Source organism: Variovorax sp. V35 (assembly GCF_041154465.1).
GTDB lineage: Bacteria > Pseudomonadota > Gammaproteobacteria > Burkholderiales > Burkholderiaceae_C > Variovorax > Variovorax boronicumulans.
Map to the genome: position 1 here is coordinate 3,393,731 of NZ_AP028666.1, position 54,963 is coordinate 3,448,693.

General features: G+C 68.5%; 53 protein-coding genes, 1 tRNA gene and 1 riboswitch (2 of these 55 only partly in view). Of the genes, 20 read left to right on the forward strand and 34 right to left on the reverse strand.

Annotated features, from left to right (window positions below; translation table 11 throughout):
- Both ACAM42_RS15650 and ACAM42_RS15655 read left to right on the forward strand, forming a co-directional pair.
- A protein-coding gene (locus tag ACAM42_RS15650; RefSeq protein ID WP_369632574.1) for a Crp/Fnr family transcriptional regulator crosses the window boundary here: on the forward strand, nt 1-476 show its 3' portion. 247 nt of this gene lie to the left of the window's left edge; the window shows 476 of its 723 coding nt (coding positions 248-723); the start codon falls outside the window, past its left edge; its stop codon occupies nt 474-476.
- Between the two features lie 102 nt (nt 477-578).
- Nucleotides 579-1,271, forward strand: coding sequence for an alpha/beta hydrolase (locus ACAM42_RS15655; RefSeq protein ID WP_062478359.1), 693 nt, complete (start codon nt 579-581; stop codon nt 1,269-1,271).
- A gap of 6 nt (nt 1,272-1,277) precedes the next feature.
- On the opposite strand, the gene ACAM42_RS15660 is transcribed toward ACAM42_RS15655, so the two are convergent.
- Together ACAM42_RS15660 and ACAM42_RS15665 are read right to left on the reverse strand one after the other, a co-directional pair.
- A complete protein-coding gene (locus tag ACAM42_RS15660; RefSeq protein WP_369632575.1) occupies nt 1,278-2,801 on the reverse strand; it encodes an MFS transporter in 1,524 nt (507 codons plus the stop codon).
- A complete protein-coding gene (locus ACAM42_RS15665; RefSeq protein ID WP_369632576.1) occupies nt 2,798-3,373 on the reverse strand; it encodes a GNAT family N-acetyltransferase in 576 nt (191 codons plus the stop codon). Before ACAM42_RS15665 ends, ACAM42_RS15660 begins: the two co-directional genes overlap by 4 nt.
- 75 nt (nt 3,374-3,448) lie before the next feature.
- Here ACAM42_RS15665 and ACAM42_RS15670 point away from each other — a divergent pair, with 75 nt between their 5' ends.
- A complete protein-coding gene (locus ACAM42_RS15670) occupies nt 3,449-4,327 on the forward strand; it encodes a LysR family transcriptional regulator (RefSeq protein ID WP_070060373.1) in 879 nt (292 codons plus the stop codon).
- A 7-nt stretch (nt 4,328-4,334) separates the two neighbouring features.
- Here the strand turns inward: ACAM42_RS15670 and ACAM42_RS15675 are convergent, their stop codons facing one another.
- A complete protein-coding gene (locus tag ACAM42_RS15675) occupies nt 4,335-5,462 on the reverse strand; it encodes an ABC transporter substrate-binding protein (protein ID WP_369632577.1) in 1,128 nt (375 codons plus the stop codon).
- Between the two features lie 186 nt (nt 5,463-5,648).
- Between ACAM42_RS15675 and ACAM42_RS15680 the strand changes: the two genes are divergently transcribed.
- Entirely contained in the window at nt 5,649-6,152 is a 504-nt protein-coding gene (locus tag ACAM42_RS15680; protein WP_369632578.1) for an energy transducer TonB, read from the forward strand.
- Nucleotides 6,153-6,173: 21 nt separating this feature from the next.
- On the opposite strand, the gene trmB is transcribed toward ACAM42_RS15680, so the two are convergent.
- From trmB to ACAM42_RS15700, 4 genes are all read right to left on the reverse strand, one after another.
- Entirely contained in the window at nt 6,174-6,947 is a 774-nt protein-coding gene (trmB, locus tag ACAM42_RS15685) for a tRNA (guanosine(46)-N7)-methyltransferase TrmB (protein WP_369632579.1), read from the reverse strand.
- A complete protein-coding gene (gene gluQRS / locus ACAM42_RS15690; RefSeq protein ID WP_369632580.1) occupies nt 6,944-7,849 on the reverse strand; it encodes a tRNA glutamyl-Q(34) synthetase GluQRS in 906 nt (301 codons plus the stop codon). Before gluQRS ends, trmB begins: the two co-directional genes overlap by 4 nt.
- A 6-nt stretch (nt 7,850-7,855) precedes the next feature.
- On the reverse strand, nt 7,856-8,938 hold the full coding sequence (locus ACAM42_RS15695; RefSeq protein ID WP_070060377.1) for an NAD(P)/FAD-dependent oxidoreductase: 1,083 nt from the start codon (nt 8,936-8,938) through the stop codon (nt 7,856-7,858).
- 116 nt (nt 8,939-9,054) lie between these two features.
- Nucleotides 9,055-10,008 (reverse strand): LysR family transcriptional regulator, encoded by a 954-nt coding sequence (locus ACAM42_RS15700; protein WP_062481635.1) that lies wholly within the window; start codon nt 10,006-10,008, stop codon nt 9,055-9,057.
- A 163-nt stretch (nt 10,009-10,171) separates the two neighbouring features.
- Here ACAM42_RS15700 and ACAM42_RS15705 point away from each other — a divergent pair, with 163 nt between their 5' ends.
- The 4 genes from ACAM42_RS15705 (at nt 10,172) to ACAM42_RS15720 (ending at nt 12,942) form a co-directional block, all read left to right on the forward strand.
- Nucleotides 10,172-10,873 (forward strand): pirin family protein, encoded by a 702-nt coding sequence (locus ACAM42_RS15705; RefSeq protein ID WP_062481632.1) that lies wholly within the window; start codon nt 10,172-10,174, stop codon nt 10,871-10,873.
- A 56-nt stretch (nt 10,874-10,929) separates the two neighbouring features.
- Nucleotides 10,930-11,355 (forward strand): DoxX family protein, encoded by a 426-nt coding sequence (locus tag ACAM42_RS15710; protein ID WP_369632581.1) that lies wholly within the window; start codon nt 10,930-10,932, stop codon nt 11,353-11,355.
- A gap of 77 nt (nt 11,356-11,432) precedes the next feature.
- The gene (locus ACAM42_RS15715) at nt 11,433-11,984 is read left to right on the forward strand and encodes a flavodoxin family protein (RefSeq protein WP_070060379.1); all 552 of its coding nucleotides are present in this window, start codon (nt 11,433-11,435) and stop codon (nt 11,982-11,984) included.
- Nucleotides 11,985-12,018: 34 nt separating this feature from the next.
- The gene (locus tag ACAM42_RS15720; protein ID WP_369632582.1) at nt 12,019-12,942 is read left to right on the forward strand and encodes a pirin family protein; all 924 of its coding nucleotides are present in this window, start codon (nt 12,019-12,021) and stop codon (nt 12,940-12,942) included.
- A gap of 9 nt (nt 12,943-12,951) precedes the next feature.
- Here the strand turns inward: ACAM42_RS15720 and ACAM42_RS15725 are convergent, their stop codons facing one another.
- The gene (locus ACAM42_RS15725; protein ID WP_369632583.1) at nt 12,952-13,737 is read right to left on the reverse strand and encodes a sulfurtransferase; all 786 of its coding nucleotides are present in this window, start codon (nt 13,735-13,737) and stop codon (nt 12,952-12,954) included.
- Between the two features lie 61 nt (nt 13,738-13,798).
- On the opposite strand from ACAM42_RS15725, the gene dnaE reads away from it, so the two are divergent.
- Nucleotides 13,799-17,317, forward strand: coding sequence for a DNA polymerase III subunit alpha (dnaE, locus tag ACAM42_RS15730; protein ID WP_369632584.1), 3,519 nt, complete (start codon nt 13,799-13,801; stop codon nt 17,315-17,317).
- Between the two features lie 95 nt (nt 17,318-17,412).
- A complete protein-coding gene (locus ACAM42_RS15735; protein WP_083259096.1) occupies nt 17,413-17,784 on the forward strand; it encodes a YgiW/YdeI family stress tolerance OB fold protein in 372 nt (123 codons plus the stop codon).
- On the opposite strand, the gene ACAM42_RS15740 is transcribed toward ACAM42_RS15735, so the two are convergent.
- The 15 genes from ACAM42_RS15740 to ACAM42_RS15810 form a co-directional block, all read right to left on the reverse strand.
- Nucleotides 17,768-22,996, reverse strand: coding sequence for an AAA domain-containing protein (locus ACAM42_RS15740; RefSeq protein ID WP_369632585.1), 5,229 nt, complete (start codon nt 22,994-22,996; stop codon nt 17,768-17,770). The two genes, ACAM42_RS15735 and ACAM42_RS15740, sit on opposite strands and share 17 nt — an antisense overlap.
- Nucleotides 22,993-24,240: a M48 family metalloprotease gene (locus ACAM42_RS15745; RefSeq protein WP_369632586.1), complete on the reverse strand. Its 1,248-nt coding sequence runs from the start codon at nt 24,238-24,240 to the stop codon at nt 22,993-22,995. Before ACAM42_RS15745 ends, ACAM42_RS15740 begins: the two co-directional genes overlap by 4 nt.
- A 92-nt stretch (nt 24,241-24,332) precedes the next feature.
- The gene (gene tolA, locus ACAM42_RS15750; protein ID WP_369632587.1) at nt 24,333-25,259 is read right to left on the reverse strand and encodes a cell envelope integrity protein TolA; all 927 of its coding nucleotides are present in this window, start codon (nt 25,257-25,259) and stop codon (nt 24,333-24,335) included.
- A gap of 3 nt (nt 25,260-25,262) precedes the next feature.
- The gene (locus tag ACAM42_RS15755; protein WP_070060386.1) at nt 25,263-25,700 is read right to left on the reverse strand and encodes a biopolymer transporter ExbD; all 438 of its coding nucleotides are present in this window, start codon (nt 25,698-25,700) and stop codon (nt 25,263-25,265) included.
- A 34-nt stretch (nt 25,701-25,734) separates the two neighbouring features.
- A complete protein-coding gene (tolQ, locus tag ACAM42_RS15760) occupies nt 25,735-26,457 on the reverse strand; it encodes a protein TolQ (protein ID WP_062481571.1) in 723 nt (240 codons plus the stop codon).
- Complete coding sequence (gene ybgC, locus ACAM42_RS15765) at nt 26,454-26,912, reverse strand: tol-pal system-associated acyl-CoA thioesterase (protein ID WP_070060388.1); 459 nt, start codon at nt 26,910-26,912, stop codon at nt 26,454-26,456. The genes tolQ and ybgC overlap by 4 nt, the downstream gene beginning before the upstream one ends.
- Nucleotides 26,909-28,096, reverse strand: coding sequence for a pyridoxal phosphate-dependent aminotransferase (locus ACAM42_RS15770; protein WP_062481568.1), 1,188 nt, complete (start codon nt 28,094-28,096; stop codon nt 26,909-26,911). Before ACAM42_RS15770 ends, ybgC begins: the two co-directional genes overlap by 4 nt.
- A complete protein-coding gene (nusB, locus tag ACAM42_RS15775) occupies nt 28,093-28,623 on the reverse strand; it encodes a transcription antitermination factor NusB (protein ID WP_062481565.1) in 531 nt (176 codons plus the stop codon). The genes ACAM42_RS15770 and nusB overlap by 4 nt, the downstream gene beginning before the upstream one ends.
- On the reverse strand, nt 28,620-29,081 hold the full coding sequence (gene ribH, locus ACAM42_RS15780; RefSeq protein ID WP_070060391.1) for a 6,7-dimethyl-8-ribityllumazine synthase: 462 nt from the start codon (nt 29,079-29,081) through the stop codon (nt 28,620-28,622). The genes nusB and ribH overlap by 4 nt, the downstream gene beginning before the upstream one ends.
- Before the next feature lie 6 nt (nt 29,082-29,087).
- The gene (ribBA, locus tag ACAM42_RS15785) at nt 29,088-30,242 is read right to left on the reverse strand and encodes a bifunctional 3,4-dihydroxy-2-butanone-4-phosphate synthase/GTP cyclohydrolase II (RefSeq protein WP_062481560.1); all 1,155 of its coding nucleotides are present in this window, start codon (nt 30,240-30,242) and stop codon (nt 29,088-29,090) included.
- Nucleotides 30,239-30,910 carry a riboflavin synthase gene (locus ACAM42_RS15790; RefSeq protein ID WP_369632588.1) on the reverse strand — a complete coding sequence of 224 codons (672 nt, stop codon included), beginning with the start codon at nt 30,908-30,910 and terminating at the stop codon, nt 30,239-30,241. The genes ribBA and ACAM42_RS15790 overlap by 4 nt, the downstream gene beginning before the upstream one ends.
- A gap of 86 nt (nt 30,911-30,996) precedes the next feature.
- The gene (ribD, locus tag ACAM42_RS15795; protein WP_369632589.1) at nt 30,997-32,127 is read right to left on the reverse strand and encodes a bifunctional diaminohydroxyphosphoribosylaminopyrimidine deaminase/5-amino-6-(5-phosphoribosylamino)uracil reductase RibD; all 1,131 of its coding nucleotides are present in this window, start codon (nt 32,125-32,127) and stop codon (nt 30,997-30,999) included.
- 28 nt (nt 32,128-32,155) lie between these two features.
- The gene (gene nrdR / locus ACAM42_RS15800) at nt 32,156-32,599 is read right to left on the reverse strand and encodes a transcriptional regulator NrdR (protein WP_007836918.1); all 444 of its coding nucleotides are present in this window, start codon (nt 32,597-32,599) and stop codon (nt 32,156-32,158) included.
- Nucleotides 32,600-32,635: 36 nt separating this feature from the next.
- Nucleotides 32,636-33,880, reverse strand: coding sequence for a serine hydroxymethyltransferase (gene glyA, locus ACAM42_RS15805; protein WP_139705484.1), 1,245 nt, complete (start codon nt 33,878-33,880; stop codon nt 32,636-32,638).
- Between the two features lie 38 nt (nt 33,881-33,918).
- Nucleotides 33,919-34,045: riboswitch (ZMP/ZTP riboswitch) on the reverse strand.
- 49 nt (nt 34,046-34,094) lie between these two features.
- Nucleotides 34,095-34,955 (reverse strand): lytic transglycosylase domain-containing protein, encoded by an 861-nt coding sequence (locus tag ACAM42_RS15810; protein WP_062481551.1) that lies wholly within the window; start codon nt 34,953-34,955, stop codon nt 34,095-34,097.
- A 714-nt stretch (nt 34,956-35,669) separates the two neighbouring features.
- Between ACAM42_RS15810 and ACAM42_RS15815 the strand changes: the two genes are divergently transcribed.
- Genes ACAM42_RS15815 through ACAM42_RS15825 form a run of 3 tightly spaced genes read left to right on the forward strand, consistent with a single transcriptional unit; the run spans nt 35,670 to nt 42,521 of the window.
- Nucleotides 35,670-39,491 (forward strand): DUF748 domain-containing protein, encoded by a 3,822-nt coding sequence (locus ACAM42_RS15815; protein WP_369632590.1) that lies wholly within the window; start codon nt 35,670-35,672, stop codon nt 39,489-39,491.
- A 10-nt stretch (nt 39,492-39,501) separates the two neighbouring features.
- Nucleotides 39,502-39,684 carry a hypothetical protein gene (locus ACAM42_RS15820; protein WP_369632591.1) on the forward strand — a complete coding sequence of 61 codons (183 nt, stop codon included), beginning with the start codon at nt 39,502-39,504 and terminating at the stop codon, nt 39,682-39,684.
- A complete protein-coding gene (locus ACAM42_RS15825) occupies nt 39,681-42,521 on the forward strand; it encodes a DUF349 domain-containing protein (protein WP_369632592.1) in 2,841 nt (946 codons plus the stop codon). The genes ACAM42_RS15820 and ACAM42_RS15825 overlap by 4 nt, the downstream gene beginning before the upstream one ends.
- Nucleotides 42,522-42,593: 72 nt before the next feature.
- Here the strand turns inward: ACAM42_RS15825 and ACAM42_RS15830 are convergent, their stop codons facing one another.
- From ACAM42_RS15830 to ACAM42_RS15855, 6 genes are all read right to left on the reverse strand, one after another.
- Nucleotides 42,594-42,887 (reverse strand): GYD domain-containing protein, encoded by a 294-nt coding sequence (locus ACAM42_RS15830; RefSeq protein ID WP_095745032.1) that lies wholly within the window; start codon nt 42,885-42,887, stop codon nt 42,594-42,596.
- A 232-nt stretch (nt 42,888-43,119) separates the two neighbouring features.
- Entirely contained in the window at nt 43,120-43,911 is a 792-nt protein-coding gene (locus ACAM42_RS15835) for a zinc-dependent peptidase (RefSeq protein ID WP_369632593.1), read from the reverse strand.
- Nucleotides 43,912-43,926: 15 nt separating this feature from the next.
- Nucleotides 43,927-44,703, reverse strand: coding sequence for a UDP-2,3-diacylglucosamine diphosphatase (locus tag ACAM42_RS15840; RefSeq protein ID WP_070060415.1), 777 nt, complete (start codon nt 44,701-44,703; stop codon nt 43,927-43,929).
- A gap of 25 nt (nt 44,704-44,728) precedes the next feature.
- Nucleotides 44,729-45,241, reverse strand: a complete 513-nt coding sequence (locus ACAM42_RS15845) for a peptidylprolyl isomerase (protein WP_070060416.1) — start codon at nt 45,239-45,241, stop codon at nt 44,729-44,731.
- Between the two features lie 27 nt (nt 45,242-45,268).
- Nucleotides 45,269-45,865, reverse strand: a complete 597-nt coding sequence (locus tag ACAM42_RS15850) for a peptidylprolyl isomerase (protein ID WP_369632594.1) — start codon at nt 45,863-45,865, stop codon at nt 45,269-45,271.
- Between the two features lie 104 nt (nt 45,866-45,969).
- Nucleotides 45,970-46,560, reverse strand: a complete 591-nt coding sequence (locus ACAM42_RS15855) for a tetratricopeptide repeat protein (protein WP_062480948.1) — start codon at nt 46,558-46,560, stop codon at nt 45,970-45,972.
- 196 nt (nt 46,561-46,756) lie between these two features.
- Here ACAM42_RS15855 and cysS point away from each other — a divergent pair, with 196 nt between their 5' ends.
- The 6 genes from cysS (at nt 46,757) to ACAM42_RS15885 (ending at nt 52,381) form a co-directional block, all read left to right on the forward strand.
- On the forward strand, nt 46,757-48,133 hold the full coding sequence (cysS, locus tag ACAM42_RS15860; protein WP_070060418.1) for a cysteine--tRNA ligase: 1,377 nt from the start codon (nt 46,757-46,759) through the stop codon (nt 48,131-48,133).
- Nucleotides 48,130-48,801, forward strand: coding sequence for a DNA-3-methyladenine glycosylase (locus tag ACAM42_RS15865; RefSeq protein ID WP_369632595.1), 672 nt, complete (start codon nt 48,130-48,132; stop codon nt 48,799-48,801). The genes cysS and ACAM42_RS15865 overlap by 4 nt, the downstream gene beginning before the upstream one ends.
- Before the next feature lie 157 nt (nt 48,802-48,958).
- A complete protein-coding gene (locus tag ACAM42_RS15870) occupies nt 48,959-49,939 on the forward strand; it encodes an acetyl-CoA carboxylase carboxyltransferase subunit alpha (RefSeq protein WP_056582036.1) in 981 nt (326 codons plus the stop codon).
- Between the two features lie 20 nt (nt 49,940-49,959).
- On the forward strand, nt 49,960-50,937 hold the full coding sequence (tilS, locus tag ACAM42_RS15875) for a tRNA lysidine(34) synthetase TilS (RefSeq protein ID WP_369632596.1): 978 nt from the start codon (nt 49,960-49,962) through the stop codon (nt 50,935-50,937).
- A gap of 55 nt (nt 50,938-50,992) precedes the next feature.
- Nucleotides 50,993-52,261: an aspartate kinase gene (locus tag ACAM42_RS15880; RefSeq protein WP_062480939.1), complete on the forward strand. Its 1,269-nt coding sequence runs from the start codon at nt 50,993-50,995 to the stop codon at nt 52,259-52,261.
- Between the two features lie 27 nt (nt 52,262-52,288).
- Nucleotides 52,289-52,381 (forward strand) — tRNA-Ser (locus tag ACAM42_RS15885).
- Nucleotides 52,382-52,500: 119 nt separating this feature from the next.
- Here ACAM42_RS15885 and ACAM42_RS15890 read toward each other — a convergent pair.
- The 5 genes from ACAM42_RS15890 to ACAM42_RS15910 all read right to left on the reverse strand — a co-directional run bounded on the left by ACAM42_RS15890 (nt 52,501) and on the right by ACAM42_RS15910 (nt 54,536).
- On the reverse strand, nt 52,501-52,722 hold the full coding sequence (locus tag ACAM42_RS15890) for a hypothetical protein (protein ID WP_095745044.1): 222 nt from the start codon (nt 52,720-52,722) through the stop codon (nt 52,501-52,503).
- A 30-nt stretch (nt 52,723-52,752) separates the two neighbouring features.
- Entirely contained in the window at nt 52,753-53,028 is a 276-nt protein-coding gene (locus ACAM42_RS15895) for a hypothetical protein (RefSeq protein ID WP_070060422.1), read from the reverse strand.
- A 129-nt stretch (nt 53,029-53,157) separates the two neighbouring features.
- Nucleotides 53,158-53,691: a nucleoside 2-deoxyribosyltransferase gene (locus ACAM42_RS15900; RefSeq protein WP_095745045.1), complete on the reverse strand. Its 534-nt coding sequence runs from the start codon at nt 53,689-53,691 to the stop codon at nt 53,158-53,160.
- A 59-nt stretch (nt 53,692-53,750) separates the two neighbouring features.
- On the reverse strand, nt 53,751-54,188 hold the full coding sequence (locus ACAM42_RS15905; protein WP_095747578.1) for a hypothetical protein: 438 nt from the start codon (nt 54,186-54,188) through the stop codon (nt 53,751-53,753).
- A 138-nt stretch (nt 54,189-54,326) separates the two neighbouring features.
- On the reverse strand, nt 54,327-54,536 hold the full coding sequence (locus ACAM42_RS15910) for a hypothetical protein (protein WP_369632597.1): 210 nt from the start codon (nt 54,534-54,536) through the stop codon (nt 54,327-54,329).
- Between the two features lie 221 nt (nt 54,537-54,757).
- On the opposite strand from ACAM42_RS15910, the gene ACAM42_RS15915 reads away from it, so the two are divergent.
- Nucleotides 54,758-54,963: the start of a response regulator transcription factor gene (locus ACAM42_RS15915; RefSeq protein WP_139705513.1), read on the forward strand. The gene runs 487 nt beyond the window's last position; only the first 206 of its 693 coding nucleotides appear in the window; its start codon is at nt 54,758-54,760; its stop codon lies off the right edge, out of view.

The following is a 54,963-nucleotide window of genomic DNA, read 5'->3' on the forward strand; positions in this document are numbered from 1 at the left end:
CCATCCTGGCCGTGCTGGAGCCGGGCAACTGGTTCGGCGAGATCACGCTCATCGACGGCTCGCCGCGCACGCACGACGCCACCGCGCTCGAAGCGCTCGACCTGCTGGTGGTGCCGCCCGAGGCCTTCGTGCGGCAGATGCGCGACGTGGTGTTTTCCAACGCCATCGCGGCCATGCTGGCCGCGCGCGTGCGCATGCTCTACGGCCTGGCGGAAGACGCCACCTTGCGGAGCCTGCGTGCGCGCGTGGCGCACCGGCTGCTGGTGCTGGCGCGCGGCGACGCCACGCAGTCGGTGCACCTGCGGCACGAGCTCATGCTGTCGCAGGAGGCGCTGGCCATGATGCTCGGCGTGACGCGCCAGACGCTGTCCAAGGAGCTCAATGCGCTGGCCACCGAGGGCGCGGTGTCGCTGGGCTACGGGCGCATCGTGCTGCTGTCGCTCGAGGCGCTGCAGGGGCTGGTGCGCACGGGCTGAGGGTCTTGTCACAGCGCGGGCAGGGCGCAGGCGTATAAGACTTTCCCGGCCCGTCATTCCGGCGGCCCGGTGTCTTATTTCTTCACTGGAAGGTGGCGAATCATGAGCAACAACAAACCGACGGTCGTCCTGGTCCATGGTTTCTGGGGTGGTGCGGCGCACTGGCACAACGTCATCGTGGAGCTGCTGCGCAAGGGTCACACGGCCATCCGCGCGGTCGAGCTGCCGCTGACTTCGCTGGCCGACGACGCCGAGCGCACGCGCAAGATGGTGGCGCAGGTGCAGGGGCCCGTGCTGCTGGTCGGCCACTCGTACGGCGGCGCGGTGATCACGCAGGCCGGCGACCTGCCCAACGTGGTGGGGCTGGTCTACATCGCCGCCTTCGCACCCGACGCGGGCGAAAGCCCCGGCGGCATCACGCAGGAGCATCCGCCCGTGGCCGTGCCCAACCTGGCACCCGACAGCGACGGCTACCTGTGGGTGATCCCCGAGAAATACCACGAGAGCTTCTGCCAGGACCTGAGCGCCGAAGAAGGCCTGGTGATGGGCCTCACGCAGAAGGCGCCGCTGGCCAGCACCTTCGGCGACACCATCACGGCGCCGGCCTGGAAGAAGAAGCCGTCGTGGTACCAGATCTCGAGCGAGGACCGCATGATCTCGCCGGTGAACCAGGAGCGCATGTCGGCGCGCCTGGGCGCGAAGAAGGTCATCACACTGGCGGCCAGCCACGCCTCGCTGGCCTCGCAGCCGCAGGCCGTGGCGGCGCTCATCGACGAAGCCGCGAGCGCTGCCTGAGGCCGGCTACGCGCAGCGCTCGGTGCGCTGCGCAGCCGTCGGGCGGGCCCGCCAGCCGAGGAACGCCACGGCGCAGGCCGCTGCAATCACGATCGCCACGGCCACGCCCATCACCGAGAAGAAGGCCTGGTCGAAGGCCGTGTGCGCGAGCGCCACGAGCTGCGAGGCGATGGGCGCGGGCAGCGTCTCGGCGGCCAGCAGCGCGGCATCGATGCTGTCGCTGGCCGAGGCCGGCACGGCCAGGCCGTCGGGAATCACCAGCGCGGCCGTGTAGCTCGCCGAGAGCACGCTGCCCAGCAGCGCGATGCCCAGCACGCCGCCGAGTTCGTATGACACCTCTTCGATCGACGCCGCCATGCCGGCGTGTTCCACGGGCGCGTTGTTCATGACCGCGTTGGACGCCGCCGTGATGGTCGCGCCCACGCCCAGCCCCAGCAGCACCAGGATGGCCGGCTTGAGCAGGCCCCCGGCATCGACCGCCAGTGCCAGCGCGCACAGCGCCAGCGCCGTGGTCACGAGGCCGCCCAGGATGACGGGGCGCGAGCCGATGCGTGCCAGCAGCAGGCCCGCGAGCGGCCCCGCCACGAAGGCGGCCAGCGGCAGCGGCAGCAGGGTGAGACCGGCTTGCAGCGGCGTGAGGCCGACCACGAGCTGCAGCCGCTGGCTGAACACCAGCTCGACACCGATCAGCGCCACCGAGGCCACGATGGCCGCGATCACGCCGCCCGAGAAGTAGGCGTTGCGGAACAGGCGGAAGTCGATCAGCGGTGCGCTGCTGCGCCGCTGGCGCCGAACGAACAGGGCCATGGCCACCGCGGCGAGTGCGCCGGTGATGGCGGCTGTCGTGACCGAGGGCGCGAACTTGGTGAGTTCCTTGATGGTCAGCACGAGGAAGACCAGCCCCGCCAGCACCTGCACCGAGCCGATGAAGTCCCACGGGCGCGTGCCGGTGTTCTGCTGCGTTGGCAGCAGCCACAGGGCCAGCACCAGCGCGAGCACCACCACGGGCACGTTGATGAGGAACACCGAACCCCACCAGAAGTACTCGAGCAGCACGCCGCCCACGACCGGCCCGAGCGCCGCGCCGCCCGAGGCCACCGAGGCCCACACGCCGATGGCCACGGCGCGCTCGCGCTCGTCGGTGAACACCAGCCGCAGGATCGCCAGCGTGGCCGGCATCATCATCGACGCGCCCACGCCCAAGAGGGCCCGCGCGGCGATGAGGACGGCCGGGTTCGGCGCGTAGGCCGCGCACAGCGAGGCCACGCCGAACACGGAAAGACCCGCGACGAACATGCGCCGGTAGCCCACGCGGTCGCCCAGCGCGCCCATGCCCAGCAGGAAGCCGGAGACGACCACGGTGTAGGCATTGAGGATCCAGAGCTTCTCGGTGGCCGAGGCGGCCAGATCGTGCGTGAGCGTGGGCAGCGCGGTGTAGAGCACGGTCATGTCGACCACGATCAGCAGCAGCGCCATCGAGACGATGCCGAGCGTGATCCATTTCTTGGCGGTGGGGTTCAAGCCGTTCATGGCGTGGCCCTCCGGGCGTGCGACTGTGCGGTGGCGCCGTCCAGTTCCTTGAGCATCGTCACCGAGACCGTCTCGCAGCCGCGGGCGTGGAAGAAGTCGTGCGCGCGGGTATTGCCGATGCCGCTTTCGAGAAAGAGACGCTGGATGCCGCGGCGCTGCAGCTCGGCGCAGACCCAGTCGAACAGCTGCCCGCCCAGGCCCATGCCCTGGAAGCGCGCGTCGACGACCAGGTCGTCGAGCGTCGCGAAGCTGCGCGCGGCGCGGCGGGTGTCGTCGATGGACACCAGCGCGAAGCCGGCCAGAGCGCCGTCGGCTTGCGCGACGGCCACGCGTGCGTGGGCGGTGGCCGGGTCCAGCGCGAGGGTCTCGCGCACTTGCGCCATGAAGACGGCGGGCAGGTCGGCGCGCCATTCGCCCAGGGCCACGGCGCGCTGCTCCTGCAACTCGGAGTGCGAGATGTAGGAAGGGGAAAGTTGCTGCAGGAACAGGGCGGTCAACGCCTGCGCCTGGGAAGGATCGCTGCACCAGCTCAGTTCGAACGCCGGTGTCGTCTTGTTGTTTGCATTCGTCATGGCGCCATGTTGCGCCATTAAAATGAATGAATAAAGATGAAATCCATCTGATAAATAGATGAGTGGGTGGCCGAAATGGAATGGACCGTCGACCAATTGCGCCAGTTCGTGACGACCGCCGAGTGCGGTTCGTTTTCGGCCGCGGCGCGCCACCTGGGCAAGGCCCAGTCGGCCGTGAGCACCGCCATCGGGCTGCTCGAAGTCGACCTCGGCGTGGCGCTGTTCGACCGCTCGCGCCGCAACGCGCAGCTGTCCGACGCGGGCCGGGTGCTGCTGCTCGAAGCACGCGAGCTGCTGCGGCAGGCCGAGCAGCTCGACCAGCGCGCCCGCTCGCTGCACGAAGGTGACGAGGCCGCGCTGTCGCTGGCGCTGGACGAAGCCCTGCCGTACACCGCCATCGGCACGCTGATGCGCGAGCTGTCGGTGAAGTTTCCGAGCCTCGAACTCACGCTCTTGAACGGCACTGCGACCGAGGTGGCCGACTACGTCGAGCAGGAGCGCGCCAGCGTGGCCTTTCACTTCGACCGCGGCCCGGTGCGCGCCAGCTTCGACCAGCGCCACATCGGCAGCGTGCGCCAGGGCGTGTTCGTGGCCAGCGACCACCCGCTGGCCGACGGCCGCACGGTGCGGCGCCAGGACCTGGCGCGGCAACGCCAGCTGCTGATGCACGCGGACGACGTGCACGAGGTGGCCTACAGCCCGCGCGTGTGGCGCTCCGACAGCTTTTACAGCACGGCCGAGATGGTGGCCGACAACCTGGGCTGGGCCGTGCTGCCCATCAACATCGCGCGCTACGAAGGCTTCAGCAAGGCGCTGAAGGAAGTGCCGTGCCCGTCGCTGGCCTTGCCTCGGCTGTCGGTGCGCATGCTGTGGCTGCAGGGACGCCCGCTCGGCGCGACGGCGCTGTATGTGCAGCAGCGCTTCACCGAGCTGCTGCGCGACAGCGCCGTGTGAGGCGTCGTCAGCGCAGGACGCGACCGTCGGCCGAGATGCTGATGAGATCGATGCTGCGCACGTTGTCGCGCAGGCCCGGGCGCAGGTTGATGCGAAAGCCGCCCACGTCGTAGTCGGTCATGGCCGTCATCGTGCGTTGCAGGGTCGCGGTGTTGAAGCCGCGGCCCGCGCGGCGCACGGCCTCACCCGCGGCCTTGGCGGCGATGAAGCCCTCGAGCCCTTCGTACGACGCGGTCTGGTCGGAGTTGTCGACCGCCGCGAGGTACTCCTTGACGATCGGAATGGCCGAGGGCCGCGGCGAGGGCACCACCTGCGAGATCACGATGCCGCCGATGTCCTTGCCCAGCTCGGCGTAGAGCGGGTCGATGCCGACGATCGAGAAGGCCATGAAGTTGCCCGTGTAGCCGCTCTTGCGCAGCTTGCGGATGGCGCTGGCCGTGGTGCCCGAGAGCGACACCAGCACGATGGCCTGGGGTGTCTGCTGCTGCACGTTCTTCAGCGCGGCGTCGAGCTTGTCGGCACCGGCGGGCACCAGCGCGCTGGCGACCAGCGGCGGCAGCTTGAGTTCGGTGACGGCCTGCTGCACGGCGGCCAGGCCGGCGCGGCCCATGGCATCGTCGTCGCCCACCAGCGCGATGCGCTGTTGCCCCACCGTGGCGCACTGGCGCACGATCTTGAGGGCCTCGTCGATCATGCCGGGGCGCACATGGAACACGTTCGGATGCTCGGGGCCGCGCAGCGTGTCGGACGCGGCAAAGGGCGCGAACAGCAGGCTGCCCTGCTGCGTGGCGACCTTGGCGCCGGCTTCGCTGCTGGCGGTGCCGACAAAGCCGAACAGCATGTCGGCCTTGTTCGCGCCCAGCAGGGTGCGGGCGTTGGTGGTGGCGCGCGCGGCGTCATAGCCGTCGTCCAGCTGCAGCAGCTTCAGCTGCAGGCCGGTGGCGGCGTTGCGCGTGTTGAAGTCGCTCACGGCGAGCCGGCTGCCGGCCGCGAAGGCGTTGCCGATCTCGTTGGCGCTGCCGGTGAGCGGCACCGATTGGCCGAGCAGGACGACGCGGGCCCCGGCGGCGGCCGGGCGTGGCGTCTGTGCCAGCAAGGGACGGGTGATGCCGAGGCCGCTTCCCAGAAGCAGCATTGCGGAGGCTTTTCCCAGCCATGTCCTGCGAGACGCGTTCATTGGCTACCTTTTGCTAACAATAGTAAAAAAGTGTAGCAATTTCGAGGCCAGGGCGGAAGGCGCGGGTGCTCCAGAATTGCCCTGATGAAAACAACTGTGTCCTGGGTTCTGGGAGGGATGTGCGCGGCGCTCGCCGGGTGCGTCGTGCCGCCCCCATCGAAGGTGGTGGAAAAGGCGCTGCCCGCGCCGGAGGTCTTCGTGCCCGTGGCTGCGCCGCAGCCGCCGCAACCGATGATCGAGCCGCCGCCCCTGCCGTCGCCATCGACGATCGAGCCGCCACCGCTGCCACTGGCGGGGCCGCCGATGGCATTGCCGTCGGGGCCGACCCTCATGGCGGCGCCGCGCGCCGATCCGCGCGTTGCGGCGGACGCTGTCGTGACGGAGCCGGTGATCCGTCAGCGCCGCTATCCCAGCTATCCGTCCGCGCTGGTGGAAGAGGGCGTCGAGGGCCTGGTGGTCACGGCCTTCTTCGTCGGCGTGGACGGCAAGCCCGAAGACATCCGCGTCGAACGCTCGCCGCACCCGCTGCTGTCGCAGGCGGCGACTGATTCGCTCAAGGGATGGCACTTCGACCCGGCGCGCACCGCGGACGGGCGTGCGGTGCGCGCCCGCATGCGGCTGCCGTTCCGCTTCAAGCTCGTCGAGTGAGCGGGGGGAGGTGACGCGCGCTCAGGCGCGCTTTTCGAACACCAGGTCCCACACGCCGTGGCCCAGCTTGAGGCCGCGGTTCTCGAACTTGGTGAGCGGGCGGTACGCCGGCTTGGGCGCGTAGCCGGTGTCCGGCGCGGTGTTGCGCAGCAGCGGCTCGGCGCCCAGCACTTCGAGCATCTGCTCGGCGTAGGGCTGCCAGTCGGTGGCGCAGTGGATGTAGCCGCCGGGGCGCAGGTGCTGCGCCAGCTTGGTCACGAACTCGGGCTGGATCAGGCGGCGCTTGTTGTGGCGCTTCTTGTGCCACGGGTCGGGAAAGAACACATGCACGCCGGCCAGCGTGCCGGGCTGCAGCATGTGGTCGATCACGTCGACCGCGTCGTGCGCGCAGATGCGGATGTTCGAGATCGACTGCTCGCCGATGCGCTTGAGCAGCGCGCCCACGCCGGGCTCGTGCACCTCGCAGCACAGGAAGTTGGTCTCGGGCAGCACCGTGGCGATGTGCGCTGTGGCCTCGCCCATGCCGAAGCCGATCTCCAGCACCGTCGGGCCCACGCGGCCGCCGAAGGCCGCCGCGAGGTCGAGCCGCTCGGGCGTGTAGGGCACGAGGAACAGCGGGCCCAGCTCGGCGAAGGCGCGGGCTTGGCCGTCGGTGGTGCGGCCGGCGCGCTTGACGAAGCTCTTGAGCCGGCGGTGCAGCGGGTGCGGCTTGCCGTCGGTGGCGTCGTCTTCGGGGGATGCGGGCAGGTCGTCGCCGGGCGGGAGGTCGTTGGACACGGTGTCGGGAATGTTCATGAGGGCCGCGAATTGTAGAGATCGCGCCATTCGGGCACCCAGCCGGCCAGGGCGGCGGTGCAGTGGGCGGCGGCCGCGGGGCGCAGCCCGAGCGCGCGCGCGGCGGCATCGAGCGCGGCCAGCGCGGCCTGCGGCGTGGCGGTGTCGATGGCCATGGCGCCGTTCTGCTTGGAGAGCTTGTCGCCGTCGGCGCCGCGCACCAGCGGCGTGTGCAGGTAGCTCGGCGTGGGCAGGCCGAGCGCCTGCTGCAGCAGGATCTGGCGCGCCGTGTTGTCGGCCAGGTCCTCGCCGCGCACCACGTCGGTCACGCCCTGTTCGGCGTCGTCGACCACCACGGCCAGTTGGTAGGCCCAGGGGCCGTCGGCGCGGCGCAGCACGAAGTCGCCGACCTCGCGTTGCACGTCCTGATGCTGCGGGCCGAGGCGGCGGTCGTGCCAGTGCAGGTCGCCGGTCGGCATGCGGTGCGCGGCAAAGCGCCAGGCGCGCGCGGGTTTGCCGTGCAGGCCGTCGCGGCAGGTGCCGGGGTAGACGCGCTCGCCGTGGCGTTCGTGCGCATGGCCGAGCCGGGCCAGGGCCAGGTCGATGTCCTTGCGCGAGCAGCCGCAGGGGTAGGTGAGGCCGCGCGCCTGCAGCGCGGCCAGCGCCGCCTCGTAGTGCGCGGTGCGCTGCGTCTGCCACTCGGGCGGTTCATCGGGAAGCAGCGCGCAGTCGGCGAGTTGCCGCAGGATGTGTTCGCCCATGCCGGGCAGGCAGCGCTCGGTGTCGGCGTCCTCGATGCGGACCAGCCAGCGCGCACTGTCGCCGCGCGCACGCACGTCGAGCCAGCTCGCGAGCGCGGCCACCAGCGAGCCGGCGTGCAGCGGGCCGGTGGGCGAGGGGGCGAAGCGGCCGGTGGCCCGCATCCTTTCTTAAAGAACTGCGAGGGCCAGCGAGAGGCCCGAAACGAAACCGTCTTCCACGCGATGGCCGATGCACCAGTCACCGGCGATGCCGATGCGCGCCTTGGCGTCCCACAGGTGGGTCTGGCCCACGGGCACCTGCGTCTGCGCTTCGGGCCAGCAGCGCGCCTTGGCGTGGCTGGGCGTGGCGTGGATGCCGGTGATCTCCGAGAAGGCGCGCAGCAGCTTGGCTTCGATGCGCGCGGGCGTGTCACGCAGGTGTTCTTCCGACCATTTGGCGCTGGCCTGCAGGGTCCAGCGCTCGACGCGCTCGCGGCCGGGCTTGGACGATTCGCGCGCCAGCCATGCCACGCGGTGGTGGGTGCTGCGCGCCACGTTCCATTGCGGGCCGAGGTGCGACATGTTGGCCTGGTTGGCCTGGGGGAAGGCGATCATCAGCGTCCAGCAGGGCGCGATGCGCACGGGTTCGATCTTGCGGCTCAGCGTGGCCGAGCGGTCGCCGCCGGCGAGCAGTTCGCGGGTGCGTGCGGGCGGCACGGCCAGCAGCACGGCGTCGAAGCCGGAGTACACATGCTGCGAATCGTCCGCGCCGGCGGTGCGCAGCTGCCAGCGGGTGGCGTCGAGCGCGTCGGGCTCGATGCGGGTGACCTGCGTGCCGGTGACGAGGTGTTCGCCCAGCGGCGCGGCCCAGTGGGCCACGAGCGCGTCCATGCCGGGCTGGGCGACCCAGTGCGGCTCCAGCGAGGGCAGCGCCGCCTCGGCCACACGGCCGTGGGCATCGAGCACGCGCACGAGGTTGGCACTCCAGGGGCGGCACAGCGCGGGCGTGGTGGCCAGCACCTGGGCAAAGCGCGGATCGCGCACGGTGAAGTACTGGGCGCCGCTATCGAAGCGGCCGAAGGCGGTGTCGATGCTCGCCATCCGCCCGCCCGGCGTGGCCTCGCGTTCGAACACCGTGACACGGTGCCCGGCCTGCATCAGCGTGCGGGCGCAGGCCACGCCGGCAATGCCGGCGCCGATCACGGCGAAATGGCGGGCGGCGGCGGGAGTTCGGTGGCGGTCGGCGGTGGCGCGGGCTTTGGCTTTGGGCATGGCGGACTCTTTTCTTTTGACAGGGTGATGACTGAGGAGGCCGTGCACACTCTACCTCGGTCTGCGCGCGTCCCCGGGCTGGGGGCGACCCTTATGACGCCGTCATCGCGTGGCGTTCAACGGCCCCGGTGCCGTTCAAGCAGCGCCTTGCGCGTGCCCTCGTGCTCGAACTGCGCGAGCCACCATGCGAGCGCGCGCCCCGGCTTGCCCGCGCTGCGCACGCGCCACGCGCAGTGCATGGTGCCCAGCGGCGGCTGGCGTTCGGTCTGCAGCTCGACGAGGTGGCCGGCCTCGATGTAGGGCCGCGCCATCGGCTCGGGCAGGAAGCCGCCGCCCAGGCCGTGCAGCTGCGCGGCGATCTTGGCCTGCATGCTGGGCACGGTGAGCACGTCCTGCCCGCCGACGAGGTTCACGGTCATGCTCGGCCCGCTGCGCACCGAGTCGGCCGCGGCCACCGCGCGGTGCTGGCGCAGCACCGCGTCGCTCAGCGGCTGCGGCAGGCGTGCGAGCGGATGGTGCGGCGCCACCGCGAACACGAAGCGCAGTTCGCCGATCGGCCGGCTGCGAATGCCGGTGGCGGTAAAGGCCAGGCTCGCGGCATCGAGCACCGCGCCGATCGCCAGATCGGCCTCGCCGCTGGTCAGCGCCTCGATGGTGCCGAGCAGCGTTTCGTCGCGCAGCTTCAGGCGCGTGGGCGGCTCGAGCGCGAAGAAGGCGGTGCACAGGTCGAGCAGCGGGTCGCGCGCGATCACGCTGTCGACCGCGATGGTCAGCATCGGCTCCCAGCCGGTGGCCACGCGCTTCACGCGGTTGGCCACGGCGTCGATCTCGCCGAGCAGGCGCGCGGCCTCGCGCAGCAGTTCGGCGCCGGCCTCGGTGATGCGGGCCTGGCGCGCGCTGCGGTCGAACAGCAGCACGTCGAGCGCGTCCTCGATCTGGCGCACGCGGTAGCTCAGCGCGCTGGGCACCAGGCCGAGCGCGCGCGCGGCGGCGGCGAAGCTGCCGGTGGTGGCCACCGTCTGCAGCATGGCCAGCGCGTCGGGGGTGAGGACGTCTCGGGCGCTCGTCATGGGGCGGGCTCCATCATTCAAATAATTTGAATGATGCCATCAAATCCGGGCGTCTTTCAGAGGGGAATGGAGGTCCAGAATTCTTCTCATCCGCTGCGCATCCGGCGCGGCCCACGACGAAAGCCCCGGCGCCCGAACCGGGTGGGGCAGCAAGGAGTTCGATATGTTGCAAGTGCGTAAATCCCAGGAACGCGGTTATGCCGACCATGGCTGGCTGCGCTCGTTCCACAGCTTTTCCTTCGCGGGGTACTACGATCCGGCCTACATGGGCTTCGGCAACCTGCGGGTGATCAACGAAGACCGCGTGGCGGCGGGCGCCGGCTTCGGCACCCACGGCCACCGGGACATGGAGATCATCAGCTACGTGCTCTCGGGCGAACTCGCGCACAAGGACAGCATGGGCAACATCGAATCCATTCCGCCGGGCGACGTGCAGCGCATGAGCGCCGGCCGTGGCGTGATGCACAGCGAGTTCAACCACAAGGCCGACGAGACCACGCACTTCCTGCAGATCTGGATCGAGCCCAAGGAACGCGGCATCACCCCCGGCTACGAGCAGAAGCAGTTCAGCGACGCCGAGAAGCGCGGCACCCTGCGCCTGGTGGCCTCGCCCGACGGCCGCGACGGCTCGGTGACGGTGAACGCCGACGCACGCCTGTTCGCCGGCCTGTTCGACGGCGACGAGACTGCCAGCCTGGCGCTCGACCCGCAACGCAAGAGCTACGTGCACCTGGTGCGCGGCGAGCTCGAAGTCAACGGCCAGAAGCTCGTGGGCGGCGACGCCGCGATGCTCGAAGGCGAATCGCAACTCACGCTCGGCGCCGGCAAGGATGCCGAAGTGCTGGTGTTCGACCTGACGGCCTGAGACGGCGTCTTTTTTTCCTGTCCCTTTAGCTTCAACAACCAACGAGGAGTTTCACCATGGCCATTACGACCACAACCACCGCCCCCAACGCCGCCCAGGACACGCTGGCACTCATCGGCCGCGTGCTGCTTGCAGCGCTGTTCGTGCCCGCCGGCTTCGGCAAGCTCATGGGCTTTGCCGGCACCGTGGGGTACATCTCCTCGGTGGGCGCACCGCTGCCGCAGGTCGCGGCGGTGATCGCGATCGTCGTGGAGCTGGGGCTCGGCCTGCTGCTGCTGGTCGGCTTCAAGACGCGCGTGTCGGCCATCGTGCTGGCGGTCTTCACCGTGGCCGCCGCCGTGATGTTCCACAACTACTGGGGCATGCCCGCCGACAAGGCCTTCGTGAACCAGCTGATGTTCTTCAAGAACATCGCGATCGCAGGCGGTCTGCTGGCTTTCGCCGCCTTCGGTGCCGGCCGTTTCAGCATCGATAAAAAGTAAGCTCGCTCCCCCCAGGCCGCGCACACCTCGTGGGCGCGGCCTGCTGACTTCATCGCTTCTTTGAGGAAATCCGTTTCATGGCAAACATCGTCGTTGTCTTCCATTCCGGCTACGGCCACACCCAGCGCGTGGCCCAGGCCGTGGCCGACGGGGCGGGCGCGCAGCTGCTCGCCATCGACGCCGACGGCAACCTGCCGGCCGGTGGCTGGGAGACGCTGGCCGCGGCCGACGCGATCATCTTCGGCTCGCCGACCTACATGGGCGGCGTGAGCTGGCAGTTCAAGAAATTCGCCGACGCGTCGTCGAAGGTCTGGTACACGCAAGGCTGGAAAGACAAGCTCTTCGCCGGCTTCACCAACAGCGCCACGATGAACGGCGACAAGGTCACGACCATGACCTACCTGTGGACGCTGGCCATGCAGCACAGCGGCATCTGGGTCAGCATGGGCATCCTGCCGACCAACAACAAGGCGGCCACGCGCGACGCGATGAACTACGTCGGCGGCTACGGTGGCCTGCTCACGCAGTCGCCCTCGGACGCGAGCCCGGCCGAGATGCCCAAGGGCGACCTGGAAACCGCGCGTGCCTTCGGCGAGCGCGTCGGCGCGGTGGCAAGATCGCGCGCATAACGCCCCACCGAACTTCGCCCACAAGGACACCACGATGACCGACACCATCCCCGAAATCCAATTGCTGCGGCCCCACGACAAGGACCTGGGCGGTGGCTTCAACGTGCGGCGCGTGCTGCCGGCGGCGCAGCGCCGCTCGGTCGGGCCCTTCGTGTTCTTCGACCACTTCGGCCCGGCCACCGAGCAGCCCGGCAACGCGCACGACGTGCGGCCGCACCCGCACATCGGCCTGTCGACGGTCACCTACCTGTTCGAGGGCGCGATGATGCACCGCGACAGCCTGGGCAGCGTGCAGGAGATCCAGCCCGGCGCCATCAACTGGATGACTGCGGGACGCGGCATCGTGCACTCCGAGCGCAAGCCCGAACGCCTGCTGGCCGACACTTTCGTGAACCACGGCCTGCAGCTGTGGGCCGCGCTGCCGCAGGCCCATGAAGAGGTCGAACCCAGCTTCGAGCACACGCCGGCCGACGCCATTCCCGAGCTGACGGTGCAGGGCGTGCCGGTGCGCGTGCTGGTGGGCGAGGCCTTCGGCGTGCGCTCGCCGGTGAAGACGCTGGCGCAGACGGTCTACCTCGACATCGCACTGCCGGCCGGCGGCCGCTTCGAGCTGCCCGCGCTGGCGCCCGAACTGGCGGTCTACATGGTCGACGGCGATGCGCGCGTGAACGGTGAGCCGGCCCCCGCCCACACGATGGCGGTGCTGCCCGACGGGCAGGGCGCGGTGTTCACTGCCGACACGGCCGTGCGCCTGATGGTGATCGGCGGCGAGCCGCTGGACGGCCCGCGCTACATCACCTGGAATTTCGTCTCGAGCCGGCGCGAGCGCATCCTCGAAGCCGGTGCCGACTGGGCCGCGCAGCGCATGGGCCACGTGCCCGGCGAGACCGAGTTCATTCCGCTGCCGGGCAAGCCCTTCGGCGTGCGCGAGCCCGACACGGGCACGACGCCGGTCTGAGCCTTCCGTTTATTGCTTGATGCCGATGTCCGGGTCTTCCGAGGCCCGGGCGCTGGCATCGGAGGCGCGCGCGCTGAGGTCGGGCGCCAGGGCCCGGCGGCCATCGAACACGAAGCAATCGCCGTGGTAGTGCGCGCCGCCGACGTCCTCGAAGTACTTGAGGATGCCGCCTTCGAGCTGCAGCACGTGCTCCATGCCTTCCTCGCGCATGAGGATGGCCGCCTTCTCGCAGCGGATGCCGCCGGTGCAGAAGCTCACCACCGTCTTGCCCTCGAAGTCGGCGCGGTGCGCCTTCAATGCGGGCGGGAATTCGGTGAACTTGGTGATGCGCCAGTCGACCGCGCCGTCGAAGGTGCCTTCGTCGACTTCGAAGTCGTTGCGCGTGTCCAGCATCACGATCTCGCGGCCCTCGTCGTCGTGGCCCTGGTCGAGCCAGCGCTTCAGCGTGGGCGCGTCCACGCCGGGCGCGCGGCCGGCGGCGGGCTGGATCGCGGGGTGGTCCATGCGGATGATCTCGCGCTTGAGCTTCACCAGCATGCGCCGGAAGGGCTGCGTGGCCGACCAGCTTTCCTTGGTTTCGAGGTCGGCAAAGCGCGCGTCGGCGCGCAGGTCGGCCAGAAACGCGTGGATGGCCTGCGCCGTCCCCGCCAGAAACAGGTTGATACCTTCGGGCGCCAGCAGGATCGTGCCCATCAGGCCCAGGGCCTGCGCGCGCTCGCGCAGGGTCTCACGCAGCACGGGGCTGTCGTTGATGCCCACGAACTTGTAGGCGGCGATATTCAAAATCTCTTGCACGGGGCGGGATTGTAGGGATCGCCACACCACATCGTGGAGGGCGGCTTCCTACAATCGACGGATGTTTGTTCACCTGCGTCTGCACACCGAGTTTTCCGTCGTCGATGGCACGAATCGAATCGACGAAGTCATCAAGGCCGCCGCTGCCGACAAGCAGCCCGCGCTGGCCATCACCGACCTGAACAACCTGTTCGGGACGGTCAAGTTCTACAAGCAGGGCCGGGGCAAGGGCGTCAAGCCCGTCATCGGCGCTGAAATCTTCATCGACGGGCTGGGCAAGGAGCCCGGCGCGCTGACCCGCCTCATTCTGCTGGTGCAGAACATGGAGGGCTACCTCAACCTGTCGGAGCTGCTGGCCCGGGCCTGGACGCAGAACGTGAGCCGCGGCCAGTCGCAGGCGGCCTGCAAGCTCGAATGGCTGCAGGAGCTGCAGGGCGGTTTGATCGCACTGTCGGGCGCACAGGCCGGGCCGCTGGGCCAGCCGCTGCTGCAGGGCCAGGAAGAGCGCGCCGCCGAACTGGCGCTGCAACTGGCGGGCATGTTCCCGCACCGCTTCTACATCGAGCTGCAGCGCGCCGGCCGTCCGGAAGACGAGCCGCACGTGATCGCCGCCGTGAAGCTCGCCGCCCGCCTGAAGCTGCCGGTGGTGGCCACGCACCCGGTGCAGTTCGCCGAACGCCAGGACTACGAGGCGCACGAGGCGCGCGTGTGCATTTCCGAAGGCGAAATCCTCGGCAACCCGCGCCGCGTGCGCAAGTTCACCGAAGAGCAGTACTTCAAGTCGAGCGCCGAGATGCAGGCGCTGTTCGCCGATGTGCCGAGCGCGCTGGCCAACACGGTCGAGATCGCCAAGCGCTGCAACCTCACGCTGGTGCTCGGCAAGCCGCAGCTGCCTGACTTTCCCACGCCCTTCATCAGCGAAGGCGTGCGCATGCCGATCGGCGAATTCTTCCGCCAGGAGTCGTTCGAGGGCCTTGAGGTGCGGCTGAAGCACCTGTACCCCGACGAAGCCAAGCGCGAGGCCGAACGGCCGCGCTACGTGGAGCGCCTGGAGTTCGAGATCAACACGATCCTGAACATGGGCTTCCCGGGCTACTTCCTGATCGTGGGCGACTTCATCAAGTGGGCCAAGGAAAACGGCTGCCCCGTGGGACCGGGCCGGGGCTCGGGTGCGGGCTCGCTCGTGGCCTACGCGCTGAAGATCACCGACCTCGACCCGCTCGAATACAAGCTGCTGTTCGAACGTTTCCTGAACCCCGAACGCGTCTCGATGCCCGACTTCGACATCGACTTCTGCCAGGGCAACCGGGATCGCGTGATCGACTACGTGAAGGACAAGTACGGCCGCAACGCCGTGAGCCAGATCGCCACCTTCGGCACCATGGCCGCGCGCGCGGCCATCCGCGACGTGGGCCGCGTGCTCGACATGAGCTACATGTTCTGTGACGGCATCAGCAAGCTGATCCCGAACAAGCCGGGCATGTCGGTCACGCTGCAGTACCCGCCCGCGACCAAGATCGAAGGCGACAAGAACAACTACGCCATCGAGATGGAGCCGCAGCTGGCGGAGCGCATCGAGAAGGAAGAAGAAGTGCGCATGCTGGTCGAGCTCGCGCAGAAGCTCGAAGGCATGACCCGCAACATCGGCATGCACGCCGGCGGCGTGCTCATTGCGCCGGGCAAGCTCACCGACTTCTGCCCGCTGTACCAGCAGCCCGGCAGCGAGTCGGCCGTGAGCCAGTACGACAAGGACGACGTCGAAGCCATCGGCCTCGTGAAGTTCGACTTCTTGGGCCTGGCCACGCTCACGATCCTGGAGATCGCGCGCGAGTTCATCATGAAGCGCCACAAGGGCCAGGAGAACTTCGCGTTCGAGAACATCCCGCTGAACGACGGGCCGACCTACCGCCTGTTCTCCGACGGCAAGACCGAGGCCGTGTTCCAGTTTGAATCCCGCGGCATGCAGGGCATGCTGAAGGACGCCCGGCCCACGCGCCTGGAAGACCTGATCGCGCTGAACGCGCTGTACCGTCCGGGCCCGATGGACCTGATCCCCAGCTTCGTGGCGCGCAAGCACGGTCGCGAAGACGTGGAGTACCCGCACCCGGCCGTGGCCGAAATGCTCTCCGAGACCTACGGGATCATGGTCTACCAGGAGCAGGTGATGCAGACCGCGCAGATCCTGGGCGGCTACTCGCTGGGCGGCGCCGACTTGCTGCGCCGCGCGATGGGCAAGAAGAAGCTCGAGGAAATGGCCGAGCACCGCGAGAAGTTCCGCGCGGGTGCCCTGGCCACGCACGGCATCGTGCAGGACAAGGCCGACGAAATCTTCGACTTGATGGAGAAGTTCGCGGGCTACGGCTTCAACAAGTCGCACGCCGCCGCCTACTCGCTGCTGGCGTACCACACGGGCTGGCTCAAGGTCCACTACACGGCCGAGTTCTTCTGCGCCAATATGACCGTGGAAATGGACGACACGGACAAGCTCAAGCTCTTGTTCGAAGACGCCCAGAAGAATTTCAACATCACCTTCGAGCCGCCGGACGTGAACCGCGGCAACTACCGCTTCGAGCCCGTCACCAACCGGATCATCCGGTATGGCCTGGGCGCCGTGAAGGGCACGGGCCAGCTCGCGGTTGAGGCCGTGGTGCGGGCGCGCGAAGAGGGCGGGCCGTTCAAGAGCCTGTACGACTTCTGCGTGCGCATCGACCGCCAGCGCATCAACAAGCGCACGGTCGAAGCGCTCATCAAGGCCGGCGCGTTCGACGCCATCCAGCAGAACCGCGCCTCGCTCATCGCCTCGGTCGACCGCGCCTTCGAGTTCGCCATTGCCACGGCGGCCAACGCCTCGCAGGCCGACATCTTCGGCGACTGCGAGCACGGCTCGGCCACGCAGGAGCCCGACCTGGTCGATGCCACGCCTTGGGGCGTGAAGGAGCGCCTGACCTTCGAGAAAACCGCCGTGGGCTTCTACCTGTCGGGCCATCTGTTCGACGAGGTCTCGCACGAGGTGCGGCGATTCTGCAAGCGCGAGATCGGCGACCTGCTCGACAGCCGCGACCCGCAGGTCATCGCCGGCATCGTGAGCGACTTCCGCGTCATCAACGGCCAGCGCGGCCGGCTGGCGATCTTCAAGCTGGACGACAAGTCGGAGTCCATCGACGCCACGGCCGACGAGGCGCTCATCAACGCCAACCGCAACACGCTGAAGGACGACGAACTCGTCATCGTGAGCGGCAAGCTGCAGCCCGCGCGCGGCGGCTTCGAGGCGCGCTTCCAGGTGCAGCAGGTGTGGGACCTGGCCTCGGCGCGTTGCCGCTTCGGCAAGTTCCTGCGCGTGGCGGTCAACGGCAAGGTGCCCGAGATTGCGCGCCTCCTGAAAGACTTTCCGGCGCGCACCGAGCAGACCGAGGTCGGTGACCTGGTGCACGGCCTGCCCGTGCGCCTGTCGATGGCACGGGGCGGGGCGCAGGTCGAGTTGCAATTGGGCGAGCGCGCCAAGTTCTTCCCGACCGATGCGGCGCTCGCGAGCTGGACCGCGCAGGCCGAAGCGGGCAAGGCGCAGGTCATCTACGATTGATCGGATCGCGCGGCCCCGGGGAACCTCGGGGCCTGCGCGCGGTCCATCAGACTGTTGCAACCTGGCCTTGGGCCACTCACAGGAGGAATGACCGCATGCATTTCAAGAAGATCCTCAAGACCACCGCGCTGACGTTCGGCGTGGCGCTGCCCATGGCCGCGGCCTGGGCCCAGTACGCCGGCCCGAGCTCGGTGCCGAATCTCACGGTCAAGCAGCTGATCGAGACCGGCCAGGACGACCAGCACGCCACGGTGCGCGGCTTCATCGTCTCGCACGACGGCGGCGAGCACTACACCTTTGCCGACGACACGGGGCGCCTGAAGGTCGAGATCGACGCCAAGTACTTCCCGCCGGGCGTGAAGATCGACGACAAGGTGCGCGTCGAGCTCAGCGGCGAGTTCGACAAGGACCGGCTCACCGGCAAGACCGAACTCGACGTGAAGCGCGTCATCACCGTCCTGCGCTGACCCCGGCCTTTTTTCCGAGCGCCTGTTCGACCTGGTCGAGCACGGCCTCGGGGGCGTGCAGCCAGTCCTTGGCCAGCACCTGCATCACCTGCCAGCCGAAAGCGTCGAGGATGCGCGGACGCGAGACGTAGCGCTCCAGCACGTTGTGGCGCGTGCCTTCCTGTGCCGCACCGTCCACGAGGAGGCCCAGCGCATAGTGGCCCTGGCCCGCCGCGCGCACCGCGAGGTCGCAGCGAAAACGCGACTGCCCCACCTGTTCGTCCACCGCATGGCCGCGTGCGCGCAGCGCCTGCGCGATCTGCGCCGTGACCTCGTCCGTGCGCGCCTGCCGCGCCACGTGGCCACGCGCCAGCGGGTTCATGCCTTCGAGCACGCGCCGCGCCGTGTCCTCGTCGCCGCGTGACAGGCACTCGGCATAGCGCAGGAAGTTCTTGAGCGCCGCTGCGCCTTCGTTGTGGTCGTTGGTGATCGCCTCGTGGCGGATGGTCGAGACCACTGCCATGTGGTGCTTGGCACGGCTGAAGATCACGTTCAGCCGCTTCTCACCGCCGCGCTGGTTGATGGGACCGAAGTTCATCAGCATGCGGCCCTCGGGGTTGGGGCCGTAGCAGATGCTGAGGATGATGATGTCGCGCTCGTCGCCCTGCACGTTCTCCAGGTTCTTGATGAAGAGGCCGCAGAACTGGTCGTCTTCCTCGCGCACGTACTCGGCCTCCAGCCGCGCCGCGAAGTCGGCATCGACCGCGCCGAGCGCGTTCAGCTCCTCCTCGATCTCGCCCTGTTGCGCTTCCGAGAACGCCACGATGCCCAGGCTGCGCCCGGTCTCGCGGCGCAGCAGCTCGCGAACCAGCTGCGCGATGTGGCGTGCCTCGCCGTCGTTGATGCGGTTCTCGTACACCGCATCGGCCACGCGGTGGAAGCTGATGGCGCGCGAGAGCAGGGCGTCGACCTGCGCCTTCACGGACTCGTCGGTCGGGCTGCGCGACTGCACCACGATCTCGCCGCGCTCGGGCGCGGGCAGGCTGCGATCGGGAATGGTGTACAGGTTGCCCGCGTAGAAGGCCGCGTTCGAAAAACCGATGAGCGATTCGTAGCGGCTGCGGTAGTGCCAGGCCAGCAGCGTGGCCGGCAGGTTGCGCGCGCCCTGGTTCAGCAGGCTGTCGGCGTCGAGCACGACGGCGATGCGTTCGCCTTCTTCGCCGTTCTCTGCATCGTCGCCTGCCACCGACAGGGTGTCTTCCTCGGCGTCGCGGCCCGACGAGAAGAAGCTCGTCGGAGGCAGCTGCATCTCGTCGCCCACCACGATGATCTGCGGCGCGCGGTACAGCGCGGGCACGGCTTCCTCGACCGGGATCTGGCTGGCCTCGTCGAAGATCACCACGTCGAACAGGTCGGCCGCGAGCGGCAGCGTGTCGGACACCGACAGCGGGCTCATGAGCCAGATCGGCTTCATGTCGCGCACCACGCGGCCGGTGTCGCCACTGGCCAGTTCGCGGATCGCCTTGTAGCGCATGGTCTTGCCGAACTCGTGCTCGAGCTCGCGGCGGCCGGCGTTGTAGCTCTTCTTGAAGACCTTGCCGTCGGCGTCGAGCTGGCTGGCGGGCAGGGCGCTCTTTTGCACATGGTCGCGGAAACGCTGGCGCACCGCGGCGGCGAGCGTGCGCGCATTGCGTTCGAGCAGCTTGCGTTCGCCTTCGCCCAGGCGCTGCGCATGGCGTGCGAGCGTGGCGCCGTCGAAGCGCGGCAGCCAGCGTTCGGTGCGGTACACGCGCTCCAGCCCTTCGCGCGCGACGGCGTACTCGATGGCCTCGGGCGGCAGCGGCAGGGTACGCAGCGCGGCGGCCACGGCCGGGTCGGCATCGGCCAGTTCCTGCAGCGGCTGCAGCACCGACGGCAGCGCGTCGGCCTGGTCGCGCAGCGTGCGGGCCAGGGCGTCGAGCGCGGCCAGCGGTTGCGCGCCAGCGTCGTGCAGCAGGTCGCGCCAGAGGGCATCGAGCGTGTCGACGCGCGGTGCTGTGGCGACGAGCTGCTCGACGCTGCGGCGGGCCGTGTCAGTGCGCAGATAGGCCTGGAACGCCGCGCGCAGGCCGGCGCCGGCGTCGATGCCGCGCATCGCCTGCAGCTGCTGCGCGAAGGCCTCGGCGTCGGTGCAGCCGTAGTCGGCCTCGAGGCGCGCCGCCTGCTGGTCGAGCGCGGTGCGCGCGGCCTGTTCGGCGCGCAGGTCTTCGAGGATCTGGCTGGGCTGCGGACGCACGGCATGGGCGGCGAAGTCGTAGCGGCGCTTGAGTTCGCCCGACAGGCGCCACCACGAGGGCTGCAGCCAGCGCAGCAGCGAGCCCTGTTGCGCGCGGGCCTGCGCCAGCGCGGCTTCGGTGTCGCCGGGCGAGAGCTTGTCGCGCCAGTGGGCGGTGCGCTGCAGCTGCGCATCGAGCGCCTGCTGCAGCGTGCGTTTTTCGTTCAGGGCATTGCCGAGTACGAGGCTGCTCGGGTGCGCGGCGTCGAGCAGCGCCAGCTGGCCGCGCGCGGCCAGCGCCGCGACGCTGCGCGCATCGGCCACCACGGCGAGCGCATCGCGCCACAGCACGCCGGCCTCGGCCAGCGGTGGCCAGGCATCGACCAGCGCGTCGCGGCAGGGGGCGCTCAGGTCGATGGCGCGTTCGCTGCGTTCGACCAGCCGCGCCAGCGGTTTCTCCTGCGCCAGCAGCGAGGGCGCGAGCTGCGCGAACACATGCTGCGCGAAGCTGGGCGCGCCCAGGCTTTCGGTCACGGCCAGGTGCAGGCGCGACACCAGCTCCGCATGCCGGCGCCAGGCCGCGAAGGCGGGCAATGCTTCGGCCTGCACCGGTGTGAGCGACGGGTCGCCGGCCTTGAGCGCCACCAGCCGCGACAGCAATTCGCGCAGCGTCACGGCGATGTGTTCGGGCACGTCGTGCATGGCCGCGTCGAAGCGTTCGAGCGCGCGCAGGTCGAGGTCCATGGCGTCGAGCACCTGCGTGCGCTCGGTGCTTTCCTGCGCCAGCGTGCCGGGCGCCTCGAGCCACAGCTCGTAGGTCTTGCGCAGGTTCTGCACGAAGGCCTTCTTGTCGCCCTGCGAGTCGTGGATCATGCAGCACAGCTCGTCCAGCCCCTGCTGGCGCAGGCGGTGGAACACGACGTCGATGGCGGCGCGCTTCTCGCAGACGAACAGCACGCGCTGGCCGCGGCCCACGTAGTCGGCGATCAGGTTGGTGATGGTCTGCGACTTCCCCGTGCCCGGCGGGCCCTGGATGATGTAGCTGGTGCCGGTGCGCGCCAGCGCCACCGCGGCGGTCTGCGTGGCGTCGGCCTGCACCACGGGCCACTGGTCGGCCAGCGGCAGGGCGGGTGGCGTCTCGGCGTCGACGCGGCGCGGCTGCAGCGAGAACACGCGGTCGAAGGCTTCGCTCGCCAGGTCGGATTCGGTCAGCCCCGAGTAGTCGCGCACCAGCGACATCTTGCGGTGGTTGAAGTTGCCCAGCGTCACGGCCGTGAGGTCGATGTCCCACTGATAGGGGTTGCCGCTGCTCTCGCGCAGCGCGAAGGTCTTGCGCTCGGTGTCGCTGGTGTCGGTCATGGCGGTGGCCGCCATCTGTGGCGCGCGCGGCTGCGGCGCGCCACCTACGGCCTCGCGCACCGGCAGCGGCACGGGGCGCACGCGCGCATGGAACAGCTGCAGCCCGCGCGGACGGAAGTCGTCCTGCGCGTAGCTGAAGTCTTGCGCGGCCACGGGCACCGTTGAGGGCGAGCGCACGCGGGTGCGGCGCTTGAACTGCTCGAGCCGCTGGCGCGCGCGCTGGTGCATCACGGCGATCTCGGGCTGCTTCACGAGCCTCAGCTGCACGCCGGGTTCGCTCTGCGCGATCTGCGCCGACAGCTGGGCGTGGAACTGTTCGAGCGAGGTCTCGCGCAGGTCGACCGTCTCGGGCAGCGCAATGCCGTAGAGCTGGCGCAGGTGATGGCGCAGCGTGGGGTTCACCTGCGCTTCGCTGGCTGAGGCTTCGAGCAGGTACTGGTCGCGCACGCCTTTCTTGCGCGTGAGCTCCACCGGCAGCATCAGCAGCGGCGAGGCGATGCGCTCGGCGCGTTCGGCCTCGCCCTCCTTGAGGTTGTGCCAGCGCAGGAAGGCGATCACCAGCGACAGCTGCGAGAAGCCGTACTCGGCCCGGTCGCGCCGCGCCTCCTGCAGGATGCGGTCGAGCGCACCGGGCAGGTAGGGCTGGTCTTCGAAGCGCAGCCAGCGCGCGAGCGGCACGGGGGCGCAACTGGCAATGTCAGTGGCAAAGCGGCCGTCCCACACGCACAGCTGGTCGGTGCGGATGCTGTTCAGGTCGACGACCAGCGGCACGCTGGCGACGGTGAGGTTCACATGCGCCTGCGTCGGCTTGAAGTACAGCAGGCGGTTGCGTCGCGACAGGTCGAACAGGCGGTCGCGCAGGTGCAGCTGGATCGCCTGGCGGCGCTGGCCCGCGCCGTCCCTTGCCGGTGCGATGCGGTCCAGGCCGAGGTCGACGGGCTGGTCGCGGTAGGTCTCGAGGCGGCGGATGACCGAAGGCAGGTCGCGTGCGCGTTCGTGGCGGTCGAGCGCGGTCATCTCGAAGATCACGGCGGCCACCACCGGGTGCAGCCGGCGGTTCAGCTCGAACAGGTTGCCGCGGTGCGTGGCAAAGCGGGTCAGGTCGTCGCCGTCGGTGAAGTCGAGACCGCACGACAGGCTGGCCAGCACCTGGCCCAGGCACAGGATGTCGCCGAGCGCGTCGTGGTGGCCCAGGCGCAGCTCCCACGCGGCGTAGCCGGGCAGGTAGACGGGGCGCGTGGGCACGGTGTCGGGGCCGGCCTCGGGCATCACCGCGAGGTTCTCGAGCGCGACGCCGGCGTCGGCATCGACGGTCAGGCGCGTTTCGCCGACCACGCGCAGCACCGAGGCGGCGGGTTGTTCGAGGGGCGCGATGGCCTCGGGGTGGCGGCGCGGCGCGGTGCCTTCAGGCTGCGCGAGTGCCAGCGCGGGTTCGGCGGGCGCGTCGGTCACGCGGTAGGCGAAGGCGTTGCCGAGCGCGGCGACGTGGCCGAGTTCGTGCAGGGCCGAGACCTCGCGCAGCAGCGGCAGCACGAGCTTGAGCACGTCGTCGGTCTGCAGGCCGCCGTGGGCCTCGGCGGTGGCGAGCAGTTGCAGGAGCGGGGCGGGAGCGAGGGTCATGCGGCGGCAGCCTGCGAAGAAGACGACGGGGTGGTGGCGGCCTTGTCGAGCAAGGCGGCGGCATCGCGCTTGACGCGGGTGAAGTTGCGTTTGGACAGACCCAGGTCCTTCAGCACGCGCTGTTCGAAGGGCGTGTCGCAGCCGAGCGCGTCGGCCAGGCCCAGCGCGGCGGCGAGGGTGACGTCGTCCATCTCGGGGTCGGCGGCGACGAAGTCGACCAGCACGCTGGCCAGGTAGTCGTGCAGGCCGGCGGGCGCGGGCTCGGGCAGCGGCATCGCCGACGTGGGCGGCGCGAAGTCGGGGAAGAAGCGGCGCGCATGCGCCAGCAGCGAGTCCGACTGCAGCACGGGCCGCTGCAGCAGCTGCGCCAGGGTGCCGCGCGTGAGGGCACTCACGCGTTGCTGGCCGAGCATGTCGAGCGTGCCCAGGTCGAGCGGACCTTCGAGCGCGGCGGCCAGCCATTCGTCGGCGTCGTGCTCGCGGCCGGCCCACAGGCGCAGCGCGCGGGCGCGCACGAACACCTCGGGGTGGCTCACGCCGCGCGTCTGCAGCGCCTTGTTGCTGGGGGCGGCGCAGATTTCCTCGGCCTGCGCCAGGTAGCTCGCCACGTTGACCTGCGTGAGGCCGGTTTCGATCTTGATGAGCGCGCTCACGGCGGGCTCGAGCGCGCCGCAGGCCACGCAGCCGCCGCGGTCGGCAAAGGCCTCGGTGTACAGCGCATGGCGCCGCGCGGCCTGCAGGTGGCTCGCATCGGCGCGCGGGTCGGCCGCCGTGGCGTGCAGCAGGCGGTCGACGACGTGGTGCTTGCCGCCGTCGCGCTCCCACAGCAGGTAGTGCGCGAGCTCGTGGCCGAGCACGGCCTGCCGCTCGGGCGGCTGCAGCTTTTCGAGCAGCGGGCCCGAGAGCACGATGTGCGCCTCGCCCGGCACGACGTAGATCGCGGCGTTCATGGCCGCGCCGTCGCCGGACGGGGCCTGGTAGAGCGTGATGCGCGCCGTGACGCCCAGCCGCTGCGCGGCCAGGGTGGCGTCGGCGTGCAGGTCGGGGTGCGCGTCGGCGTCGAGGCGGTAGGCGCTGCGCAGCAATTCGGCGCGCATGGCGGCCGTGTGTTCTTCGCGCGCTTCGGCCGAAGCGGCCCAGCGCCAGGCCTCGGGTTCGTTCGCCTGGAGGTGGGCGGCCAGTGCCTGCTGGTAGGGCAGCGGCGTCAGGTCTTGGAGGCGAACGGCAGGGAAAGAGTCGACCATGTCAGGAGCGCCAGCAACAATGAGTTGCCGACGATCCTAAACGAGCGGGTGGTGTCGCTTGCAATCACCCACGATGTGGGTGATTGCGGGTGTCAACGCTTGGGCTTGAGCGTGACGATCAGCGACGGGAAGATGCGCCCGTCCGTGTCGCGCGGCAGCTTGTCGGTCTTGCGCAGGCCGCGTTCCGCCGCCTCGTCCCAGGCCGGCAGGCCGCTGGACTTGGCGAGCTTGACGCCGACGATGGTGCCGTCGGGTGCCAGTCGCACTTCGAACTCGGCCTCGGGGTTGCCGTTCACGCTGTCGGCATCGGGGAAGGTGATGTTCGGACGCACGGCCGCGGCGATGCGGCCGGCGTAGCCGCTGGACGGGCCGGACGAACGCTGGGCGTTGCCCTTGGCATCGTCGCTGCCGCTGGCGCCTGCCAGGCCCTGCATGCGCTTGAGCGTCGCGGCGCGGTCGGCGGCGGCCTGCTTGGCGGCCGCCTCCGCCTTCTTCGCTTCGGCCTGCTTGGCCTCGGCTTCCTGCTGCTTCTTCTGCTCGGCCAGTTTCTTCTGCTGTTCTTTCTTGCGCTCGGCTTCGTCCTCGGCGCGCTCCTTGGCCTCGAGCTCCTTCTTCTTTTGCTGCTGCACGCGCTGCTGCTCGAGCTCGCGCTCCTTCTGCGCCTTCTGTTCCTTGAGCTTCTTCTCCCGCTCCAGCGCGATGTCGGGCGCAGGGGCGGGCGCCGGCTCGGGCGGCTTGACGGCCGGGGGAGGCGGCGGGGGCGGAGCGGGTGCAGGCGGCGGTGGTGCGGGCACGGGGGCCGGCGGCTCCGGCGCCGACAGGCGCGGGGCGGCCTGCATCACCGTGGTCGACCACAGCTCGGCATCGACCGCACCGTCGTCGGCTTCGCTGCGCCAGCGCACGCCCCAGGTGAGGGCGGCGATCAGCAGCGCATGGGCAATGAGGGCGAGCGCAACTGCGCGGGGCGTGCCGCGCTGCGGCGGCGGCGCGAACTCGGGGCGATCCAGGGCGAGCGACATGCCTTATTTGCCGCCCGTGGTCGTGACCGACAGCCCCACGCGCTCGATGCCGCTGCGCTTGAGCTGGTTCATCGCCTTCACGACGGTTTCGTACTTCACCGACTTGTCGGCGCTGATGACCACGGGGCGCTGGGCGTCGCCGCCTTGCGCGGCCTTGGCGGCCGAGCCGATCTGCGTCATGGGGATCGACGCGCCGCCGGTGCCGGTGGACGGGTCTTTCTTGATCTGCACTTCGTCGTCGCTCTTGATGACGATCTCGATGGGCTTGTCGGGCTGCTTGTTGGCGCGGTCGACCGTCGGCAGGTTGATCACGCTCGGCGTGATGAGCGGGGCCGTGACCATGAAGATGATCAGCAGCACCAGCATCACGTCGATGAACGGGACCATGTTGATCTCGTTGATCGTGCGGCGGCCGCGGCCCCGGGATGAAACGGCAGGCATGTCGTCGCGTCCTTTGTCTTGTGCGCGCCGCTCTTCAGCGGTTCGCGGCGGTGACCGAGGCGGCGGGCGTCACGGCGCCGGGGTTGGCCGAGAGGTTGCGCTGCAGGATGTTGGAGAACTCTTCGATGTAGGTCTCCAGGGCGATGGCGATCTTGTCGATCTCGCGCGCGAAGCGGTTGTAGCCGACCACCGCGGGAATGGCGGCGAACAGGCCGATGGCCGTGGCGACCAGCGCTTCGGCGATGCCGGGCGCCACGGTGGCCAGCGTCACCTGCGTGAGGGCGGCCAGGCCGGTGAAGGCATGCATGATCCCCCAGACCGTGCCGAAGAGGCCCACGTACGGCGACACCGAGCCGACGGTGGCCAGGAACGACAGGTTCTGCTCGGCCGCATCCAGCTCGCGCTGGAAGCTCGCGCGCATCGCGCGGCGGGCGCCGTCGAGCAGCGTGGGCGCGTCGGTCACATGGCGCTCGCGCAGCTTCTGGTACTCGCGCATGCCAGAGGCAAAGATGCGTTCCATGGGGCCGGCGAACTTGGCATTCTGCGCGGCCGAGGCGAACAGCTCGTTCAGGCTGGTGCCTGACCAGAACTCGCGCTCGAAGTCGTCGTTGAGCACGCGGATGCGCTTGAGGGCAAAGTACTTGCGGATGATGGCGGCCCAGCTGGCGACCGACACGATCACCAGCAACAGCACGACCAGTTGCACCACGAAGCTGGCGTGGAGCAGGAGATTGATGATGGAGAGATCTTGGTTCATGGCTTGAAAGGTTGAGTCATGGAGCCGCTGGAGTGCTCGAGGGTTCCCGAAACTTGGGCCGGAATGCGCGCAGGGCGCAAGGTGGCGGCGTCCACCCAGCCGATGCGGATCGTGCCTTCGCACAGCAAGACCGGTGCCGCGGCCCCGGTGCGTTCTTGCTCTGTTTTTGATAGCACGCGCTGACCGATTATCAACGACGCGGTGCCCAGTTGCCGCAGCTCGGCTGTAACCAGCAGTTCGTCGTCCAGCCGCGAGGGCCGATGGTATTTGAGCTGCGTTTCGCTCACCACGAACTGGCCGCCGGTGGCTTCCTTGAGCTTGCGCTGCTCGACGCCCAGGGAGCGCAGCCACTCGGTGCGACCGCGCTCCATGAACTTCAGGTAGTTGGCGTAGAACACGATGCCGCCGGCATCGGTGTCTTCCCAGTAGACGCGGATCGGAAACTCGAAACTCATTGCGCGATCATGGCCCGCAGGCGCTCGACCGATTCCTGCAGGTGCGCCATCGAGCTGGCGGTGGAGAAGCGCACGAACTTCGCGGTTTCGGCCGTGCCGAAATCGCGGCCGGGCGTGACGGCCAGGTGCGCGCGCTTCATGGTCTCGAAGGCGAAGTCCCAGCTGCCCGAGATGCCGAGCTTGTCGGCCACGCTCGTGCAATCGGCCCAGGCGTAGAAGGCGCCGTCGGGCACCACGGGCACGTTCAGGCCCAGGGCGTTCAGTTGCGGAATGAACCAGTCGCGGCGGGCCTTGAACTCGGCGCGGCGGCGTTCGTACTCGGCGATGCTCTCGGCCTCGAAGCAGGCCAGCGCGGCGTACTGCGACACCGTGCTCGCGCAGATGAAGAGGTTCTGCGCCAGGCGCTCGACCACCGGCACCAGCACCTCGGGCACCACCAGCCAGCCCAGGCGCCAGCCGGTCATGTTGAAGTACTTGCTGAAGCTGTTGATGCTGATGACGTTGTCGTCGATGGCCAGCGCCGTCTGCCCGAAGGCATCGTCGTACGACAGGCCCAGGTAGATCTCGTCGATCAGCGTGATGCCGCCGCGCTGCGACACCACCTCGTGGATGCGGCGCAGCTCGTCGGGCGCGATCGAGGTGCCGGTCGGGTTCGAGGGCGAGGCCAGCAGCACGCCGCGCGTCTTGTCGGTCCAGGCGGCCTCGACCTTGGCGGCGGTGAGCTGGAAGCGCTCCTCGGCCGTGGTCGGCACCAGCACGGCCTTGCCATCCGCAGCGCTCACGAAGTGGCGGTTGCAGGGGTAGCTCGGGTCGGGCATCAGGATCTCGTCGCCCGATTCGATCAGCGCGAGGCAGGCCAGCTGCAACGCGGCCGAGGCACCGGCCGTGACGACGATGCGGCGCGCCGGCACGTCGACGTTGAAGCGCTGCTTGTACCAACCGCTGATGCGTTCGCGCAGGTGGTCCAGGCCGGTGGCCTGCGTGTACTGCGTGGCGCCGGCGCGCACGGCGCGGGCGGCCGCTTCCTGCACCAGGGGCGGGGCGGTGAAGTCGGGCTCGCCGATGTTCAGGAAGATCATCGGACGGTCGGTGTGGGCCACTTCGCGGGCCAGCACCCCAGCGGCTTTCGCCACCTCCATCACGTAAAACGGTTCGATGCGCTGCGCGCGCGTCGAGATCCTCATGGGCGCGCCTTGCCGGTGGCCCGGTCGGCTTCCACTTCGAGCGGACGCAGCTGAGGTGCCAGGCCGTTGAGCACGGCGTTCACGTACTTGTGGCCGTCGGTGCCGCCGAATTCCTTGGCGAGTTCGATGCACTCGTTGAGCACCACGCGCCAGGGCACGTCGGGGCAGTTCTGGAACTCGTACACGCCGATCCACATCACGGCGTGCTCGATGGGCGAGATTTCCGCGAACTTGCGGTCCAGCAGCGGCAGGATCAGTGCGTCGAGCTGTTCGGCGCCGTTGATCGAGCCGTGCAGCAGCGCGTCGTAGTGCGCCGCGTCGGCCTTGTGGAAGCCAGCGAGGTCGCGCGTGAAGTGGTCGATGTCGGTCGGGTCGTTGCGGCCCACCAGGTGCTGGTAGAGCGCCTGCAGCGCGAACTCGCGCGCGCGGCTGCGGTTCGACTTGGCCGCGGCCTTGCGTGCGCCCGTGCTGGTGAGGCCGGTGCGCGACTGGCGGGGCTTGGCGGACTTGGAGGTGTCTTCGGTCATGAAAGGGTGGCCAGCAGTTGTGCCATCTCGACCGCCACCTGGGCTGCGTCGCGGCCCTTGTCGGTCTGGCGGGCGACGGCCTGTTCGAGGTTTTCGGTCGTGAGGATCGCGTTGGCGATGGGCAGGCGGTAGTCGAGCGCGACGCGGCTCACGCTCGCGCCCGATTCGTTGGCCACCAGTTCGAAGTGGTAGGTTTCGCCGCGGATGATGCAGCCCAGCGCCACGAGCGCGTGGTAGCCGCCGCGCTCGGCGAGCGCCTGCAGCGCCACGGGCACTTCGAGCGCGCCGGGCACCTGCACATGATGGATGTCGGAGGCGGCCACGCCGAGCGCCTCGAGCTCCGACAGGCAGGCCGTGGCCAGTGCGTCGGTGATGTCGGCGTTGAAGCGCGCCTGCACGATGCCGATGCGCAGGCCTTTGCCGTTGAGGGTGATCTCACCCTTGTTGGAACCTTGCATGGTCGTTCAGTCTTTCGTGAGGTAACCGGCGATCTCGAGGCCGAAGCCGGCGGCCATGCTCGGCATGCGACGCGGCGCGCCGAGCAGGTTCATCTTGTGCACGCCGCATTCGCGCAGGATCTGCGCGCCGATGCCGTAGTTGCGCAGGTCCATGCGACCGCGCTCCGGGGCTTGCGCGGGGCGCGCGGTGCCGTCGAACTGCGCGAGCAGCTCGGCCGCGGTTTCGCCGCAGTTCAGCAGCACGGCCACGCCCTTGCCTTCGTTCGCGATGTGCGAGAGGCTGGCGTCCAGGCTCCAGGAGTGCATCGGGCGGTTGACTTCGAGTGCGTCGAGCACCGACAGCGGCTCGTGCACGCGCACCGACACCGTCTCTTCGGGCGCCCACTGGCCGCGCACCAGTGCCAGGTGCACGCCACGGCTGGGCTTGTCGACGAAGGCATGGGCGGTGAAGGTGCCCCAGTTGGTCTGGATTTCGCGGCAGCCGACTTTTTCGACCAGCGATTCGACGCGGCTGCGGTGCTCGATGAGCGCGGCGATGGTGCCGATCTTGATGCCGTGTTCGGCCGCGAAGATCTGCAGGTCGGGCAGGCGGGCCATCGTGCCGTCTTCGTTCATCACCTCGCAGATCACCGAGGCGGGCGAGCAGCCAGCCATGGCGGCCAGGTCGCAGCCGGCTTCGGTGTGGCCGGCGCGCATGAGCACGCCGCCGTCCACCGCCTGCAGCGGGAAGATGTGGCCGGGCTGCACCAGGTCGGCGGCCACGGCGTTGCGCGCCACGGCGGCCTGCACGGTGCGGGCGCGGTCGGCGGCCGAGATGCCGGTGGTCACGCCTTCGGCTGCCTCGATGGAGACGGTGAAGGCGGTGGAATGCTTGGCGCCGTTGCGCTGGACCATCGGCGGCAGCTGCAGCCGCTCGCACATCTCGCGCGAGAGCGTGAGGCAGATCAGGCCGCGCGCGTGGCGGGCCATGAAGTTGATGGATTCGGCGGTGATGTGGTCGGCGGCGATGACGATGTCGCCTTCGTTCTCGCGGTCTTCCTCGTCCACGAGGATGACCATGCGGCCGGCGGCCAGCTCGGCCACGATGTCTTCGACCGGGGAGATCGGTGCGGGTGCACGGTCGGCGCGCGGGGCGCCGATCGGCGTGACGGAGGCGTTCATTTCGAAGTGTCCTTGGGAGACGTGGAAGACGTCAGAGAGGGGGTGAGCATGCCGGCCTGAAGCATGCGCTCCACGTAGCGCGCCACGGTGTCGATTTCGAGGTTGACCTTCGAGCCGGCCTTCAGGCCGCCGAGGGAGGTGTTTTCCACGGTGTGCGGGATCAGGTTGATGCTGACCTCGGCGCCCTCGGCGATGTCGCTCACGCTGTTGACCGTGAGGCTCACGCCGTTGATGGTGATGGAGCCCTTGTAGGCCAGGAAGCGCGCCAGCGCGGGCGGTGCGACCACGCGCAGCTCCCAGCTTTCGCCGACCGGCGCGAAGAAGCTCACGTGGCCGATGCCGTCCACGTGGCCCGAGACGATGTGGCCGCCGAGGCGGTCGCTCGCGCGCAGGGCCTTCTCGAGGTTGATGCGGCTGCCTTCGTCGGTCAGGCCGGCCGTCTTGTCGAGGGACTCCGCGGAAATGTCGATGGTGAATTGCCCGCGTTCAGGTGCGAGCGTGGTGACCGTCATGCAGGCGCCGTTGAGCGCGATGCTGTCGCCGAGCCCGACGTCGTCGAGGTAGCCGTCGGGCACCTCGATGCTGAGTCGCTTGCCGTAGGAGGAGGAGGTGCCGAGGTCGTGGATGGCGGCGATGCGCCCCACGCCGGTGATGATTCCGGTGAACATTTCCACATTTTCGCAGACATCGAGGGGTCTTCGGCTCGAAGGGCCGGTTTGCGGCTGCGAATGTGCCGCGCCGCGCGGGCCGCGGCTCAGAAGCGGTCGCGGCCGGCGACGCGCGCGACGATGCGCAGGTCGGGCCCCAGCATGTCCACCGACTTGAATTCGAGCGGCAGCGCGCCCGCCAGCGAGGTGAGCGGGCCCTCGGCATGCAGGTGGCTGGCGATGTCGAGCCCGCTGCCGATCAGCTTGGGCGCCAGGTACACCAGCAGCTCGTCCACGCAGCCTTCGCGCAGCAGCGAGCCGTTGAGCTTGTGGCCCGATTCGACATGCAGCTCGTTGACGCCGCGCGCCGCGAGGTCCTGGAGCATCGCGGGCAGGTCGACCTTGCCGTGCAGGTTGGGCAGGCAGGTGATGGTGGCGCCGCGGGCTTCGAGCGCGGCCGCCTTTTCTTCGTTGTGCCGGCTGGCGGCGTAGATCCAGACGGCGCGGCCAGCTATGAAAATGTGAGCGTCGGGCGAGGTCTGGAGGTGGCTGTCGACCACCACGAGGTGGGGCTGGCGCGGCGTGTCGACCAGGCGCACGTCCAGGCGCGGGTTGTCTTCGAGCAGTGTGCCGACACCGGTCAGCACGGCGCCGGTCCGGGCCCGCCAAGCGTGGCCATCGGCGCGCGCGGCTTCGCCGGTGATCCACTGGCTCACGCCGTTGTGCAGGCCGGTGCGGCCGTCGATCGAGGCGGCGATCTTCATTCGAACCCAGGGCTGCTGGCGGATCATGCGGCTGAAGAAGCCGATGTTGAGTTCGCGTGATTCGTCGGCGCCCGGGCCGACCTCGACCTCGACGCCCACCGCGCGCAGGCGCTCGAAGCCTTGTCCCGCCACGAGCGGGTTCGGGTCGGCGAGCGAGGCCACGACGCGGCGCACGCCGGCGGCGATCAGTGCGTCGCAGCAGGGGCCGGTGCGGCCGTGGTGCGAGCAGGGTTCGAGCGTGACGTAGGCGGTGGCGCCCGCAGTCGAATGGCCTTGGGCCTGCGCGTCGCGCAGCGCCATCACTTCGGCATGCGGGCCGCCGGCTTGTTGGGTGTGGCCCTGGCCGATCACGCGGCCGTCGGCGTCACACAGCACGCAGCCGACGCGCGGGTTCGGGTCGGTCAGGCGGATCGCGGAGGCGGCGAGCCGCAGAGCGGTCGCGATGTGGGAGGCGTCGTGTCGGGAAGAGGACATGCCGGGTTCGTTCACGCCTTCTCGGGGGTCAGATGTCGCGCAGCAACTGCCGGAACTCGTCCACGTCCTCGAAGCTTCGGTACACCGAGGCAAAGCGCACGTAGGCGACCTTGTCGAGTTTCTTGAGTTCGCGCATCACGAGTTCGCCGACCTTCGTCGAATCGATTTCGCGCAGGCCGCTGGCCAGCAGCTTCTGTTCGATGCGCAGCAGGGCATTGTCGATCTGCTCGATGCTCACGGGCCGCTTGCGCAGCGCCAGCATCATCGAGGCGCGCACCTTGGTCGAGTCGAAGTCGGCGCGGCTGCCATCCTTCTTGACCACGACGGGGAAGTTGACGTCGGGGCGCTCATACGTGGTGAAGCGCTTGTCGCAGGCGCTGCACTGGCGGCGCCTGCGGACGAAGTCGGCGTCTTCCGAAACGCGGGTCTCGACGACCTGCGTTTCGAGATGACCGCAAAAAGGGCATTTCATGCGGCCAGTGCTTCTCTTCTTCTGGGGATTACGAAATCAACGGTAGACAGGGAAGCGGCTCGTCAAGGCGTGGACCTTGGCGCGCACCGCGTCGATGTTCGCCGCGTCGCGCGGGTTCTCGAGCACGTCGGCCACCAGGTTCGCCGTGATGCGGGCCTCTTCGTCCTTGAAGCCGCGCGTGGTCATGGCGGGGGTGCCGATGCGCACGCCGCTGGTGACCATCGGCTTTTCCGGGTCGTTGGGGATCGCGTTCTTGTTGATCGTCATGTGGGCGGCGCCCAGCACGGCTTCGGCTTCCTTGCCGGTGATGCCCTTGGAACGCAGGTCGACCAGCATGACGTGGCTTTCGGTGCGTCCGCTCACGATGCGCAGGCCGCGCGCGGTGAGGGTGTCGGCCACGATCTGGGCGTTCTTGACCACCTGTTGCTGGTAGGCCTTGAACTCGGGCGTCAGGGCTTCCTTGAACGCGACGGCTTTGGCGGCGATCACGTGCATCAGCGGGCCGCCTTGCAGGCCGGGGAAGATGGCGCTGTTGATCGCCTTCTCGTGCTGCGACTTCATCAGGATGATGCCGCCGCGCGGGCCGCGCAGGCTCTTGTGCGTGGTCGAGGTGACGATGTCGGCGTGCGGCACCGGGTTGGGGTACACGCCCGCGGCAACGAGGCCGGCGTAGTGGGCGATGTCGACCATGAAGATCGCGCCGACGTCCTTGGCGACCTTGGCGAAACGCTCGAAGTCGATGTGCAGCGAGTAGGCCGAGGCGCCCGCGATGATCAGCTTGGGCATGTGCTCGTGCGCCTTGCGTTCCATCGCGTCGTAATCGATGGCTTCGTTGGCGTCCAGGCCGTAGCTCACCACGTTGAACCACTTGCCGCTCATGTTGAGAGGCATGCCGTGGGTCAGGTGACCGCCTTCGGCCAGGCTCATGCCCATGATGGTGTCGCCGGGCTTCAGGAAGGCGAGCATCACGGCTTCGTTGGCCGAGGCGCCGCAGTGCGGCTGCACGTTCGCGGCGTCGGCGCCGAAGATCTGCTTGACGCGGTCGATGGCCAGCTGCTCGGCCACGTCGACGTGCTCGCAGCCGCCGTAGTAGCGCTTGCCCGGGTAGCCTTCGGCGTACTTATTAGTGAGCTGCGAGCCCTGGGCGGCCATGACGGCCGGCGAGGCGTAGTTCTCGCTGGCGATCAGCTCGATGTGATGTTCCTGGCGCGCGTTTTCGGCTTGAATGGCGGCCCAGATTTCGGGATCGGTCTGTTCGACCAGGATATTGCGTTGGTACATGGCAGTCCTTTGAAGACGAGGTCCTTGTTCAACCAAACAAGGGCTGCCCAGGCGAACGGCTGAACGCCTGTTGTGGTCAGGCGGCACGCTTCCCAGTGGTATTCCACGTCAGCGCGTGGCACCTTTTTCAGGGTGCTGCGCCTATCGCCAGTCGCGTACAGGCCGAGTGTAGCGCAGGCCCGCACGCATCCGGGCCGGGAGGGCCGGCAAGGCCTCAGGAAACTGCGGAGAGCAGGGCGACCTTGGCCGGCTCGCTGCCGGTGGCGGGCTCTTCACCCGCGGGCTTGGCCGGTGCCACGACCGGGATCGGCTGTGCGCGCGCCGTGGTCGGCGGCGGCACGACCATCGTCGACGGCGCACGGCCGGCGGCGACCTGGCGCAGGCGCTCGTGCTCGGCCAGCACCTTGGCGGCATAGCCGCCGTCGTCGTCGAGGTTGGCGGCGCCCACGTAGTAGCGCAGGCCGCCTTCGAGCGAGCCGGCGCGGGCGATGCATTCCTGCAGCACCTTCACGCCGACGCGCATGTTGGTCACGGGGTCGAAGGCGGTGAGCGTGCCGCCCGCGCTTTCGTACTTGTCGCCGTGCACGCGGGTCATGACCTGCATCAGGCCCTGGGCGCCGACGTGGCTTTGCGCGAACGGGTTGAAGCTGGACTCGATGGCCATGATGGCCAGGATCAGCGTCGGGTCGAGCTTGGTGCGCTTGCCGATCTGGTAGGCCTCGGAGACCAGCACGCTCAGCGGCTCGGCCGCAACGCGGTACTTCTTGCTGAGCCAGTAGGCCACCGCCGCCTGCTGCTTGGGCAGCTCGTCGGGGCTCGCGGCCGTGGTGCGCTCGATGGCGGTCGGCTCCAGGTCCGTGGGTTCGGGCGCGGGCTTGCGCGACTGCAGCCAGCCCATCAGTTGTTCCTCGCCGGTCTTGCGCAGGTCGGGGCGCGCCACGAGGGCGAGGGCCGCGAACACGATGGCCAGGCCGACCAGCGCAAACCCGTTGTGGGTGATTTCAAAAAAGCCGTCTGCCACATCGGACACGAAGGTCCGTAGCCCGCGGGCTGTGGCATCAAACGCCTTGCTCATCGCTTTTTTCCTTTCTGTGCGGCACCTGGCATGCAGCGCCTGAAAGGGCGGTGGATGAAGGCAGCGGCGCTTGGATTGGTATGTACGAATCAGGCTCCGCGCATGGAGGGGGTGTGGGGTAGGGAGCGCGGCGGCCTGATCACGCCGGTGGAATTCGGCAGCGGATTCAGGGAGGCCCTGCTGCGTCCGGCAGCAAGGGCAGGCGGGATTCTATCGTGGCTAAATACACGGTCAAGCATAAGGATTTGGTTTCATATGTTAATAAGTGCTTGAAGAATCCCCCCGTCCGAGGGGCTGCCAAGGGGGAGCGGGCCTACGGGAAATCCCTTGGAAAAAGGGATTTGCAAAGGAAGGGTGAGACGCCTAATCTGGACGGGCCTGAGGTTTCAGGCGTTTTTCCGAAGTCAGGCAGTCCGAGGTGCAAGTCAAGGACTCGAACGATGGAGGACTCCACGGCGGCAATCTCTTGCTGCCAGCACGGCGGGAACCATTACTTCCGGTCGCGCGAATCGATGGCATGGGTTTTGAGCCCGCCATCAAGCCCGGTGACAAGACACTTCGTCGACTCACCGGGCTTTCTTGTTTGTGGGGCTCACACTTTCGGCCTACCGATCCTGTCGAGGGGCGCGTGGGCATCGCAATGCCTCGCCAAAAGGGAACGCATTCACGTTTCCGCAGACTTTGTTGGCATCTGTTTGCGGCACACTTCTGCGGATGGATGCTGCTTCGATCAAACAGAACAAATGGGTGCGGCGTGGGGTTGTCGCGTTGCTGGTGTTGTTGGCCCTGTGGGTCATCGCGTGGCTGGCGGTGCCGCCGATCGCCAAGAGTCAGCTCCAGAAGATCGCGAGCGAAAAGCTGGGCCGGCAGGTCACCGTCGGCAAGATCGACTTCAAGCCCTGGACGCTCGAGCTCGCACTGAATGACCTGCGCATTGCCACCGCCGACGGCAAGCAGCCGCAGGTGGCCATCAAGCGCATCTATGCCGACGCCGAACTGCAATCGCTGTTCCGCCTTGCACCGGTGATCGACGCGGTGACGGTCGAGGCGCCCGCAGTGCTGCTCACGCACCTGGCCGACGGCAAGTACGACATCGACGACATCCTGGCCAAGCTGGCCTCGGGCCCGCCGCCCGATCCGAAGGCCGAGCCCGCGCGCTTCGCGATCTACAACATCTCGATCAAGGACGGCGCGGTCGACTTCGACGACCAGACCGTCAAGCGCCGGCACGAGCTGCGCGGCTTCATGCTGAACGTGCCGTTCCTGAGCAACCTCGCCTCCAAGCGCGAGATCAAGACCGAGCCCAAGCTGGCTTTTGCGCTCAACGGCAGCCAGTTCGACTCGGCCGCCTTCACGACCCCGTTCGCGCAAAGCCGCAAGACCGACGCCCACGTGCAGTTCAAGGGGCTCGACCTCGTGCCCTACTTGGGCTACATCCCCGGCGGCCTGCCGGTGAAGCTGCAGGCCGGCAGCCTGGATGCCGACCTGAAGATCGATTTCCAGCAGACCAACACCATCGGCCTGAAGATCACGGGCACGGTCGAGGCCCATGGCGCCAAGCTGGGCGACGCGCGTGGTCGCGACCTGCTGGGCTTCGACTCGCTCAAGCTGGCGCTGGCCGACGTGCGACCGCTGGAGTCGGTGTTTCACCTGAGCGAGGTCGCGCTGGCCAAGCCGCAGCTGGTGGTGGCGCGCGACGCCGCCGGCCAGCTCAACCTGATGGCCACCGACCCCGCGACCGGCGCGGCCGAAAAGGCGGCGCCGCTGCCCGCGCCCGCCGCCAGCGCGGCGGACGGCAAGCCGGCCGTCGAGAAGCCCAAGCTCAAGGTGCAGGTCGACAAGATCGCGCTCGACGGCGGCCGTGTCGGCTGGCGCGACGAAACCGTCAAGCCCGCCGCAGCCATCGACCTCACCGACCTCGGCATCAACCTCACGGCCGTCACCTGGCCCATGGAAAAGCCTGCGCAGTTCGACGGCAGCACCGCCGTCGCGGGTGCCACGCTGAAGTTCAAGGGCAATGCCACCGACAAGGTCGCTGACGTGCAGACCGAGGTCGAGGCGCTGCCGCTGTCGCTGGCCGCGCCGTACCTGGCGCAGAGCCTGGAGCCCACGCTCGACGGCAAGCTCAGCGGCCAGATCGACGTGTCCTGGGCCCAGCCCGAGCTGAAGTTCAAGGCGCGCCGCCTGGCCGCCGACGGCCTGGCGCTGACCCAGGCCAAGACCGCGCTGGCCAGCGTCGGCCGCTTCGAGCTGGTCGACGCCGAGGTCGACATGACGAAGCACACCTTGAACATCGCGTCATTCACCGCGACCAACCCCAAGGTGAGCGTCGAGCGCGACAACGAGAAGCGCTGGATGTTCGAGCGCTGGCTGAAGACCCCGGCCGGCGGCGCCAAGGTGGCGGCGCCCAAGCCGGCCGACGCCGGCGCGGCGCGCCCCAATAGCGCCAACACCAAGCCCTGGGCGCTGACGCTGGGCACGCTGGCGGTCGACAACGGCAGCCTGTCCTATGCGGACAAGGCCGGCTCGGCGCCGGTGGCGATCGAGGTCACGGCCTTCAAGCTGCTGGCCCAGAAGATCGCACCCGACACCAACACCGTCTCGCCGCTGCAGGTGTCGGGCCGCATCGGCGCCGGCCGCCGCGCGGACCCGGGGCGCTTCGACTACAAGGGCAACATCGTGCTCAAGCCGCTGGCGGCCGAGGGGCGGCTCGAGGTGGCGTCATTCCCGGCGCATGCCTTCAAGGCCTATTACGCCGACGCGCTCAATGTGGACATCCGCCGCGCCTTCGCGAACTACCGCGGCACGGTGCGCTACGCGAGCGCGCCGGCCGGCATGAGCCTGAAGCTGGCCGGCGACACCGCGCTGGACGACTTCCGCGCCAACAGCGTCTCGCTGACCCAGTCGCCGGGCTTCGACCGCAACAACAGCCAGCTGCTGAGCTGGAAGACCCTGAGCCTGCGCGGCCTGCAGGTCAGCCTCGCACCCAACGCGGCCCCGACGGTGGACGTGCGCGAAACCACGCTGACCGACTTCTTCGCCCGCGTGATCGTCGACCCCACCGGCCGCCTGAACCTGCTGAGCCTGACCAAGAAGGGCGAGGAAGCCTCGAAGGCCGCCGCGGCCGCCGCCACCGAAGCCAGCACCAGGAAGGGCCCGGGCGGCACGACCACCACGACCCGCGCGCCGGCCGCCTCGGCGCCGCAGCGGGCTTCGGGCGGTGCGCCGGTGTCGGCCGAAGCCATGGTCGGCGGGGCGCCCGAGCCTGCGCCGGCCGCCTCCGCACCGGCCGTGGCTGCCGCGCCTGCGGCCGACAGCGGCCCGGCACCGGTCATCAACTTCGGTCCGATGAGCCTGGTCAACGGCAAGATCGACTTCACCGACCTGTTCGTGAAGCCCAACTACTCGGCCGACCTGAGCGAGCTGACGGGCAAGCTCAGTTCCTTCTCGTCGAACCCGCCGAACGGGCAGGGCGGCCGCCCGGCGCTGGCCGACCTCGAGCTGCGCGGCAAGGCGCAGCAGACCGCGGCGCTGGAAATCACCGGCAAGCTCAACCCGCTGGCCAAGCCGCTCGAACTCGACATCACGGCCAAGATGCGCGACCTCGACCTCGCGCCACTGTCGCCGTACTCGGTGCGCTACGCGGGCCACGGCATCGAGCGCGGCAAGATGAGCATGGACGTCAACTACAAGATCGCGCCCGACGGCCAGCTCACCGCCACCAACAAGCTGGTGCTCAACCAGCTGAAGTTCGGCGACGAGGTGGCCGGTGCGCCCAACAGCCTGCCCGTGCGCCTGGCCGTGACGCTGCTGGCCGATCGCAACGGCGTGATCGACGTCGACCTGCCGCTGCGCGGCTCGCTCAACGACCCGCAGTTCAGCATCGGCCCGCTGATCTTCAAGGCCGTGGTCAACCTGATCGTCAAGGCTGTGACCGCGCCGTTCAGCCTGCTGACCGGTGGGCTCGGCGGTGGCGGCAGCGGCGATTCGAGCGCCATCACCTTCGAGCCCGGCAGTTCCACGCTCAGCAGCGGCGCCAAGGAAAGCCTGGACAAGGTCGTGAAGGCCCTGACCGAGCGGCCGACGCTGCAGATGACGGTGGTGGGTACTTCCAGCCTCGAGAAGGAGCGCGACGCCTACCAGCGTCAGCGTCTGCGCCAGCTGACCCAAGCCGAGAAGCGCCGCGTCGCGGTGCGCGGCGGACAGACCGGCACCGAGGTGGCGGCGGTGACCGATGCCGAGTACCCGGAGCTGCTCACGGCCGTCTACAAGCGCTCCGACATCACCAAGCCGCGCAACATGGTCGGCCTGGCCAAGGACCTGCCGGTGAAGGAAATGGAAAACCTGCTGCTGGCCAGCGTGCCGGTCGACGAGGAATCGATGCGCCAACTCGCCGTCGAGCGCGGCGCCGTGGTGCGCGACTACCTGCTGGCGCAGAAGCTGCCGAGCGAGCGCCTGTTCCTGGGGGCCGTGCGCACCACGGCCAGCGGCAGCGACTGGAAGCCCGGCGCCGAGCTGAGCCTGACCATGAAATAGCCGGCGGGGCTTGGCTTTTCGCCTCGCCTTGCCATATATCCTGCGGGCCCTTTTCAGCCCGCTGAACGGTGCGCACCGCAGTTCCGACACGGAATTCGGCGGGCTGTTCGCCAACTGGGTGAAAATGTCGATGTGCGCCGGCCTTTGCCGGCGCCTTCGCTTTCTCTACCAAGACAACGATTTCGCGCAGTGACCTCTACTTCTTCCAAGCCACACGACCTCCAGGCCCTCGACACGCTCACCGGCGGCGCCTTCACCGCGCCGACCTCGGGCGAGCGCGCCGCGCGCATCCGCGACTGGCTCGCGGGCAACCCTTCGTCCGAGCAGATGCAAGAGGTCTTCAAGGAGTTGAGCGGCCGCGACAAGGGCGCCGCGCGCCTGCTGCGCGAAAAGCTCGACGAAATCAAACGCGCCAAGGGCCAGGAAGCCATCGCCGCCGAATGGGCGCAGAAGGCCGAAACGCTGCTGGCGCAGTCCAAGCTCAACATCGCCGACGCACTGGCCTGGCAGCGTGACGCCGCCAAGGCCGGCGCGCCGCTGTCGCGCGAACCGCTGGCCGGGCTGAAGGCCCAGCTGGCCGAGCGCGTCAAGGGCATCGAAGACCTGCAGCACCGTGCGCAGGTCCACCGCGAAGCCGCCGTCCTGCTGGCGCAGCGCTTCGAAGTGCTGTCCACCAAAGGCTGGAAGGACGCCCAGGCCGCCGAGGAATCGCTGCGCGCCGACGTGACCCACTGGCAGCAGCAGGCCGCCGACATCGTGGCCGATGCCAACTGGAACAGCCTCGACGCCAAGTTCGCCCCCCAGCTCGAAGCTTCCAAGTCGCAGCTGCTCGTGGTGTCCGATTCGTTCCACGGCGCGCTGGCGCAGGCCGTGGCCGCAGCGGCCGATGCCGCCGCGCCACTGCCGCCGGTGCCCGTCTGGGCCGACGAACTGCGCGCCGCACGCGGCGAAGTGGTGGCGCCCAAGCCCGCCGCGCCCGCCCGTCCCGCCGCACCCAAGGTCGACCCGGCCGTGCGCGCCGCGGCGCAAGACGCCGTGCAGGCCGCCCTCGCCAAACTCGAACAGGAAACCGCCGAAGGCCACGGCAAGGCCAGCGCCGGCGCTGCCGCCGCGCTGCGCGCCGTGCTCAAGGAGTACGGCAAGCTGGTCGACGCGCCGCTCGAAGCCCGCGTGCATGCCGCACTGGTCGCTGCCGGAGAACTCGAAGGCTGGCAGCGCTGGAGCGCCGACAAGGTCCGCGAAGACCTCGTCGCCAAGGCCGAAGGCCTGCTCAAGCGCCCCGAAGGCCAGGCCCTTGGTGGCCGCAAGATGCAGGAAACCCTGCGCGCCCTGCGCGACCAGTGGAAGCAGGCCGACCAGGGCGGCGTGCCGAACCACGCGCTGTGGAAGCGTTTCGACGAAGCCTGCAACGAAGCCCACAAGGTCGTCGAGGCCTGGCTCGAGAAGGTGCGCGCCGATGCCGCCGAACACCGCGCCCTGCGTGTCGCGCTGATCGAAGAGGTCAAGGCCTGGGCCGCCGCGCATGCCGGCGCCACCGACCTGAAGGCGCACAACCGCGCGCTGCACCAGTTCGCCGACCGCTGGCGCGATGCCGGCCACGTGGGCGAGAAGGTGTTCGCCGAGCTGCAACCGCTGTGGAATGAAGCGTTCGGTGCCGCCCGTGCCCCGTTCGAAACGGCGCAGAAGGCCAGTGTCGAGCGTCGCCAGGCCATGATCGCCGAAGCCACCGAGCTGGGTGCCCAGCCGATGCTGCGCATCGACGCCGTGAAGGCGCTGCAACAGCGCTGGCAGCACGAGGCGCAGAGCGTGCCGCTCGACCGCCGCCACGAACAGAAGCTGTGGGACGCGTTCCGCGCACCCATCGACGAAGCCTTCAACCGCAAGACGGTCGAGCGCGAAAAGGCATCGGCCGCCATGAGCGAGCACGACCGCCATGTGCTCGAAGCCTCCAAGGCGCTCGACGCGGCCAATGCCGGCGGCGACGCACAGAAGATCCGCGCCGCCATCGCCGGCCTCGAAGCTGCACTGCGCGGTGAAGTGCCCGCACCGGCACCCGCCACCACGAGCGACGGCCCCTCGGTCGGCGCGACCGGTGTCGAAGCCCCCGGCCAGGCCGCTGCCGAGTTCGGCGAAAGCGCCGAGCAGACGCCGGGTTCGAGCGATGCCGAAGCCACGCCGTCCGCACCCGCGGCAGCAGTGGCCGACGCGCCCGACCTGGTCGCTCCCGCAGACGGCGCCGATGCTTCGGCCCGCAGCGACAGCGCCGCGCACGAAGCCGGTGAGGCTGCGAGCGTCGCTCCGGCCGCGCCGCCGAAGCCCGCACCCAAGCCCGTGGTCGCCATGCGTGGCGACGACCGGCCCAGCAGCAAGAAGGCCGAAGCCGCACCGGCCGCTCGCGGCACGGGCCGCTTCGGTGATCGCCGCGACGGTGGCCGTCCCGGTGCCGGCGGCCCCGGCCGTCCGAACGACCGTGGCGGCCCGCGTCCCGATGCCCGTGGTGGCGATCGCGGCGCGCCGGGCGGTGGCCGTTTCGGCGACCGCCCGCCGCGCGAAGACCGCGGCCCGCGCCTGGGCGATGCCGCCTTCCGCGCGCAGCGCGAAGCGCTCGAGCGTGCCGACATGGCGCTGCGCAAGCTGGCCGCGCAGGCCCACGGCGAAGCGCTCACGCAGGTGCTCGGCGCCTGGGAGCAGCGCGATGCCGCCCGCCTGCCCAGCGTGCAGGAACTGGGCCGTGCCGTGACGCCGGCCGTGCGCACGCAATGGTCGCAAGCCGTGGGTGCCGCACCGACGGCCGCCGCGAGCGATGCCGCCGAAGCGCTGCTGCGCCTCGAGATGGCTGCCGAGGTGCCGACGCCCGCCGAGCAACTCGACGCACGCCGCGCGCTGCAGCTCAAGCTGCTGACGAAGCGTGGCGATCCGACGCCGGCCCAGACCTGGGGTCAGGACGCCGGTAAGGTGCTCGCCGCCGCGCACGACGCCGCCACCGCGCGCCGTCTGCAGAACGCGCTGAAGGCCTTGCTGCGCAAGTAAGGCGTCCGCGCGCGTTCATGAGAAGGAGCCCGCCGCGTGCGGGCTTTTTCATGTGTGTCGACCCGTCCCGGCTCAAGGCAATTTGGCCAGGATCTTGTCCATTTCTCCGGCGGTATAGGCGCGCAGGGAGCGCGTGCGCACATTGCCCTGCATGGCGATGGCCAGACTGAATGCACAGAGCGCCTGCTCGTCCTCGGACTCCAGCACGCAGACCACATCGCAGTCGCCCATGGTCCAGAAGATCTCGCGCATGTTGACGCCGAGCTTCTGGGCGGTTTCCTTGGCGGCGGCAGCGCGTTTGGTGGTTTCCTTGACGCTCTGGATGCCCTTGTCCGTGAAGCTCAGCATGCCGATATAGGTCACCATTTTCTGCTCCTGTGTTGTTATCCGCGGGGGACGAATCACATGAAGCAACGCCGCCCCCGATGGCGACGCTCCAGGTCATCGGGCGCGCAGCGGTGCTGTGGAGGGCGATGGCCGCAGCGATGCTACGCCTGGGGCCTGCAAAGGCAAGGCGCTCCCGATCAGCGCCTACTCAGGACGAGGTATGCGGACCGCGATCGCGCGCGCAAGCAAGGAAACCAGATGTGAGGGGCGGTCAGGCCTGCGCAGGCCGAAAGAACGCATCGAAGAGAGCCAGCACCGCCGGGAAGTCCCGCGCGAAGTTCGGCCGATTCACGAAGTAGGCCTCGCAGGCCACCGCGAAGAACTCGCTGATCGAGGTGGCCCCGTAGTCGTCGAGCCAGGGCGGCTCGGCGCCGAAGCGTTCGGCAAGGATGGTCTTCTCGCGGAAGTCGTCGTAGGCCGGCTGCAGCACGGCCATCCAGGCCGCACGTGCCTCACGCGCGTTGCGCCGGCCCATGAAGCCGGCCGGCAGCGGCGGGCAGCCGTCGGCGATGCCGTTGCGCATGTCGATCTTGTGGGCGAACTCGTGGATCACGACGTTGTAGCCGCCCTCGCTGCTGACGCTGCTCGCGAGCACGTCCTGCCAGCTGAGCATCACGGGGCCCTGGTCCATCGCCTCGCCGGCGACGACCTCCTCGTACTCGTGCACGACCAGCGCGTCATCGACGACCTTGCGCGGCGCCACCACCTCGGACGGGTGCACCACGATGCCGACGAAATCGTCGTACCAGTCGAGCCCGTCCTTCAGGTGCAGCACCGGCAGCACGGCCTGCGCCGCGATGGCCAGCGCCACCTCGTCGGTGATGACGAAGCCTTGCGTGCCGTGGAATTCCTTGTCCCGCAGGAACTCGGCCGCCAGCGTGCGCAGCTGTTGCTGCTGCGCGGACGGCAACGCACCCAGGAAGGCGTAGCGCGTGAGCGTGGCGCGCCAGGCGGCGTCGGGAATGGGGGGCAGGGTGCGCAGCCGGCGCAGCCACTTGAACATCGGCGTTCGGTGCGCCTAGCGCAGGTCGACGCGCTGCGCGCCAGCGGCCGACAGGCACAGCAGCTGCGCGCGCGGCGGATGGGCGGCGGCGTCCCAGTCGCTCAGCACGATGCGGCGCAGGCCGTGGCCCAGGTCGTGGACGGCGGGGCGGTGGGTGTGGCCATGGATCAGCGCGCTGGCGCCCGCGTGCTGCAGCCATTGGCGGGCAGCGTCGGCGTCCACGTCGGCCCAGAGGGTCGAGGGATCGCGCTTGCGGTCTTCGCTCTGTGCACGGATGGCGCGGGCGAGGGCGCGGCGCTCTTCCAGCGGGCGCGCGAGGAATGCGGCCTGCCATTCAGGCGTGCGCACCTGGGCGCGAAACTGGAGGTAGTCGGTGTCTTCGAGGCAGAGCGCGTCGCCATGGCTCAGCAGCCAGCGTTCGCCGTGCAGCACCAGCACCGTGGGGTCGTCGAGCAGTGTCAGGCCGCATTGCGCGGCAAAGGCCTTGCCGACGAGGAAGTCGCGGTTGCCGTGCATGAAGAACACCGGCATGCGCTGCGCGGTGCGCTGCAGCAGCTCGGCGCACTGCGCCTCGAAGCCGGGCTGGGCGGCGGCGTCGTCTCCCACCCACACCTCGAACAGGTCGCCGAGGATGACCAGCGCATCGGCCGGCGTGGTCTGCAGGTAGCCCTGCCAGGCCTCGAAGGTGGCCAGCTCGCTGGCCTGCAGGTGCAGGTCGGAAATCAGGTCGACGGTGCGCCACGCGGGCGGCGCCACCAGCTCGGAGAAAGCCGGGTTCGCCACCGGGGTCATGCCGCTGCGCCGTGCCTGAAGTGCATCACTCGACAGTGACGACTGCCTTTTCGATCACGACGTCCTCGAGGGGCACGTCGTCATGGAAGCCCTTGCGGCCCGTCTTCACGGCCTTGATCTTGTCGACGACATCGGTGCCGCCCGTGACCTTGCCGAACACCGCGTAGCCCCAGCCCTGGGCCGAGGGGGCGGTGTGGTTCAGGAAGCCGTTGTCGGCCACGTTGATGAAGAACTGGGCGGTGGCCGAGTGCGGTGCGCTCGTGCGGGCCATGGCCACGGTGTAGTTGGCGTTCTTGAGGCCGTTGTTGGCTTCGTTCTCGATCTCGGCGCCGGTGGGCTTTTGCTTCATGCCGGGCTCGAAACCGCCGCCTTGCACCATGAAGCCGGGGATCACGCGGTGGAACACCGTGTTGTCGTAGTGGCCCTTCTTCACGTACTCGATGAAGTTGGCGGTCGACTTCGGTGCCTTCACGCCGTCGAGTTCGAGCGTGATGACGCCGTAGTTCTTGATGTGCAGTTCGACTTGGGGGTTGCTCATGAGTTAGCTCCTTCTTCGGAAACGGGATTACTTCGCCAGCGTGGCGGACTTGATGGTGAGGGTTTCGACGGGCACGTTCTGCATGCCGCCCTTGTTGCCGGTCTGCACGGCGCGGATCTTGTCGACCACGTCGGTGCCGGCGACGACCTTGCCGAACACGGTGTAGCCGTAGCCGTCGGGGTTGGGCGCGTTGAGCGAGTCGTTGTTCTTCACGTTGATGAAGAACTGCGAGGTGGCCGAATTGGGGTTGCCGGTGCGGGCCATCGCGATCGTGTACTTGTCGTTCTTCAGGCCGTTGTTGGCCTCGAGCGGGATCGGCGGGCGCGTGGGCTTTTGCTGCAGGTCGGCCGTGAAGCCGCCGCCCTGGATCATGAAACCGTCGATGACGCGGTGGAACACCGTGCCGTCGTAGTGCTTGTCCTTGACGTACTGCAGGAAGTTTTCGACCGTCTTGGGGGCCTTGGCCGCATCGAGCTCGACCACGATGTCGCCCGCCGAGGTGGCGAGCTTGACGCGCGGCGCCGCCTGCTGGGCGTGCGCGCCGGCGGCGACGCCGAAGGCCAGGGCTGCGGCCAGTGCGAGGGCGCCGCGGCGGCTGAAACGGGAAAGTGCAGAGGTCGTCAAATGAGGCTCCGTGTGCGGGTGGAGGGGAGGGCGGTGGGCCTGCGATGGCGCAGGTTGGGAGGCAACTGTGTGCGCACCGCCGGATTGCAAGAGGCTGTTGGCCGTTACTTGGTCGTGCGACCCACGGGCTTGCGCACCTCGGGCGGCGCGGCCGGCAGCACGGCCGCATCGGCCGCGGCCTTGGGCGTGAAGATCTGGCGGATCAGCGCGAGCTTGGGCGCGACGCTCGCGTTGGTGGTTGCGAATTGCTGGGCGCGCTGGTATTCCTGGGCCGCCAGGCGCGCGTACACGTCGCCGAGGTTTTCGTGCGCGGTGGCGTAGTTGGGGCTGAGCTTGAGCGCGGTTTCGAGCGCGGCGCGGGCCTGGTCGAACTTGCTCTGCGACGCGTACAGCGCCGCGAGGTTGTTGTAGGGCTCGGGCAGTTCCGGGAAGTCCTGCGTGAGCTGCGTGAACGCGGTGATCGCGTCGGCGGTCTTGTTCTGCTCGGTGAGGATCACGCCGCGCAGGAAGCGCATCTGCGGGTCGCGCGGCTTGCCGGCGATGTAGGTGTCGGCCTTGGCCAGCGCCTCGGCGGACTTGCCCTGGCGCAGCAGGAGGTTGACGTCGTCGTAGTCGTTGGCGTGCGCGGCGAAGCCCCACAGACCGAACAGCAGTGCAAAGGCGATGGGGAGTCTGGAGAACGCGGCGTGCTTCATGAAGCCTCGGCAGGATTGGGGGGGAGCGGGGGCCTGGAGAACACCCGGATGCTGCGCGGCGGCAGCCGTTTATACTGCGTCGCATTGTAGCCGAGGGGCCACGTCGAACCCCTCGTAGCCACGCCCCCCGTCACCCCTGAAATACACCGTTGCTCGCCCGTACCGCACGTGCGCGAATCAACGCTTTCCGAGTCCCATGAGTCTGCGCATCTACAACACGCTGTCGCGTGAATTGGAGGATTTCTCCCCCCTGCAACCTGGACAGGTTCGCATGTACGTGTGCGGCATGACCGTCTATGACCTGTGCCACATCGGCCACGCCCGCATGATGATGGCGTTCGACGTGGTGCAGCGCTGGCTGCGCGCCAGCGGCTATGCCGTGACCTACGTGCGCAACATCACCGACATCGACGACAAGATCATCGCCCGTGCGGTCCAGCGCGGCATCACCATCCGCGCGCTGACCGACGAGGTGATCGCGGCCATGCACGAGGACATCGGTGCGCTGCGCATCGAGCCGCCCACCATCGAGCCGCGTGCCACCGAATACGTGCCGCAGATGCTCGGCATCATCGAGACGCTGGAACGCAAGGGCCTGGCCTACCGCTCGGACAACGGCGACGTGAACTACGCCGTGCGCAAGTTCCCCGGCTACGGCAAGCTCTCGGGCAAGTCGCTCGACGAACTGCACGCCGGCGAACGCGTCGCGGTGCTCGACGGCAAGCAGGACCCGCTCGACTTCGTGCTCTGGAAATCCGCCAAGCCGACCGAGCCTGACGACGCCAAGTGGGACAGCCCCTTCGGCACCGGCCGCCCGGGCTGGCACATCGAGTGCTCGGCCATGAGCTGCGCCACGCTCGGAGAGACCTTCGACATCCACGGCGGCGGTGCCGACCTGCAGTTTCCGCACCACGAGAACGAAATTGCGCAGAGCGAAGGCGCCAACGGCAAGCCGCTGTCGCGTTTCTGGGTGCACAACGGCTTCGTTCGCGTGGACAACGAGAAGATGTCCAAGAGCCTGGGCAACTTCTTCACCATCCGCGAAGTGCTGCAGAAGTACGACGCCGAGAGCCTGCGCTTCTTCCTCGTGCGCACGCATTACCGCAGCGCGCTCAACTACAGCGACGCGCACCTCGACGACGCCCGCAACTCGCTCAAGCGCCTGTACACCGCGCTCGACCTGGTGGCGCCCGCGACCGTGGTCATCGACTGGACGCAGCCCCACGCGGCGCGTTTCAAGGCGGCGATGGACGAAGACTTCGGTACGCCCGAAGCCATCGCCGTGCTGTTCGAGCTGGCCGGCGAAGTCAACCGCACCAAGTCCGCAGACACCGCGGGCCTGCTCAAGGCGCTGGCCGGCACGCTGGGCTTGCTGCAAGGCGATCCGAAAGCGTTCCTGCAGGCGGGCACCACGCTCGACGAAGCCACCATCCAGGCGAAGATCGATGCACGCGCGGCGGCCAAGGCGGCGAAGAATTTCGCCGAAGCCGATCGCATCCGCCAGGAACTCCTCGAGCAGGGCATCGTGCTCAAGGATTCGCCCACGGGAACGACCTGGGCGGCTGCACAGTGAACGGAACGACGAACCCCGTACCCGCCACCCAGCAGACCAGCGTGCGCATCTACACGCCGGACTATTGGGAGGAAGCCTGCAAGCACCTGGCCAAGAAAGACCGCGTGATGAAGCGGCTCATTCCGAAGTTCGGCGAGGCCTGCCTCGAATCGCGCGGCGACGCCTTCACCACGCTGGCGCGCAGCATCGTGGGCCAGCAGATCTCGGTGAAGGCCGCGCAGTCGACCTGGGACAAGTTTGCGACGCTGCCGCGCAAGCTGACGCCGGCCAACGTGCTCAAGCTCAAGGTCGACGACATGCGCGGCGCCGGGCTGTCGGCGCGCAAGATCGAATATCTGGTCGACCTGGCCCTGCATTTCGATTCGGGCACCGTGCACGTCGACCGCTGGAAAGACATGTCGGACGAGCTCATCATCGAGGAGCTCGTGGCCATCCGCGGCATCAGCCGCTGGACCGCCGAGATGTTCCTCATCTTTCACCTGATGCGCCCGAACGTGCTGCCGGTCGACGACCAGGGCCTTCTCAACGGCATCAGTGTGAACTATTTTTCGGGCGACCCGGTCAGCCGCAGCGATGCCCGCGATGTCGCCGTGGCCTGGGCGCCGTATTGCAGCGTGGCGACTTGGTATATTTGGCGATCGCTGGACCCCGTGCCGGTCGTTTACTAAGGATCACCCCCAGGCTTCGCGCACTTCGTGTCGCTTCGCCAACCCCCTTCGAGGGGGCAACACCGCAGGCCCGGCAAAGCCGGTTCCTCGGTGTTTCTGGAATGAATGCAAAAGAGCCGGATGGCCGGTCAATTGATGAAATAAACAGGAGAAGACGTTGGCGAAACGAACCTTCCTCGACTTCGAGCAGCCCATTGCTGAACTCGAAACAAAGATCGAAGAACTGCGTTATGTACAGACCGAATCGGCGGTCGACATCTCGGAAGAAATCGATCAGCTCGGCAAGAAAAGCCAGCAACTCACCAAGGACATCTACAGCGACCTGACGCCCTGGCAGATCACCAAGATCGCGCGGCATCCGGAGCGCCCGTACACGCTCGACTACGTCAACGAGATCTTCACGGACTTCGTCGAGCTGCATGGTGACCGTCATTTCTCGGACGACCTGTCGATCGTCGGTGGTCTGGCGCGCTTCAATGGCGTGCCCTGCATGGTGCTCGGTCACCAGAAAGGCCGCGACACGAAGGAGCGCACCGCGCGCAACTTCGGCATGAGCAAGCCCGAGGGCTACCGCAAGGCGCTGCGTCTCATGAAGACGGCCGAAAAATTCAAGCTGCCGGTGTTCACCTTCGTGGACACGCCGGGTGCCTACCCCGGCATCGACGCTGAGGAGCGCGGCCAGTCGGAAGCCATCGGCCGCAACATCTTCGAGATGGCGCAGCTCGAGGTACCCATCATTGTCACCATCATCGGTGAAGGCGGCTCGGGCGGCGCGCTGGCCATTTCGGTCGGCGATCAGCTCGTGATGCTGCAGTACTCGATCTACTCGGTGATCAGCCCCGAAGGCTGCGCGTCCATTCTCTGGAAGACCAGCGACAAGGCGCAGGAAGCTGCAGATGCCCTGGGCATCACGGCGCACCGCCTGAAGGCGCTGGGCCTGGTCGACAAGATCGTCAACGAACCCGTCGGCGGCGCGCACCGCGACCATCGCCAGATGGCCGCGTTCCTCAAGCGCGCGCTCAACGACGCCTTCCGCCAGGTCAGCGACCTGAAGACGAAGGAACTGCTGGACCGCCGCTACGAGCGCCTGCAGAGCTATGGCCGGTTCAACGACACCAAGGCCGACAACAGCCGCTGAGCGGCTTTCCCTTTTCCATCATGAGCGAAGCCTTCGAACGCGCCATGGCCGCGTTCGAACCGGCGAGCCTGCCGCTGGGCGTCGGCTTCAGCGGCGGCGCGGATTCGAGCGCCTTGCTCGCGGCCTGCGCGGCGCGATGGCCGGGGCAGGTGATCGCCTTCCATGTGCATCACGGGCTGCAGGCGGCGGCCGACGACTTCGAGCGACAGTGCGCGCAGGTCTGCGCGCGGCTCGGTGTGCCGCTGGTGACGCACCGGGTCGATGCGCGGCATGCGTTGGGCGACAGTCCCGAGGATGCGGCGCGCCGTGCGCGCTACCAGGCGTATGCCGCCATGGCGCAGGCCGACAGCGCGCGGCCCGCGGTGTCGGCCATCGCACTGGGGCACCATGCCGATGACCAGGTCGAGACGCTGCTGCTGGCGCTGTCGCGCGGCGCCGGCCTGCCGGGCCTGGCCGCGATGCCTGCGCATGCCGTGCGCGACGGATTGAACATCCATCGGCCGCTGCTCGCGGTACCGGCGGCCGACATCCGCGGCTGGCTGGCGCAGCAGCAGTTGCCGTGGATCGAAGACCCGAGCAACGCCGACGCGCGCTACACCCGCAACCGCATCCGCGCCGTGCTGCTGCCTGCATTGGCAGAAGCTTTTCCCCAGTTTCGCGCCACCTTTGCGCGCAGCATCGGCCACGCGGCGCAGGCCCAGCAGCTGCTGAGCGAACTGGCGGCGCAAGACCTCGCCTTGGTGGGCGAACCGCCGCAGATCCGGCCGCTGCAGGCGCTGTCTCGGGCGCGCCAGGCCAACGTGCTGCGCCACTGGCTCATGCAGTCGCACGGCTGTGCACCGAGCGCGGCGCAGCTCGACCAGCTGCTGGACCAGGTCCGCGCCTGCACCACGCGCGGCCACCGCATCCACCTCAAGGTGGGCGCGGGCTTCGCAGAGCGCAGGGGAGAGCGGCTGCATTGGTACAATGCCCCGCCCTCGCTGAAGACTTCGCTCTGACGGCTTGCAGGGCGCCGCTTTCCAGGCGGCCCTTTATCTTTCTCTGATTTCATCCATGGCATTGATCGTTCACAAATACGGCGGCACGTCGATGGGCTCGACCGAGCGCATCCGCAATGTCGCCAAGCGCGTCGCCAAATGGGCGCGTGCGGGTCACCAGATGATCGTGGTGCCCAGCGCCATGAGCGGCGAAACCAACCGCCTGCTCGGTCTTGCCAAGGAGCTCTCCCCGGGCAAACCCGGCGTGGCCTATCACCGCGAACTCGACATGCTCGCCTCCACCGGCGAACAGGCATCGTCGGCACTGCTGGCCATGGCGCTGCAGGCCGAGGGCGTGGAGTCGGTGAGCTACGCGGGCTGGCAGGTGTCGGTACGCACCGACAACTCGTACACTAAGGCCCGCATCGAGAGCATCGACGACGCCAAGGTGCGCGCCGACCTCGCAGCCGGTCGCGTGGTGGTCATCACCGGCTTCCAGGGCGTGGACGACGAAGGCAACATCACCACGCTGGGCCGTGGCGGCAGCGACACCTCGGCCGTGGCCATCGCGGCGGCCATGAAGGCCAGCGAGTGCCTGATCTATACCGACGTCGACGGCGTCTACACCACCGACCCGCGCGTCGAACCCGATGCGCGCCGCCTGACCACCGTGAGCTTCGAAGAGATGCTCGAGATGGCCAGTCTCGGCTCCAAGGTGCTGCAAATCCGCTCGGTGGAATTCGCCGGCAAGTACAAGGTGCCGCTGCGTGTGCTCTCGAGCTTCACCGCATGGGACATCGACATCAATGAAGAGGCCAAGTCCGGCACGCTGATCACTTTCGAGGAAGACGAAAACATGGAACAAGCCGTCGTATCCGGCATCGCATTCAATCGCGACGAAGCCAAGATCTCGGTGCTCGGCGTGCCCGACAAGCCGGGCATCGCGTATCACATCCTCGGTGCCGTGGCAGACGCCAACATCGAAGTCGACGTGATCATTCAAAACCTCAGCAAGGACGGCAAGACCGACTTCAGCTTCACCGTGCATCGCAACGAGTTCGCGCGCACGGTCGAACTGCTCGAGTCGAAGGTGATGCCCTCGCTGGGCGCCACCGAAATCGTGGGCGACACCAAGATCTGCAAGGTCAGCATCGTGGGCATCGGCATGCGCAGCCACGTGGGTGTGGCGAGCAAGATGTTCCGTGTGTTGAGCGAAGAGGGCATCAACATCCAGATGATCTCGACCAGCGAAATCAAGACCTCGGTCGTGATCGACGAAAAATATATGGAATTGGCCGTGCGCGCACTGCATAAAGCGTTCGATCTGGACCAACCGAGCGCTTAAGTAATGGCATAATTGCGGTTGCTTTCAGGAACTGTGACCGAGTGGCCGAAGGTGCTCCCCTGCTAAGGGAGTATGGGGTGTAGAGCCTCATCGAGGGTTCGAATCCCTCCGGTTCCGCCAGGATTGGCTTCCTGATCACCTTGCAGTGATCAAATAGCCCAAAAGAGCCCCGCCAGTCGGGGCTTTTTTGCGTCTGCTCGCAACGCGTGGCTGCCCGCCGAAAAGGCGAGGCGATGTCTTCAGGACGGCTGCGGTTCGAGCGCGGACAGCGTCGCGATCGGCGCCGCGCCCACATGCAGTTCGCAAGGATCGCAAGGCACCGCAATCTGCCGTCCGTCGAAACGCACCCGCACATGCGGATAGGTCGCTCCGGTGATGGTGCCGAGCCGGCCTTCGCAGACGACGCGATCGCCGCGACGGAACGACCGGCCGAACCGGAGCTTGATTTTTTCAAAACTCATTTCAGTGTCTCCTGGGTGTGCATCCGATGCTCAGCGCACCGGGTCGGGTTCGAGCGGTGGCCGCACGAGGGTCGCGGCCGTGTCCTGGAGGATCAGCGCGTGATCCGGGTCGTGGCTGAGGTAGGGGCTGGTCAGCAGTTGGCCGATCAGCCGGTCGAAGTGGTAGCGGACCTTGGCCGGCTCGGGGTGCGCGGCGTACAGCGCGCGCAGCATCGAGACGACGGCGCTGGTCTGCGTGGTCAGGACCTCCATGGAACCCAGGCGGCCCGCCGCTTCGAAAACTGCTTGTTGATCTGAGGGGGGCATCCGGGCCTCCTTTTGGGGCGTTGGCATGTCCAACGCAAAAAGAGGCTGAAAGGCTTACTTTTAGGGGCGTGCTCCCCAAAATTGGTGATATCCCGCCTTTGATTTGTGACTTATTTCACGAATTTTGACTCACTGCCGCTGCGCAGGCGCAGACCCCAACACCTCGGCCAGTACCCGCAAGGCGTCGGTCGCCAGGTCCGCAAAGCGCACCGAGCAGGCCAGCATCAGGTTCAGCGGCAGGCCGAAATCCTCGATCAGCGTGCCCTCGGGGTCGCGCAAGCTGCCGTCCGGGTCGCGGCCGACGACGCCGGCCGTGGCGGCGCGCTGCGCATAGGTGCCCGGCGGAACGCCGTAGGCGGCCACCGGAAGGCCCAGGGCAATGGCCACGCCGACCTCGAACACCGTGCCCGAGTCGGGCTCCAGCCCGCGAAACGGCGCGAGGTTGGCAATGACGCCGTCCGCCGACCGCAGCAGCTTCATGTTTTCCTCGTAGATCCGGCGCGCGGGGTCGGGGCCGGCCGCCTTGCCGTCGAACGGCGGCACGGCCGTCATGCCGAGCGCGTCGCAGGCCAGGGCCAGCGCGGCAAAGTACTGCGCGGCGTCGGGCCGGAACACGTCGGGGCCGGCGAGGTAGACCCGTGGACGCGTGGAAGAGGAGGGCATCTGTCGAGTATGCGACCGCCCCCGGCCAGCGCCAACGGGAAGGGCTGCGGCCCGGCTGGTTACTTCTTCATCGCCTTGACTTCGGCCATGCCCTTGCTTTCATCGGCCTTGGCCTGCTTCACGCAGGTTGACTTGGCCTCGCCCTTCTGGTCGTCGCATTTTTCCTTGGCGATGCTGTAGGCGACTTCCACCTTGGCTTCGGCCACCTTGCGGGCGTTGCCGTCGCTGGGCTTCATCTTCTGGTCGAGCTCGGCCTTGGCGATCTTTTCCTTGCCCTTGGCTTCCTCGACGCAGACGTCCTTGGCGTTGTCCTTCATGGCATCGCAAGCGGCGCGGTCGGTCTTGTAGTCGGCCGAGATCTTGTCGCGGGCCGCCTTGTATTCGGCGACCGCCGGATCGACCGTGGCCGCGGGCGGCGGGTTCACTTGCGCTTGCGCCGACACGGCCGTGAGACAAGACACGGCAACGGCGCACATCCACATGAGCTTTCTTTGCATGGTCATCTCCTTGAAGGCGCCGGCGGTTGCCTCATTGCGACAAGCGCAAGAGAACCGGCGCCCGAAAACCATCCTAGGAACCGACGGCGCGAGAGCGGTAGGACGCCTCGCGAAGCCGCCGTCAGCGCATGCTGACGCTCAGTGGCCTTCTGTTGTAGTGCCGTGCGCGCGCATCTCGCTGCGCAGGGCGCGCTGTCCCGAGGCCAGGGCGAGCTCGTAGCTCTCGACCAGGTCGAAGGCGCAGCGAAGGACGGTGGGATGCGCACCGTCGGTGTCGGTTTCGAGCAGCCGCCAGACAAAGGATCCGGGAGCCGGCTCGTCGATGATGAGTTCGATCGGATGTGTCATGGCCCCACCATGTCCGCTCGCGTGGTGCCTGTCTGTAGGCGAAGGCCGACCGATGCCGCGCCGCGCCACCAGAACCCCCAGATCTGGTGATGGCCGCAGCGCCGCCGCGAGGGGACACTGCAGCCTCGCGCGCGAAGCCTGGGTGATGATTCGGGCATGCTTCCCACCTTGTCCGAACCGTCCTGATGTCCGCTTTCTCTCCTCAGCCCGAAGGTCCGGCGATGACGCCGCCGCCCAGCCCCGACCTGCCGGCGCCCGTGCTCATCGTCGAGGACGACGCGCTGATGCAGCGGCGCATCGTCGGCATCCTGAACCAGCTGGGCTACGGCAACGACGTGCTGGTGCTTGCGGCCACGCTGGCCGATGCGCGCATCGAACTCGCGCGCCAGTCGTTCGCGCTGGCGCTGGTCGACCTGGGCCTGCCCGA

What these genes read in the sequence shown, in the direction of transcription:
- ACAM42_RS15655 (WP_062478359.1), top strand. Translation starts at nt 579, where the DNA reads ATGAGCAACAACAAACCGACGGTCGTCCTGGTCCATGGTTTCTGGGGT.
- ACAM42_RS15660 (WP_369632575.1), bottom strand. Translation starts at nt 2,801, where the DNA reads ATGAACGGCTTGAACCCCACCGCCAAGAAATGGATCACGCTCGGCATC.
- ACAM42_RS15665 (WP_369632576.1), bottom strand. Translation starts at nt 3,373, where the DNA reads ATGACGAATGCAAACAACAAGACGACACCGGCGTTCGAACTGAGCTGG.
- ACAM42_RS15670 (WP_070060373.1), top strand. Translation starts at nt 3,449, where the DNA reads ATGGAATGGACCGTCGACCAATTGCGCCAGTTCGTGACGACCGCCGAG.
- ACAM42_RS15675 (WP_369632577.1), bottom strand. Translation starts at nt 5,462, where the DNA reads ATGCTGCTTCTGGGAAGCGGCCTCGGCATCACCCGTCCCTTGCTGGCA.
- trmB (WP_369632579.1), bottom strand. Translation starts at nt 6,947, where the DNA reads ATGAACATTCCCGACACCGTGTCCAACGACCTCCCGCCCGGCGACGAC.
- gluQRS (WP_369632580.1), bottom strand. Translation starts at nt 7,849, where the DNA reads ATGCGGGCCACCGGCCGCTTCGCCCCCTCGCCCACCGGCCCGCTGCAC.
- ACAM42_RS15695 (WP_070060377.1), bottom strand. Translation starts at nt 8,938, where the DNA reads ATGCCCAAAGCCAAAGCCCGCGCCACCGCCGACCGCCACCGAACTCCC.
- ACAM42_RS15700 (WP_062481635.1), bottom strand. Translation starts at nt 10,008, where the DNA reads ATGACGAGCGCCCGAGACGTCCTCACCCCCGACGCGCTGGCCATGCTG.
- ACAM42_RS15705 (WP_062481632.1), top strand. Translation starts at nt 10,172, where the DNA reads ATGTTGCAAGTGCGTAAATCCCAGGAACGCGGTTATGCCGACCATGGC.
- ACAM42_RS15710 (WP_369632581.1), top strand. Translation starts at nt 10,930, where the DNA reads ATGGCCATTACGACCACAACCACCGCCCCCAACGCCGCCCAGGACACG.
- ACAM42_RS15715 (WP_070060379.1), top strand. Translation starts at nt 11,433, where the DNA reads ATGGCAAACATCGTCGTTGTCTTCCATTCCGGCTACGGCCACACCCAG.
- ACAM42_RS15720 (WP_369632582.1), top strand. Translation starts at nt 12,019, where the DNA reads ATGACCGACACCATCCCCGAAATCCAATTGCTGCGGCCCCACGACAAG.
- dnaE (WP_369632584.1), top strand. Translation starts at nt 13,799, where the DNA reads ATGTTTGTTCACCTGCGTCTGCACACCGAGTTTTCCGTCGTCGATGGC.
- ACAM42_RS15735 (WP_083259096.1), top strand. Translation starts at nt 17,413, where the DNA reads ATGCATTTCAAGAAGATCCTCAAGACCACCGCGCTGACGTTCGGCGTG.
- ACAM42_RS15740 (WP_369632585.1), bottom strand. Translation starts at nt 22,996, where the DNA reads ATGACCCTCGCTCCCGCCCCGCTCCTGCAACTGCTCGCCACCGCCGAG.
- ACAM42_RS15745 (WP_369632586.1), bottom strand. Translation starts at nt 24,240, where the DNA reads ATGGTCGACTCTTTCCCTGCCGTTCGCCTCCAAGACCTGACGCCGCTG.
- tolA (WP_369632587.1), bottom strand. Translation starts at nt 25,259, where the DNA reads ATGTCGCTCGCCCTGGATCGCCCCGAGTTCGCGCCGCCGCCGCAGCGC.
- ACAM42_RS15755 (WP_070060386.1), bottom strand. Translation starts at nt 25,700, where the DNA reads ATGCCTGCCGTTTCATCCCGGGGCCGCGGCCGCCGCACGATCAACGAG.
- tolQ (WP_062481571.1), bottom strand. Translation starts at nt 26,457, where the DNA reads ATGAACCAAGATCTCTCCATCATCAATCTCCTGCTCCACGCCAGCTTC.
- ybgC (WP_070060388.1), bottom strand. Translation starts at nt 26,912, where the DNA reads ATGAGTTTCGAGTTTCCGATCCGCGTCTACTGGGAAGACACCGATGCC.
- ACAM42_RS15770 (WP_062481568.1), bottom strand. Translation starts at nt 28,096, where the DNA reads ATGAGGATCTCGACGCGCGCGCAGCGCATCGAACCGTTTTACGTGATG.
- nusB (WP_062481565.1), bottom strand. Translation starts at nt 28,623, where the DNA reads ATGACCGAAGACACCTCCAAGTCCGCCAAGCCCCGCCAGTCGCGCACC.
- ribH (WP_070060391.1), bottom strand. Translation starts at nt 29,081, where the DNA reads ATGCAAGGTTCCAACAAGGGTGAGATCACCCTCAACGGCAAAGGCCTG.
- ribBA (WP_062481560.1), bottom strand. Translation starts at nt 30,242, where the DNA reads ATGAACGCCTCCGTCACGCCGATCGGCGCCCCGCGCGCCGACCGTGCA.
- ACAM42_RS15790 (WP_369632588.1), bottom strand. Translation starts at nt 30,910, where the DNA reads ATGTTCACCGGAATCATCACCGGCGTGGGGCGCATCGCCGCCATCCAC.
- ribD (WP_369632589.1), bottom strand. Translation starts at nt 32,127, where the DNA reads ATGTCCTCTTCCCGACACGACGCCTCCCACATCGCGACCGCTCTGCGG.
- nrdR (WP_007836918.1), bottom strand. Translation starts at nt 32,599, where the DNA reads ATGAAATGCCCTTTTTGCGGTCATCTCGAAACGCAGGTCGTCGAGACC.
- glyA (WP_139705484.1), bottom strand. Translation starts at nt 33,880, where the DNA reads ATGTACCAACGCAATATCCTGGTCGAACAGACCGATCCCGAAATCTGG.
- ACAM42_RS15810 (WP_062481551.1), bottom strand. Translation starts at nt 34,955, where the DNA reads ATGAGCAAGGCGTTTGATGCCACAGCCCGCGGGCTACGGACCTTCGTG.
- ACAM42_RS15815 (WP_369632590.1), top strand. Translation starts at nt 35,670, where the DNA reads ATGGATGCTGCTTCGATCAAACAGAACAAATGGGTGCGGCGTGGGGTT.
- ACAM42_RS15830 (WP_095745032.1), bottom strand. Translation starts at nt 42,887, where the DNA reads ATGGTGACCTATATCGGCATGCTGAGCTTCACGGACAAGGGCATCCAG.
- ACAM42_RS15835 (WP_369632593.1), bottom strand. Translation starts at nt 43,911, where the DNA reads ATGTTCAAGTGGCTGCGCCGGCTGCGCACCCTGCCCCCCATTCCCGAC.
- ACAM42_RS15840 (WP_070060415.1), bottom strand. Translation starts at nt 44,703, where the DNA reads ATGACCCCGGTGGCGAACCCGGCTTTCTCCGAGCTGGTGGCGCCGCCC.
- ACAM42_RS15845 (WP_070060416.1), bottom strand. Translation starts at nt 45,241, where the DNA reads ATGAGCAACCCCCAAGTCGAACTGCACATCAAGAACTACGGCGTCATC.
- ACAM42_RS15855 (WP_062480948.1), bottom strand. Translation starts at nt 46,560, where the DNA reads ATGAAGCACGCCGCGTTCTCCAGACTCCCCATCGCCTTTGCACTGCTG.
- cysS (WP_070060418.1), top strand. Translation starts at nt 46,757, where the DNA reads ATGAGTCTGCGCATCTACAACACGCTGTCGCGTGAATTGGAGGATTTC.
- tilS (WP_369632596.1), top strand. Translation starts at nt 49,960, where the DNA reads ATGAGCGAAGCCTTCGAACGCGCCATGGCCGCGTTCGAACCGGCGAGC.
- ACAM42_RS15880 (WP_062480939.1), top strand. Translation starts at nt 50,993, where the DNA reads ATGGCATTGATCGTTCACAAATACGGCGGCACGTCGATGGGCTCGACC.
- ACAM42_RS15890 (WP_095745044.1), bottom strand. Translation starts at nt 52,722, where the DNA reads ATGAGTTTTGAAAAAATCAAGCTCCGGTTCGGCCGGTCGTTCCGTCGC.
- ACAM42_RS15895 (WP_070060422.1), bottom strand. Translation starts at nt 53,028, where the DNA reads ATGCCCCCCTCAGATCAACAAGCAGTTTTCGAAGCGGCGGGCCGCCTG.
- ACAM42_RS15900 (WP_095745045.1), bottom strand. Translation starts at nt 53,691, where the DNA reads ATGCCCTCCTCTTCCACGCGTCCACGGGTCTACCTCGCCGGCCCCGAC.
- ACAM42_RS15905 (WP_095747578.1), bottom strand. Translation starts at nt 54,188, where the DNA reads ATGCAAAGAAAGCTCATGTGGATGTGCGCCGTTGCCGTGTCTTGTCTC.
- ACAM42_RS15910 (WP_369632597.1), bottom strand. Translation starts at nt 54,536, where the DNA reads ATGACACATCCGATCGAACTCATCATCGACGAGCCGGCTCCCGGATCC.